Source organism: Candidatus Acetothermia bacterium, from assembly GCA_024653305.1.
Taxonomy (GTDB): domain Bacteria; phylum Bipolaricaulota; class Bipolaricaulia; order Bipolaricaulales; family Bipolaricaulaceae; genus JACIWI01.
In genome coordinates this window covers 1,950-45,289 of sequence record JANLFW010000011.1, presented here as the reverse complement: position 1 = coordinate 45,289, position 43,340 = coordinate 1,950, and the positions used below count along the sequence as shown (strand labels likewise).

At 68.5% G+C, this 43,340-nt stretch carries 46 protein-coding genes, 1 other RNA gene and 2 pseudogenes; 12 read left to right on the top strand and 37 right to left on the bottom strand.

Annotation, left to right across the window (positions count from 1 at the left end; translation table 11 throughout):
* The coding region (locus tag NUV94_05510; protein MCR4392228.1) for a hypothetical protein at window positions 1-278 on the bottom strand (278 nt) is incomplete at its 3' end.
* A 353-nt stretch (window positions 279-631) separates the two neighbouring features.
* Here NUV94_05510 and NUV94_05505 point away from each other — a divergent pair.
* Window positions 632-961, top strand: a complete 330-nt coding sequence (locus tag NUV94_05505; GenBank protein ID MCR4392227.1) for an AAA family ATPase — start codon at window positions 632-634, stop codon at window positions 959-961.
* A 174-nt stretch (window positions 962-1,135) separates the two neighbouring features.
* Here the strand turns inward: NUV94_05505 and NUV94_05500 are convergent, their stop codons facing one another.
* From NUV94_05500 to NUV94_05420, 17 genes and pseudogenes are all read right to left on the bottom strand, one after another.
* Window positions 1,136-2,494: an NADP-dependent malic enzyme gene (locus NUV94_05500; protein MCR4392226.1), complete on the bottom strand. Its 1,359-nt coding sequence runs from the start codon at window positions 2,492-2,494 to the stop codon at window positions 1,136-1,138.
* Window positions 2,495-2,521: 27 nt separating this feature from the next.
* Entirely contained in the window at window positions 2,522-3,100 is a 579-nt protein-coding gene (locus NUV94_05495; GenBank protein MCR4392225.1) for a FumA C-terminus/TtdB family hydratase beta subunit, read from the bottom strand.
* Between the two features lie 106 nt (window positions 3,101-3,206).
* Window positions 3,207-3,569 (bottom strand): annotated as a pseudogene (locus tag NUV94_05490) (GxxExxY protein).
* A 284-nt stretch (window positions 3,570-3,853) separates the two neighbouring features.
* On the bottom strand, window positions 3,854-4,705 hold the full coding sequence (locus NUV94_05485; protein MCR4392224.1) for a fumarate hydratase: 852 nt from the start codon (window positions 4,703-4,705) through the stop codon (window positions 3,854-3,856).
* The gene (locus NUV94_05480; protein ID MCR4392223.1) at window positions 4,702-5,565 is read right to left on the bottom strand and encodes a 2-oxoacid:ferredoxin oxidoreductase subunit beta; all 864 of its coding nucleotides are present in this window, start codon (window positions 5,563-5,565) and stop codon (window positions 4,702-4,704) included. Before NUV94_05480 ends, NUV94_05485 begins: the two co-directional genes overlap by 4 nt.
* Entirely contained in the window at window positions 5,556-6,671 is a 1,116-nt protein-coding gene (locus tag NUV94_05475; GenBank protein ID MCR4392222.1) for a 2-oxoacid:acceptor oxidoreductase subunit alpha, read from the bottom strand. The genes NUV94_05480 and NUV94_05475 overlap by 10 nt, the downstream gene beginning before the upstream one ends.
* Before the next feature lie 25 nt (window positions 6,672-6,696).
* Window positions 6,697-7,023: a 4Fe-4S binding protein gene (locus NUV94_05470; GenBank protein MCR4392221.1), complete on the bottom strand. Its 327-nt coding sequence runs from the start codon at window positions 7,021-7,023 to the stop codon at window positions 6,697-6,699.
* Window positions 7,020-8,654, bottom strand: a complete 1,635-nt coding sequence (locus NUV94_05465; GenBank protein ID MCR4392220.1) for an FAD-binding protein — start codon at window positions 8,652-8,654, stop codon at window positions 7,020-7,022. Before NUV94_05465 ends, NUV94_05470 begins: the two co-directional genes overlap by 4 nt.
* 32 nt (window positions 8,655-8,686) lie before the next feature.
* Window positions 8,687-9,370, bottom strand: coding sequence for a 4Fe-4S dicluster domain-containing protein (locus tag NUV94_05460; protein MCR4392219.1), 684 nt, complete (start codon window positions 9,368-9,370; stop codon window positions 8,687-8,689).
* 4 nt (window positions 9,371-9,374) lie between these two features.
* A complete protein-coding gene (locus NUV94_05455) occupies window positions 9,375-10,319 on the bottom strand; it encodes a CoB--CoM heterodisulfide reductase iron-sulfur subunit B family protein (protein ID MCR4392218.1) in 945 nt (314 codons plus the stop codon).
* Between the two features lie 25 nt (window positions 10,320-10,344).
* Window positions 10,345-10,740, bottom strand: coding sequence for a 4Fe-4S dicluster domain-containing protein (locus NUV94_05450; GenBank protein ID MCR4392217.1), 396 nt, complete (start codon window positions 10,738-10,740; stop codon window positions 10,345-10,347).
* The gene (locus NUV94_05445) at window positions 10,725-11,243 is read right to left on the bottom strand and encodes a hydrogenase maturation protease (protein MCR4392216.1); all 519 of its coding nucleotides are present in this window, start codon (window positions 11,241-11,243) and stop codon (window positions 10,725-10,727) included. Before NUV94_05445 ends, NUV94_05450 begins: the two co-directional genes overlap by 16 nt.
* Window positions 11,206-12,657: a Ni/Fe hydrogenase subunit alpha gene (locus NUV94_05440; GenBank protein ID MCR4392215.1), complete on the bottom strand. Its 1,452-nt coding sequence runs from the start codon at window positions 12,655-12,657 to the stop codon at window positions 11,206-11,208. Before NUV94_05440 ends, NUV94_05445 begins: the two co-directional genes overlap by 38 nt.
* Window positions 12,654-13,604, bottom strand: a complete 951-nt coding sequence (locus NUV94_05435; GenBank protein ID MCR4392214.1) for an oxidoreductase — start codon at window positions 13,602-13,604, stop codon at window positions 12,654-12,656. The genes NUV94_05440 and NUV94_05435 overlap by 4 nt, the downstream gene beginning before the upstream one ends.
* Before the next feature lie 108 nt (window positions 13,605-13,712).
* Window positions 13,713-14,108: a hydrogenase iron-sulfur subunit gene (locus tag NUV94_05430; GenBank protein ID MCR4392213.1), complete on the bottom strand. Its 396-nt coding sequence runs from the start codon at window positions 14,106-14,108 to the stop codon at window positions 13,713-13,715.
* A 19-nt stretch (window positions 14,109-14,127) separates the two neighbouring features.
* Window positions 14,128-16,116, bottom strand: coding sequence for a CoB--CoM heterodisulfide reductase iron-sulfur subunit A family protein (locus tag NUV94_05425; GenBank protein ID MCR4392212.1), 1,989 nt, complete (start codon window positions 16,114-16,116; stop codon window positions 14,128-14,130).
* 91 nt (window positions 16,117-16,207) lie between these two features.
* Window positions 16,208-16,753, bottom strand: a complete 546-nt coding sequence (locus NUV94_05420) for a 2-oxoacid:acceptor oxidoreductase family protein (GenBank protein ID MCR4392211.1) — start codon at window positions 16,751-16,753, stop codon at window positions 16,208-16,210.
* Window positions 16,754-16,918: 165 nt separating this feature from the next.
* On the opposite strand from NUV94_05420, the gene NUV94_05415 reads away from it, so the two are divergent.
* From NUV94_05415 to NUV94_05395, 5 genes are all read left to right on the top strand, one after another.
* The gene (locus NUV94_05415; GenBank protein ID MCR4392210.1) at window positions 16,919-17,968 is read left to right on the top strand and encodes an ROK family protein; all 1,050 of its coding nucleotides are present in this window, start codon (window positions 16,919-16,921) and stop codon (window positions 17,966-17,968) included.
* Between the two features lie 60 nt (window positions 17,969-18,028).
* Window positions 18,029-19,279 (top strand): extracellular solute-binding protein, encoded by a 1,251-nt coding sequence (locus NUV94_05410; GenBank protein MCR4392209.1) that lies wholly within the window; start codon window positions 18,029-18,031, stop codon window positions 19,277-19,279.
* A gap of 74 nt (window positions 19,280-19,353) precedes the next feature.
* On the top strand, window positions 19,354-20,220 hold the full coding sequence (locus NUV94_05405) for a sugar ABC transporter permease (GenBank protein MCR4392208.1): 867 nt from the start codon (window positions 19,354-19,356) through the stop codon (window positions 20,218-20,220).
* Window positions 20,217-21,074 carry a carbohydrate ABC transporter permease gene (locus NUV94_05400; protein MCR4392207.1) on the top strand — a complete coding sequence of 286 codons (858 nt, stop codon included), beginning with the start codon at window positions 20,217-20,219 and terminating at the stop codon, window positions 21,072-21,074. The genes NUV94_05405 and NUV94_05400 overlap by 4 nt, the downstream gene beginning before the upstream one ends.
* A gap of 283 nt (window positions 21,075-21,357) precedes the next feature.
* The gene (locus NUV94_05395; protein ID MCR4392206.1) at window positions 21,358-22,566 is read left to right on the top strand and encodes a glycosyltransferase; all 1,209 of its coding nucleotides are present in this window, start codon (window positions 21,358-21,360) and stop codon (window positions 22,564-22,566) included.
* 48 nt (window positions 22,567-22,614) lie between these two features.
* Here NUV94_05395 and tpiA read toward each other — a convergent pair whose 3' ends face one another.
* Window positions 22,615-23,364: a triose-phosphate isomerase gene (tpiA, locus tag NUV94_05390; GenBank protein ID MCR4392205.1), complete on the bottom strand. Its 750-nt coding sequence runs from the start codon at window positions 23,362-23,364 to the stop codon at window positions 22,615-22,617.
* A 44-nt stretch (window positions 23,365-23,408) separates the two neighbouring features.
* Between tpiA and NUV94_05385 the strand changes: the two genes are divergently transcribed.
* Window positions 23,409-24,185: a slipin family protein gene (locus NUV94_05385; GenBank protein ID MCR4392204.1), complete on the top strand. Its 777-nt coding sequence runs from the start codon at window positions 23,409-23,411 to the stop codon at window positions 24,183-24,185.
* Window positions 24,182-24,919: an MBL fold metallo-hydrolase gene (locus NUV94_05380; protein ID MCR4392203.1), complete on the top strand. Its 738-nt coding sequence runs from the start codon at window positions 24,182-24,184 to the stop codon at window positions 24,917-24,919. The genes NUV94_05385 and NUV94_05380 overlap by 4 nt, the downstream gene beginning before the upstream one ends.
* Here NUV94_05380 and NUV94_05375 read toward each other — a convergent pair.
* Genes NUV94_05375 through NUV94_05360 form a run of 4 tightly spaced genes read right to left on the bottom strand, consistent with a single transcriptional unit; the run spans window position 24,883 to window position 28,720 of the window.
* A complete protein-coding gene (locus NUV94_05375) occupies window positions 24,883-26,559 on the bottom strand; it encodes a penicillin-binding protein 2 (GenBank protein ID MCR4392202.1) in 1,677 nt (558 codons plus the stop codon). The two genes, NUV94_05380 and NUV94_05375, sit on opposite strands and share 37 nt — an antisense overlap.
* Window positions 26,537-26,887, bottom strand: a complete 351-nt coding sequence (locus NUV94_05370; protein ID MCR4392201.1) for a hypothetical protein — start codon at window positions 26,885-26,887, stop codon at window positions 26,537-26,539. The genes NUV94_05375 and NUV94_05370 overlap by 23 nt, the downstream gene beginning before the upstream one ends.
* Window positions 26,888-26,919: 32 nt before the next feature.
* On the bottom strand, window positions 26,920-27,831 hold the full coding sequence (gene rsmH / locus NUV94_05365) for a 16S rRNA (cytosine(1402)-N(4))-methyltransferase RsmH (protein ID MCR4392200.1): 912 nt from the start codon (window positions 27,829-27,831) through the stop codon (window positions 26,920-26,922).
* Complete coding sequence (locus NUV94_05360) at window positions 27,800-28,720, bottom strand: polysaccharide pyruvyl transferase family protein (protein MCR4392199.1); 921 nt, start codon at window positions 28,718-28,720, stop codon at window positions 27,800-27,802. Before NUV94_05360 ends, rsmH begins: the two co-directional genes overlap by 32 nt.
* A gap of 47 nt (window positions 28,721-28,767) precedes the next feature.
* On the opposite strand from NUV94_05360, the gene NUV94_05355 reads away from it, so the two are divergent.
* Window positions 28,768-28,893 carry a hypothetical protein gene (locus NUV94_05355; protein MCR4392198.1) on the top strand — a complete coding sequence of 42 codons (126 nt, stop codon included), beginning with the start codon at window positions 28,768-28,770 and terminating at the stop codon, window positions 28,891-28,893.
* A 50-nt stretch (window positions 28,894-28,943) separates the two neighbouring features.
* On the opposite strand, the pseudogene NUV94_05350 reads toward NUV94_05355, so the two are convergent.
* Together NUV94_05350 and NUV94_05345 are read right to left on the bottom strand one after the other, a co-directional pair.
* A pseudogene (locus NUV94_05350) lies at window positions 28,944-29,225 on the bottom strand (metalloregulator ArsR/SmtB family transcription factor).
* Window positions 29,226-29,602: 377 nt separating this feature from the next.
* The gene (locus tag NUV94_05345; protein MCR4392197.1) at window positions 29,603-31,012 is read right to left on the bottom strand and encodes an MATE family efflux transporter; all 1,410 of its coding nucleotides are present in this window, start codon (window positions 31,010-31,012) and stop codon (window positions 29,603-29,605) included.
* A gap of 542 nt (window positions 31,013-31,554) precedes the next feature.
* On the opposite strand from NUV94_05345, the gene NUV94_05340 reads away from it, so the two are divergent.
* Together NUV94_05340 and NUV94_05335 are read left to right on the top strand one after the other, a co-directional pair.
* Window positions 31,555-31,767 (top strand): hypothetical protein, encoded by a 213-nt coding sequence (locus NUV94_05340; GenBank protein MCR4392196.1) that lies wholly within the window; start codon window positions 31,555-31,557, stop codon window positions 31,765-31,767.
* A 26-nt stretch (window positions 31,768-31,793) separates the two neighbouring features.
* Window positions 31,794-32,003 (top strand): hypothetical protein, encoded by a 210-nt coding sequence (locus NUV94_05335; GenBank protein ID MCR4392195.1) that lies wholly within the window; start codon window positions 31,794-31,796, stop codon window positions 32,001-32,003.
* Between the two features lie 175 nt (window positions 32,004-32,178).
* Here the strand turns inward: NUV94_05335 and NUV94_05330 are convergent, their stop codons facing one another.
* Window positions 32,179-32,805 (bottom strand): hypothetical protein, encoded by a 627-nt coding sequence (locus NUV94_05330; GenBank protein MCR4392194.1) that lies wholly within the window; start codon window positions 32,803-32,805, stop codon window positions 32,179-32,181.
* A 5-nt stretch (window positions 32,806-32,810) separates the two neighbouring features.
* Here NUV94_05330 and NUV94_05325 point away from each other — a divergent pair, with 5 nt between their 5' ends.
* A complete protein-coding gene (locus NUV94_05325) occupies window positions 32,811-33,053 on the top strand; it encodes a hypothetical protein (protein ID MCR4392193.1) in 243 nt (80 codons plus the stop codon).
* On the opposite strand, the gene ribD is transcribed toward NUV94_05325, so the two are convergent.
* From ribD to NUV94_05270, 11 genes are all read right to left on the bottom strand, one after another.
* Window positions 33,029-34,189, bottom strand: a complete 1,161-nt coding sequence (gene ribD / locus NUV94_05320; GenBank protein MCR4392192.1) for a bifunctional diaminohydroxyphosphoribosylaminopyrimidine deaminase/5-amino-6-(5-phosphoribosylamino)uracil reductase RibD — start codon at window positions 34,187-34,189, stop codon at window positions 33,029-33,031. The two genes, NUV94_05325 and ribD, sit on opposite strands and share 25 nt — an antisense overlap.
* The gene (gene rpe, locus NUV94_05315) at window positions 34,186-34,842 is read right to left on the bottom strand and encodes a ribulose-phosphate 3-epimerase (protein ID MCR4392191.1); all 657 of its coding nucleotides are present in this window, start codon (window positions 34,840-34,842) and stop codon (window positions 34,186-34,188) included. Before rpe ends, ribD begins: the two co-directional genes overlap by 4 nt.
* Window positions 34,839-35,519, bottom strand: coding sequence for a zinc metallopeptidase (locus NUV94_05310; GenBank protein MCR4392190.1), 681 nt, complete (start codon window positions 35,517-35,519; stop codon window positions 34,839-34,841). The genes rpe and NUV94_05310 overlap by 4 nt, the downstream gene beginning before the upstream one ends.
* A gap of 47 nt (window positions 35,520-35,566) precedes the next feature.
* An RNA gene (rnpB, locus tag NUV94_05305) (RNase P RNA component class A) lies at window positions 35,567-35,895 on the bottom strand.
* Window positions 35,896-36,507: 612 nt separating this feature from the next.
* Window positions 36,508-37,215, bottom strand: a complete 708-nt coding sequence (locus NUV94_05300) for a C4-type zinc ribbon domain-containing protein (protein ID MCR4392189.1) — start codon at window positions 37,213-37,215, stop codon at window positions 36,508-36,510.
* Window positions 37,212-38,273: a Nif3-like dinuclear metal center hexameric protein gene (locus tag NUV94_05295; GenBank protein ID MCR4392188.1), complete on the bottom strand. Its 1,062-nt coding sequence runs from the start codon at window positions 38,271-38,273 to the stop codon at window positions 37,212-37,214. The genes NUV94_05300 and NUV94_05295 overlap by 4 nt, the downstream gene beginning before the upstream one ends.
* A gap of 376 nt (window positions 38,274-38,649) precedes the next feature.
* Window positions 38,650-39,453 (bottom strand): pyrroline-5-carboxylate reductase, encoded by an 804-nt coding sequence (gene proC, locus NUV94_05290; GenBank protein MCR4392187.1) that lies wholly within the window; start codon window positions 39,451-39,453, stop codon window positions 38,650-38,652.
* Between the two features lie 4 nt (window positions 39,454-39,457).
* The gene (locus NUV94_05285) at window positions 39,458-40,249 is read right to left on the bottom strand and encodes an ATP-binding cassette domain-containing protein (GenBank protein ID MCR4392186.1); all 792 of its coding nucleotides are present in this window, start codon (window positions 40,247-40,249) and stop codon (window positions 39,458-39,460) included.
* A complete protein-coding gene (locus tag NUV94_05280; protein MCR4392185.1) occupies window positions 40,249-41,136 on the bottom strand; it encodes an ABC transporter permease in 888 nt (295 codons plus the stop codon). The genes NUV94_05285 and NUV94_05280 overlap by 1 nt, the downstream gene beginning before the upstream one ends.
* Before the next feature lie 10 nt (window positions 41,137-41,146).
* Complete coding sequence (locus tag NUV94_05275) at window positions 41,147-42,115, bottom strand: ABC transporter substrate-binding protein (GenBank protein ID MCR4392184.1); 969 nt, start codon at window positions 42,113-42,115, stop codon at window positions 41,147-41,149.
* 190 nt (window positions 42,116-42,305) lie between these two features.
* Window positions 42,306-43,340 (bottom strand): MATE family efflux transporter (locus NUV94_05270; GenBank protein ID MCR4392183.1); only part of this gene is annotated, 1,035 nt, incomplete at its 5' end.

Here is a 43,340-nt window from a genome sequence, read left to right as displayed (position 1 = left end):
ACGGCGACATCGCCCAAGCAAAGTTCGAGGTTCTGGAAGGCCCGCTCCCGAGCTTCGCCCTCGACCTCACCAAGCCCCCTTATGCTGCGGCGGTGCGGGGCAAGACCGAAGGATCGTTCGACTTCGCCCTCAGGGTGCAGCCCGGACGCCACCGGATCCGGGTGACCCTGGTGGACGACGCCGGCCTGGCAAGCTGCCTCCAAGGCGTCGCGGTACCGCCCTTCCTCGTAGAACCGGAACATCGCCCGCCTGAGGTCGCGGAACCCTGCTCCGCCCATGACGCACCTCCCCAGTCCCTTGTCGCTTATCGTCCGCGCTCTAACCCTTTGTCCCCAGCGCGTCTTTCGAAATATTACGCAACAACAACATCGGTGATAAACCCCGACGCTACAGGCCTGGGGTGTAGCGTCGGCCTCCATGGCCGACGTTGTTGTCGCCCTTTATGGGCGACGCCGCATTGGGCGCCGGGGATAAACCCCGACGCTACGACCTTGGGCAACCCCGAAAGTGGTGAGGCGAAGGCGGCGGTCATTCGAGATGCTATCCGAACCCATCTGGCTCATCCTGCTTTACGGGTTTGTCCCAACTGCACAAGTCCTAGATAGTTCAAGGCATGAACGATAATCGTTCATTGCATGAACTGTTGTACAGACGGCGGTGGGTGGAACCGCGGCTGGCGGAGGCGGTGGCCGCCCATCCGGTGGTGGTACTCACCGGAGCCCGCCAGACCGGGAAGACCACGCTCCTCCGCCACTCCGACCCGGTGAGGAACTGGCGCTACCGCTCCCTGGACGATCTCGATGTGTTGGCCCAGGCCGAGCGCGAGCCCGAGGCCCTGTGGGCCGGGGCCCAGGAGGTGGTGATCGACGAGGCCCAGCGGGTACCGGAGCTGTTCTTGGCGGTGAAGCGTGGAGGCCAAGTTGGGGCCCCGGGCGCACTATTCCGATGTCAAGGGGCTTGAAGTCTTCGCAAAGGAGTATCCGGAGGCCCGGGCTGGAGTGCTTCTCTACTGTGGGGAGGAGGTCATCCGCCTCGGGGAGAGGATCGTGGCCCTGCCGTGGTCCCTTCTTGCCCGGGCCTAAAAAACGGGGCCAGCTCCTGCTGGCCCCGCTCCATTTGCCGGCTCAGGGGTGGCTCAGACTGCCGGAGGAGGGGCGATGTGGCCGGCCTTCATCAGGATCTCCGTCTCCTCGCGGGCGTAGCGGATCATCCGCGTAGCTTCTCGCTCGAGCTCCGATTCGCTGAGGATCCGCCGGGCTACTCCCTGCTCGATCGCCTTCTTGCCCACGGCCACTGCTTCGTTGATAAAAACCTCCCACTCCATCATCGTGGGGACGATGTAGTCCTCGGAGAGGCCCTTCTCCTCCGCCGTGGCCGCGATGGCCTCCGCCGCGGCGATGGCCATCTCGTCGGTGATCGTGCGCGCGAACACGTCCAGGGTCCCGCGGAAGATCCCGGGGAACCCGAGGGAATTGTTGATCTGGTTCGGGAAGTCCGACCGGCCGGTGCCAATGATCCCCGCCCCCGCCTCCTTCGCCTCCCACGGCCAGATCTCGGGGATCGGGTTGGCGCAGGCGAACACGATGGCATCCTTGGCCATGCCGGCTACCCACTCGGGCTTGATGGTCCCCGGGCCGGGCTTGGAGGCGGCCACGCACACGTCCACCCCTTCCAGGGCCTCCTTGATCCCGCCGGTCCTCCGCTCGGCGTTGGTCCTGTTCGCGTAGTCCCACTTGTACGGGTTCTCGTCCTTTTTCGCTTCCAGGTCCTCGCGGCCGGGGTGGAGGATGCCTTTTGAGTCCACCATGATCACGTTGCCCGGCGGGACCCCGTAGGTGAGGAGCACCCGCACGAAGGCGATGTTCGCCGCCCCGGACCCGATCACGGCGTAGGTCACCTTCTTCGGGTCGTTGCCCACCACCTTGAGGGCGTTGAGGGCTCCGGCGAGGGTGATCGCCGCCGTGCCCTGCTGGTCGTCGTGCCACACCGGGATCTCAAGCTCCTTGCGAAGCCTATCTAGCACATAGAAGCACTTGGGGGAGGAGATATCCTCCAGGTTGATCCCCCCGAACGCGGGGGCGATCCACTTCACGGCCTGGATGAGCTCGTCGGGGTCTTTCGTGTCGATGGTCACCGGGAATGCGTCCACCCCGCCCAGGTACTTGAAGAGCAAGGCCTTGCCCTCCATTACCGGGAGCGCCGCCTCCGGGCCGATATCCCCGAGGCCCAGGACGCGCGTGCCGTCGGACACCACGGCCACGAAGTTCCCCTTGTTCGTGTACGTGAACACCTTGTCCGGGTCGGCGGCGATCTCCTTGCACGGTTGGGCCACGCCGGGGGTGTACCAGATCCCGAAGTCGTCGTACCCGGTGATCGCGCACTTCAGGGTCACCCCGACCTTGCCCCGGTAGAACGCGTGCCACGGGGGGGCCTTCCTCCCCGGCTCCCCGGCTTTGGCCAGGAGCTCCTCCACGTTGGGCTTTTGCTCTTTCATCTCCACCTCCCTTTGTATGACCCCCACCTAACCCCGAATGCGGGCGCGGATCCCCTTCATGTTCTCCTCAACCTTGGCCGCGAGGTCCTTGTAGAGGGACCGGCCGTGGGCGTCCATCGCCACCACCAGGGGCCCGAACCGGTCTACCTCTAGAATCCAGACGGCCTCAGGGATCCCGAGCTCCTCGAGCCAGTGGACCTCCCGGACCCGGCGGACGGCTTGGGCAGCAAGCGCCCCGGCCCCGCCGGTGAAATGGGTGTAGACCGCCCCCACCTCGCCGAGGGCGGCCAGGGTCTTCTCGCCCATGCCGCCCTTGCCCACGATGACTCGGGTCCGGAACTTGCGCAGAAAATCGGCCTCAAAGAGCTCCATCCGCGCCGACGTGGTCGGCCCGGCCGCGACCACTTCCCAGCCGCCGTCCGTTTCTCGCACCACCGGGCCGCAGTGGAACAGGGCCAACCCCTCTACCGGCAGCGGCGCCCCCCGCTCAAGCATCAGACGATGGGCCTCGTCCCGGGCGGTGAACATCGTCCCGGAAACGTAGATCACGTCCCCAGCCTTGAGCGCCCGGGCGTCCTTCTCAGCGATCGGTGTCGTCAGCACCATCTTCTCCCCCCGGATCTTGAACAGCCCGCGGACTTCGCACGCGGACTGTCGTCCGCGGATCGCCGCGGCGTGCCTCCTCTCCAGATGCCTTCTTCTCCGCCGTCTCGAAGACCTTGCGCTTGACTTCAGGTTTGGGTCCGAAGTTGAGGAGCAGGCCGACCTCGATCCCGGTGGCCTTGAGGCAGTTGATGAGTTGGGCGAAGTGTTCGTCTGTCAGCGCCTGAGCAGCCTTGATCTCGGCGATCACGCCTCCTTCCACGAGCAGGTCGGCGAAGTACTCTCCCACCGGGTGCCCATTGTAGAGGACACGGATCGGAGCCTGCTGCTGGACGGCGAGGCCTCGTTCGCGGAGCTCAACCGCCAGGCTGTTCTCGTAGACCTTCTCCAGGAAGCCATGGCCCAAGACGTGGTACACCTTGTAGAAGGCCTGGAGGATCTGCTCGGTGATCTCTCGGTGCTTCAGTGCCATGGTTGGGCACCCGGGAGCCTTCCTGACGGTTTTTGAGTCCGCGGACCTGCGGCACGCGGATTTCCACTGCTTCGGCAAGTCGGTTTCATGATACCCAGAAACGGTTGACCTCAGCAATGCCTGGGTTCTCCTGTTGGAGACGTCCATCTCTGAGCCGGGACGTCGTCGAGCCGTGGGGATCGGAAGTTCTCCGCGTAACCGGAGGCTCCGGGGCCCATTCCTATGTGGATTTCTAGCCGCGGCGTTCCGAAGTTGTCCGCGTGGCCGAAGGACCAGCGGGGCATTCATAGCACCTCTACCGTCCCATCGGGACGCACCCGAACCGTGGCGCGGCGGTCGGCCCAGCACTGGACCACGATCCCCACCGGGAGCGACGCCGGGTGGCGATGGGCGTACTCCACATGCACGGCGAGCACGGTGGTGTTGCCCCCAAGCCCCATCGGACCCACCCCAGAGCCGTTGATCAGCTCCTCAAGCTCCGCCTCCAGGGCAGCAACTTGGGGCTCGGGATGGCGCTCCCCCACCGGGCGGAGGAGGGCCACCTTCCCGAGCTTGAGGGCGAGGTCGGCTCCACCGCCGATCCCGACCCCGACCACCGTGGGTGGACAGGGGAGGCCCCCGCATCCCACCACGTGCTCCACCACCGCTTCCTTCACCCCCTTGAGGCCCACCCCGGGAGGAAGCATCCGGAGGGCGCAGCAGTTCTCCGATCCCCCGCCCTTGGGGAGGACGTAGATCTCCACTTCGTTCCCATCCACCGGCTCCCAGGTGATGGCCGGTATGAGCCGGCCGGTGTTGTCCCCGGGGTTCCCCCCGGTGAGCGGGTGGACCGTGTTCGGCCGCAGGGGCACCACCTTCGTGGCCGCCCGCGCCGCCCCGGGAAGCGCCGCCCGCAGCTCCGCAAGATGAGGGAACCCCACGCCGAACCGGACGAAAAACGAGAGCGTGCCCGTGTCCTGGCAGATCGGAACCCGGCCCTCGCGGGCGATCTCGACGTTCCGGAGGATCGCCTCGAGCTGCACTCGGGCAGGGCCTTCCTCCCGATCCCGGGCCCGCTCAAGCGCCCGTACCACGTCCGCCGGTAGATCCACGGCCGCCTTGGCCACCGCCGCGACCAGCGCCTCCACAAGCTTCATCGCTTCCCTCCCAGTTCCCTGACCTTGGCCTCGTACATCTCGAGGTAGGTCGGCTTCTCCACGTCCACGAACTTCCCCACGAGGAAGTCGTTCCCCGGGACGATCTCCGCCTCCTTGGGATCGGCGCCGTGGCGGATCAGGGCGTGCTGGGCGTAGTAGCGGAGCTCATCGAGGCCCTCCCCCAGCTTGTTGCGCCGGCCGTAGTTGGTGGGGCAAGGCGACAGGATCTCCACAAACGTGAGCCCCTTCTTGGACATCGCCTCCACCATCGCCCGCTGAAGTCGCCGGCCGTCGAGGGCCGTCCACCGGGCCACGTAGCTCGCCCCGGCCGAGGCGGCCAGGTGCACGAGGTTGAACGGGTGCTCGAAGTTCCCGTACGGGGTGGTGGTGGTCAAGCCCTCGAGCGGGGTCGTCGGCCCCACCTGGCCCCCGGTCATCCCGTAGTTGAAGTTGTTCACGCACAGGATGGTGAGGTCCACGTTGCGCCGGGCGGCGTGGATGAAGTGATTGCCGCCAATGGCGAACAGGTCCCCATCCCCGGAGAACACGACCACGTGAAGATCGGGCTTGGCGAGTTTAAGCCCGGTGGCGAACGGGATCGCCCGGCCGTGGGTGGTGTGGTAGGAGTCCAGGCGCACGTAGCCGGCGATGCGCCCGGTGCAGCCGATCCCGGACACCACCGCCACCGAGTTCGGATCCCACCCCAGCTCATCGAGCGCGTACAGGAAGCAGGACAGGGCCGAGCCCAGCCCGCAGCCGGCGCACCAGATGTGGGGGAGGCGGTCGGTGCGCAGGTACTTCTCCATCGGGTGTCGCACCCCGGGCACCGCCTCGGGGATCGGCTTCGTCTTCACCGGCATCGCACCACCTCCTCGATCCCGGAGAGCACCTCCTCCGGGGTGTGGATCCGCCCCCCGGCGTGGTAGACCCCGATCACCGGGACCTTCCCCCGCACGGCCCGCTCCACCTCCCGCGACATCTGCCCCAAGTTCAGCTCCACCACCACGATCCCCCGGACCCGATCGGCCAGGGACCGCACCACAGGATCGGGGAACGGCCACGCCGTGATCAGGCGGAGCATGCCGGCCTTGATCCCCTGCTCGCGGGCCAGGGCCAGCGCCCCATGGGCGACCCGGGCCGAGATCCCGTAGGAGACCACGGCGATCTCGGCGTCATCTAGGTCGACCGCTTCGTAGAACGTGAACTCGTCCCGAAAGCGCAGGATCTTGTCGCACAGGCGACGCACCAGTCGGTCGTGGGCCTCGGCGGACATGTCCGGGTAGCCGCGCTCGTCGTGGGTGAGGCCGGTGACGTGGATGCGGTACCCTTCCCCGGCACAGGCCATGGGGGGCACGAGATCGGGATCGGGCTGGTAGGGGATGAACCGGTCCGGGGGCACCTGGGGCCGGCGGCGGGGGGCGATCGGCACCTCTTCCGGGATCTCCACCCGCTCGTACATGTGGCCAACGACCTCGTCGGTGAGGAGGAGCACCGGCACCCGGAACCGCTCCGAGAGCGCAAACGCGCGCACGGCGAGGTCGAACGACTCCTGGGGGGAGGAAGGAGCGAGGGCGATGATCTCGTAGTGGCCGTGGGATCCCCAGCGGGCCTGCATCATGTCCCCTTGGCCCACCGCGGTGGGGAGGCCGGTCGAGGGCGCGCCCCGCTGCACGTCCACCACCACGCACGGGGTCTCGGTCATGATCGCCAGGCCTAGGTTTTCCATCATCAGGGAGAACCCGGGACCGGAGGTGGCCGTCATCGCCTTGGCCCCGCCCCACGCCGCCCCGACCACCGCCGCCATCGCCCCTAGCTCGTCCTCCATCTGGATGAACATCCCCCCCACCCGGGGCAGCCGCCACGCCAGCCGCTCCGCGATCTCCGACTGGGGGGTGATCGGGTAGGCCGCGAAGAACCGGCACCCGGCGGCGATCGCCCCCTCGGCGATGGCCTCGTCGCCGTTCATGAAGTGCACGCCGGAGAGGATCGCCTTACCTGGCACCGTTACCGCCTTCCCCGGTTGGGCGTCCGTCGTCGGGGTTCATCCCCGACGCCAACTTGCCTGTCTCGCCTTTCTCCGTCCAGATGGCGAAATCCGGGCAGATGAGCTCGCAGAACCCGCACATCACGCACGCCTCGGCGTCGACCACCTCGGGGGGGTGGTACCCTTTCGCGTTGTAGTGATCAGCCCGGACGAGCACCTTCCGGGGGCAGAACTCGATGCAGAACCCGCACCCTTTGCACACGTCCTCCAGGACGTACACGTGGCCCTTGGGCACCCGCCACCGCTTCGCCACCGCCTTCTCATCCACGATCATAGGAGGTCCACCATCCGTGCCAGGACCCGCTCGCCGCGGTAGTCGGGCAGGAGCAGCGGCGCCCGCCGCTCTTTGGGGACCGCCGCCGCCTTGAGTTGTTCCACGTACCGCTTGACGTGGGCCAGGGTCAGGCGGCCCACGCGGGCCTCCTTGGCCCAAGCTGCGGCAGCGAGCCCAGCCCGGCGACCGAACACGTTGTAGTCAAGAAGCGAGTTCCCCATCAGCCGATTCTTGCCGTGAACGCCGCCCTCCACCTCCCCCCCGGCGAACAGGCCCGGGATCCCTGTCCACCCGTTCTCGTCGATCGCCACCCCCCCGTTCTGGTAGTGGAGGCTGGGGTAGACGAGGATCGGCTCGCGGGTGGGGTCGATGTCGAACCGCACGTACATCCGCCAGATGCTGGAAAGGGCCCGCTGGAACGTGCCCTTGCCGTGGATCATATCCACCATCGGCGTGTCCAGCCACACCCCGACCATCCCGGTGGGGGTCACCACCCCGAGGCCCCGCCCACCTTGCTCCAGGGGCATGCACTCCCGGATGAACGCGGCCGACTCCACGTCCCGCGGCTCAAGCGGGTGCACGAAGAGCTCCCCATCCCTGTTCACCGGCTGGGCGTCCAAACCCCGCACCTTCTCGGTGATGAGCAGGCCCACGAGCTGCTCCGGATACGCTGCCCCGGTCGGGTGGTACTGTACGGAATCCAGGTCGCGTAGCCTGGCTCCCACCCGGTACGCGAGCACCAGGCCATCGGCGGTCGCCCCGTAGTGGTTGGTAGTGGGGAAGCCCTGGATGTGCAAGCGCCCCCAACCGCCGGTGGCGAGCACGGTGGCCTTGGCCCGCACGATCAGGTACTCCTCCGTCTCCAGGTTCCACAGCACCGCTCCGGCCACCTGGCCGTGGACATCGGTGAGGAGCTCCACCGCCGGGGAGAACTCGAGCACGGGAATCCCCCGGCTCCTCGCCTCGTCCCGCAGCACCCGCATGATCTCCATCCCCGTGTAGTCCTTGGCCGAGTGCATGCGCCTTCTCGACGTGCCCCCGCCGTGGATGGTGATCATCGTCCCATCGGGACCTTTGTCGTACATCACCCCGAGCGCCTCGTGCCAGCGGATGATCATCGGGCCGTCCTGGACCAGGGCCCGTACCAGTTTGGGATCGCCCGCGAAGTGCCCCCCGCCGATCACGTCCAGGTAGTGGATGGCCGGGAAGTCGTGGGGCTTGTCCGCGGCCTGGATGCCCCCTTGGGCCATCATCGAGTTGGAGTCCCCATGGCGGAGCTTGGTGGCGATGAGGATGCGGTTGGCGGGGATGCCAGCTTCGCACGCCCACAGCGCGGCCACCGTTCCCGCCCCGCCGCCCCCGATCACGAGCACGTCCACGTCGTAGTCCACCTCGCTTAGGTCCACCTCCCGTGGGTCGAGGAGGGGGTAGGCCTCGAGGAGGTCGGCCACCTCATGGGGCACGAACTCCCCCTGCGACGGCCCCACTCGGAGTGGGCGCTTGCCACCTTCCTTGTAGTCGGGGTGAAACCCCCTGAGGAGCGCCTCCTGCTCGGCCAGGGAAAGGCGGGGAAACCCCGCTTTCATGCGCTGGGGGCGCGTTGCTTCCACCCGCGCGATCGATTCCTGCATCTCCTTCGGATACGTGGCCACCCGCTCCCTCCTCAGGGCTCGATGTCCCGGGCCTGGTATGCCTTGGCCAACTCGTCCTTGCCCATGCCCATCAGCCGGTCCAGCTCAGCGTCGAAAGCCCCGGACTCCACCTCGGCCACCCGCCGGGCCAGGTGCTGGGCGCGGGGGGTGAGGTAGGCCCCGCAGAGGCGCCGGGCGAGCTGCCACACGTGGTAGTGGGCGATCTCCGCCGGACAGCGCATGGCACACAGGCCGCACTGGACGCAGTCGAAGGTGAGCTCGGCCACCTGCCGGATATCCCCACGCAGGGCGGCCTGGACGGCGTCCATCACCTCCAGCTTCTGGGGGCAGGCCCTGGTGCACGTGTTGCAGGCCACGCACCGCGCCAGCTCCGGGTACAGGGCGAGGAGCGTTTCCCCCCGGGGGGCCAGCTGGGACAGCTGGTAGTCGGCCCGCTCGGCCGGTGTGAACGGCAGTTGAGCGATGTACATGCCGTCCTGAACCGTGGTCTGGCAAGCGAGATCGGCGTAGAGGCGGTAATCCCCGGGCAGACGGTACACGGTGGCGCAGGCCCCGCAGTAGCCGCCGCGGCACCCACAGCCCCGCACCAGGCGGTACCCCGCGTACTCCATGGCCTTCATGATCGTGAGGCCTGCGGGCACGCGGTACCCCTTGCCCATGATGTACACGGTGAGCATCCCTTGATCTCTGGTCATCCCCTCACCTCTGTTGCGCACCGGCGGCCGCCGGGGTGGTCCCCTGGATCAGGGCCTCCGCCTCGGGCGGGAGGCAGGCGTCCGCCCCTAGGGCCCAGGCCAGGAGCTGGCCCAGGTACACGACGGGCAGCCGCGGCCCGGTCCCCGGCCGGCGCGCCTCCAGGTTGAACTGACAGAGTGGACAACTGGTGACGATCAGGTCCGCCCCATTGGCCGCGGCCGAAGCGACGATGTCCCTCACCCGCCCCGCCACGATCGCCGGCGCCCCCACCGTCAGGTACGCCCCGCAGCACTCCACCTTGTACGGGAACTCGGCGACCTCCGCCCCCAGGGCCGAGAGCACCCGCTCGAGGACCTCCGACCGGTCGGGGTCGTCCACCCCTACCTCCCGCGGCCGCACCAGGGTACACCCGTAGTACGGCGCGGCCCGCACCCCCGTGAGGGGGCGGACAACCTTGGATGCCAGGTTTTCGTATCCCACCACGTCCCGCAGGAACCCGAGGAGGTGGAGCACCTCCACCCCGCCGCGGTAGTCGTGCTCGTCGCTCATGAACGCGTTGATCCGCGAGAGCCGCTCCGGGTCGGCGGCCACGAACCGGGCCGACCGCCTGAGGGTCCCGTAGCACATCGCGCACAGGGTGAGGACCCGGGACTCGCCCATGTCCTGGACGCGGATCAGGTTCCGCACCGGGCCCACGTGGCGCATCAGGTCATCGTTGGCCAGGGAGTACACGGTGCCGCAGCAGTTCCAACGGGGGAGCTCGACGAGCTCGCAGCCGAGGGCGGCGAGCGCGGCCTGGGCGGCCCGCTCGTAGTCCCGGGCCTGATCCTTCATCGCGCAGCCGGGGAAGTACGGGATCCGTGATCGGAAGTTCCGTTCCTGAGGGCCGCGAGCCACCGCCGCCTCCTCGCTTTTCCGTTCCTGTCGCCGGTTTTCAACTCCGCTCATTCTTCCTTCCCCCACTGATCACGGTTCACGGGGTCAATTTGCGAAACGCCCCCACCAGGGCGATCTGGGGGACCCCTGCCGTCGCCCTCGGGTCGAGGTGCGGCAGGCCGCGGCGCAGGGAGAGGAGCCGCAGCGCCTCCATGACCCGGGCCACGTCCACCCCCTTCGGGCAACGCACCGCGCACGCCAGGCAGGAGGCGCACGCCCACGGGGCAGAGGCGGCGAGCACCGATTCGTCCCCAAGCTGGACCCGGCGCAGCACCTGGTTGGGGAGGGCGTCCATGGCCTCGGTGAACAGGCACCCTGCGGCGCACTTGCCGCACTGGTAGCAAGCGTACAGGTTCTGGCCGGACAGTTCCTCCACCTTGCGCACGAACGGGGCGGCGAGCGCCTCCCGGGAAAGCCTCAGCTCATCAGCCATCGTCTCACCTCTGCCACCGCCCGGGGCACCGCCCGGCGGACCTCCGGAGACAAGCCGCGCCGGAACGGGGGATCCGGGGGTATCCCGATCCCCAGCGCCCAGGCCTCGGGGATGTCCAGGCCCGCGGCGCGCAAGGCGGCCAGGGCCCGGGCGAGGCCCAGGCCGTGCGGCCAGCCGGCCCCTGGTCCTCCCCTACTGCGGGGAAGGGTTTCCCCCCTCCCCCTCTCCCCTCCGTGAGAGAGGGTCGGGATGAGGGGGAACAGGGCCACCTCCCCCACCGGCAGGAACGGGGCCGCGTCCACGATCAGCGCCCGCGGGAACCCCACCAGGGCGTGGGCCAGGGGGAGGCCCCCCTTGATCGCCTCCCACACCTCCACATTCGGGCGCGGCTCAAGGGCCCGAATCACCGCCGGGCCAACGCCGTCATCGCTCCGGTCGGGGTTCCCCAGGGCCACCACCACGACCCTATCGGCCAATACGGCGGGCGAGGTTCCCGTAAGCATCGTACACCTCCAGGACAAGCGGGGTCTCCCCGGGAAGGAAGTGGGTGGCGCAGGCCAGGCACGGGTCGTAGGCCCGGAACGCCATTTCCACCCGGTTGAGGAGCTCCTCGTCCAAGTTGCCTTGCCGGACCACCGCCTCCGCCATCTGCTTCACCGAGAGCCCGATCCCCGCAGCGTTGTGGGTGGTGGCCACGATCAGGTTCACCCACTCCACCAACCCTTCCCCGTTCAGACGGTAATGATGGAACAGGGTCCCTCGGGCCGCCTCCACGGCGCCGATCCCCTCCCCGGGCTGACCGAGTCTGCCCCGCACGTCCGCCCCGGTGAGCCCCTCGTCCTGGGCCAGGGCGGCGGCGGCCTCCGCCGCCTGGACCATCTCCGCGAGGCGCGCCCAGTGGTAGGCGAACGTGGCGTGCACCGGCCGCTCCCCGAAGAAATCGAGGAACCGCTCGAACTCCTCCTGGGCGAGCGGGGTGGCCATCCGCTCGGCGACGTTCAGCCGGGCCAGTGGTCCCACCCGGTAGATCCCCGATCGGGAGCCGCCTTCAAACCCAGACCAGCCGATGTCCTTGAGGTACGGGAACTTCACGTACGTCCAGGGCTCGGCGCGCTCGGCGATCCGGGCCATGGCGCCCGCGGGGTCGAGCTGGAACAGCTCGTCCCCGTCTGCAGAAACAGCGCGGACCTTTCCGTGGTAGAAGTTCGGGGCCCCGTTCTCGTCCACCGTCCCCAGGTAGTGGGTGGGAAGGCGGGCCTCTTCCGCCAGGAGCAGGCTTTGGAGCTCCGGATCCGGCAGCACCTCCTCGTGGAAGAACGCCACCATCCGCTGGCTCAGTTCCACCATCACCTGTGCATGGCCCTGGATCTCCTCCTGGTCCTTCTTCGCAAGCGGCTTGGCTACCCCCCCGGGCAGGGCGAACACGGGGTGGATGGCCTTCCCCCCGATCAGCTCGAGGACCCGCTGGGCGCGGGCCCGTACCGTGACCACCTCTTTTCCCAGCTCGGGCAACGCCTTGAGCACCCCGAGCACGTTGTGTTCGGACTTCGGGGTGTCCTTGGGGAGGAGCAAATCGGGCCCGCCGAGGAACACGAGGTGGAGGAGGTGATCGGAGAAGATGTAGGTGTTGTAGAAGAGCTCCCGTTGGAGGCGGGCCGCCCGCGGGACCTCCGCTCCGTACGCGACGTCCAGGGCCTTGGCGGACGCGAGATGATGGGCCTCTGGGCACACCCCGCAGATGCGCTCGGTGGTCTGGGGCATCTCCTCGGCCCGACGGCCGCGGCAGAACCGCTCGAACCCCCGCAGCTCCGGCACCTGGAGCACCGCCCCCTTGAGGCCTCCCTCCTCGTCCAGGTAGAGGAGGATCTTCCCATGCCCCTCCAGGCGCGTGATGGGGTCGATGGCGATCTTCTTCACGGGCGCCCCCCTCTCCCTGACCCTCCCCCACGAAGGGGGGAGGGGACCCTCCACGTCGCGGGGAGGGCGTACTTGTGGAACGTCCCCACCGGGTCGACGATCGCGTCGAGGACCTTGTCCTCGGAAGCGAACGCGGCCTCACCCTCCTCCCCGGCCCGTACCAGGGAGGCCAGAGCCGAGAGCATCGCCAGCCCCTGGTCGCCGGCATTGGGGGTGGGGCCGAGGCAGCCGGTGCAGGGCATCCCGGCCTTGGGACAGGCGGCGTCGCACCCGCCCCGCGTCACCGGCCCGAGGCAGATCATCCCCTGATCGAGGAGGCACTTCTCCGGGTCCGGAAGCACCTCGTGGGGGCGCACCACTTGGGTCAGCCTCCGCTCCTCCTTGGTCCGGGGGCATTCCTCGCACAGGGCCTTCTCGGGGGCGAACACGTGCCCGGTTGGTGGCAGCTCCCCGAGGAGGGCGTCGAAGGCCCGGGAGATCAACCCCGGCGGGGGAGGACAGCCGGGGACGACGTAGTCCACCCGAACCGCCGCCGACAGGGGCAGCGCCTCGGCGAGGAGCTCCGGGGGGGCATCCTCCGGCGATCCTCCCGGGGGTGGCGTCGGCCGGAACCCATCCCCGAACACGGCAGCCAGGATCTCCTCACGCTGGGACAGGTTGGCCAGCCCCGGGATCCCCCCGAGGTGGGCGCACGCCCCATAAGCCACGATGAGCTTGGATTTCTCCCGCAGGAGCTCGGCCATCTCCCGGTTCTCCTCGGTGCGTAGGGTCCCGTTGATGAGGGCGACGTCGATCGCCCCCGCCGGGAGGGCCTCGACGTCGGCGCGCTTCGCGTCCACCAGCGCCGGCCAGAACACGATCTCCACCTTGGAAAGGACGTCGAGGAGCGCCGCCCCCAGCTCGAGGAACGAGACGTCGCACCCCCCACAGCTTCCGGTCCAATACACGGCGAGCTTCAGCGATGGGTGATGGGTGACGGGTGACAAATCGGAAGTGCGCGGCGAGTTTTCTTGACCTCTAGGGCTCATACGTTCGAGTTTTTCAGTCATCGCCCATCACCCTTGTCCATTTCCCTGCAGTGGGCCGAGCCTCCGCAACTCTTTCACGAACTCGGTCATCACCCGGGCGAACCGGGCCCCCTCGGTGGCCGACACCCATTCCAGGCGCACCCGCTCCGGCTCCACCCCGAGCTCCTCGAGCACCTTGCGGAGGAGGTACACGCGACGGCGGGCCTTGTAGTTCCCCACCACGTAGTGGCAGTCCCCGGGGTGGCAGCCGCCGATCAGCACGCCGTCCGCTCCGGATCGCAGGGCGTCCACGACCCAGCTCGGCTCGACCCGGCCCGAGCAGTTGACCCGGATCGGGATCGCGTTGGGTGGGTACTGGAGGCGGCTGGTGCCGGCGAGATCGGCCCCGGCCCCGGCGCACCACCGACAGAGAAACGCCACGATCCGCGGCTCGAACCCGGCCTCAGCCACCCTTCACCTCCGCGGGCTCGGGGACCTCGCTCAAGGCGGCGCGGATCATGCTCTGGACCTGGACGTCGGAGAGGTTGCGCATCGTCATCGCCCCGCTCGGGCAGGCCGCGACGCACGTGCCGCACCCTTCGCACAGCATCTCGTTCACGTGGGCCACCTCGTCCACGGTGATCGCCGTGTACGGACACTGTGGGGCGCAGATGCGGCAACCGGAGCACAGGGCCTCGTCCACCTCCGCCACCTCCGGGGAATGGGTGAGCACCGGGGCCGCAAGGATCGCCACCGCCTTCGCCGCTGCCCCTGATCCTTGGGCCACCGCCTCCGGGATGTCCTTAGGGGCGTGGGCCGCCCCGGCGAGGAAGATCCCACCGGTGAGCGCCTCCAGCGGCCGCAGCTTGGGGTGGGCTTCTTGAAGGAACCCATGGGCATCCACCGCGGCCCGCAGCTTGCGGGGGAGCTCCGGCGCCCCGGTCGTCGGCACCACCGCCTGGGCGAGCACCACCAGGTCCGCCGCCACCTCGACCCGCTTTCCGGTCAGGGTATCCACCCCCCACACCATGACCTTGTCCCCCTCGCGGAACACCTTGGCCACCTTGCCGCGAAGGTAGAGGATCCCTTCTTCCTCCATCGCCCGGTTCACGAACTCCTCGTACCCCTTCCCCCCGGCGCGGATGTCGATGTAGAACACGTAGGCCTTTCCGTCGTGGACCGCGTGGCGGTAAAGAAGGGCGTGTTTGGCGGTGTACATGCAGCAGATCTTCGAGCAGTACGGTTTGTGGAGCTCGGGGTCGCGGGACCCGGAGCACTGGATGAACACGACCTCCTTGGGCACCCGGCCGTCGGACGGCCGCCGCACCTCGCCCCGGGTGGGTCCGGACGCCGAGAGGATCCGCTCGAACTGGAGGCCGTCGATCACGTCGGGAATCGTCCCGTGGCCGTACTCGGCCATCGCCTCCTTGGGGTAGAGCTCGTACCCGGTGGCGAGGATGATTGCCCCCACGTCCTCCTCCAGGAGCTCCTCGTGCATGTCGAAGTCGATGGCCCTGGGCTCGCAGACCTTGGCGCACTCCCCGCACCGGAGCGGCACGAGTCCCAAGCAGCTTCCCTCGTCCAGGGTGTACGAGGAGGGCACGGCCTGGGGGAACGGGATGTAGATCGCCGCCCGCTCGGAGAGCCCGCAGTCGAACCCGCTCGGAACGCGGATCGGGCAGACCTTGGCGCACTCCCCGCACAGGTTGCACTTGTCCGGGTCCACATAGGTCGGCTTCTTGCGGATGCGGACGTGGTAGTTCCCGATGAACCCGGACACCTCCTCCACCTCGGAATAGGTGAGGAGCCGGATCCGCGGGTGATGGGCGACCTCCACCATCTTCGGGGTAAGGATGCATTGGGAGCAGTCGAGGGTGGGGAACGTCTCCGAGAGCTGGGCCATGCGCCCCCCGATCGTGGGGCTCTTCTCCACGAGCAGGACCTCGAACCCGGCGTCGGCCACGTCCAGGGCGGCCTGGATCCCGGCGATCCCCCCACCGACCACCAGGCACTTCGTGGCGTGCCCCACCTCCATCGGGGTCAGGGGGTGGTTGCCCTTGGCCTTCTCCACCATCGCCCGGGTCACCCGGATCGCCTTGTCCGTGGCCGCTGGGCCCTCGTGCACCCACGAGCACTGCTCGCGGATGTTGGCGATCTCCACAAGGTACGGGTTCAACCCAGCACCGGCTGCCGCCCGGCGGAACGTGGTCTCGTGCATGGACGGCGAGCACGCAGCCACCACCGCTCCGGTGAGGCGGTGTTCACGAATCGCCCGCCGGAGGAGCTCCTGGCCGGGGTCGGAGCACATGTACTCGTGGTGGGTGGCGTAGACCACCCCCGGATGGCGCGCCAGGACCTCGCTTGCCCGGGCCACGTCCACCGTGCCGGCGATGTTCTTGCCGCAGTGGCAGACGAACACTCCAATCCTGGGGCGTGATCCGTGATCCGTGATCCGTGACCGGTGATCCGCAATCCGTGATCCATAAGGTGCTGACTGGGGGCCGCGATCAGTGTTTGAAGAATGGCGACCCACGGGTAACGGATTACGGTTCATGGAAGTTCTCCTTCACGTAGTTGTAGCCCTCCTCGAACGCCCGCTGGTTGAGGTCGCGGGTGTGGGGGGGGACAGCGGCGAGGACCGCCTTGAGCAGGGCATCCCGGGACACGGTGGGCCATGCCGCCCCGAGCGCCCCGAGCATCACCACGTTGGCCACGATCCTGCGGCCCAAGGATTCGGCGAGGCGGGTCGCCGGGACCTCCACCACCTGCACATCGGAGCGGGGCTCGTGCTGGACCAGGTCTTGGTCTACGAGGAGGAGGCCCCCGGGACGCAGGTCATGGCCGTATTTCTCATAGCCTTCTTGGGACATGATGACCCCGACATCCGGCTGGACCACCATCGGGTAGTCCACCTGTCGGTCGGACACGATGACCTCGGCCGCGCATGCCCCGCCGCGGGCCTCCGGGCCGTAGGACTGGATGAGGACGGAGTGCTTGCCGTCGTAGATGACCGCGGCCTGCCCGGTGATGCGGCCGGCGGAGATGATCCCCTGGCCGCCAAAGCCGGCGAACCGTATCTCCTGGCGCACGCTATAACGATAGGGAACGGAAGTCCGCCCTTCCATGACCAAGATCATCCCTCGGGCTGATCCCGCTCAACCGCCCCGGCCCGAACCAGGAGAACCTGCCCCCCTCTGTCCACTTGACGGGGCTCCGTGGCTCTCTTACAATGGTTTTGCAAAAATCTTGTCCAAATGGCGGTGAAGTCGTTGGCCGACGTGCTGCGCGCGGCGTGGACTCCGGCTGGGGTCACCCGCCGGGAACTGGAGGTCAACCTCAGCCTGTCCCGCCCCACGGTGGACAAGGCGCTGGGCGAGCTGCGGCGTCTGGACCTGGTGCATCCGTGTGGGACGCGGGCCCCGTGGGGCGGCCGCCCGGCCGTGGTGTTCCGCGTCCACGGGGAGGCCCGACTGGCGTTGGGGGTGGACGTGGAACTTCCCCGCCTGAAGTTCGTCCTCACCGACCTGTGGGGCACTGCGCTCCACGCCAAAAGCCTCACCGTCGAGGGCCTCGCCGGCCCAGCCACGGTGCTGCGCCATGTGGCGGAGGAGCTCCGCCGATGGGCCAACGAGGTCGGCCTTCGTTGGCCCAAGGTGGCCGGGATCGGGTTGGGCCTGCCCGCGTTCCTCACCGACGGAACGGCGAACTTCGTGGGCCAGACCTTGCCCGCCTGGCACCGGGTCCCGGCCCGGCAGATCCTGGAACGGGAGTTTCCCATCCCGGTGCGCATCCACCACGACATGCACCTCATGGCCTTGGCCGAGGCCCATCAGGGGGGTTGGGACGACGACGTCCTCCTCTACTTCGCCCTCCGGCCCGGACTGCACGGGGACATCCGAGTTGGGGCGAGCGTACTGGTGGACGGAGACGTGTACCTTGGCGCTCATGGCCACGGTGGAGCCTTGTACCGGGCGTTCGTGGAGCCGGGAGGGTTGGCCGGCCTTTCCCCCCGTAAACAGATCGACCTCTTGGTGGATCGGGTCACCGACCCCTTGGTGCACGCGGTGACCCTGTTCGACCCGGGACGGGTGGTGATCCACGCCGAGATGCTGGGCGAGCAGGAGCCATTGTTCATCGAGGGCTGTCGCCGCCGGGTTCAGAAGGCCCTGGAGGGGGAGTTCCCGGACGTGGTGGAGGTGGCCCCGGCCCGGGCGCGGGGGCCGACCGCCGCTCTCGGGGCGGCCATCGCCGTGGTACGAGACCTGTACGCTAACCCAGCGCCACTTCTGGCCCAAAGGGGGTGAGACCAGGAGAACACGCCAACGAGCAATGCGGTGACAACTCACGAACTAGGGAGGTGTCCGATGGTTAAGCGATTGGCGGTTGGACTTCTGCTGGTCGGATTGGTGGCCGGCCTCGCCCAGGGCGCGGTGACGATCATGGTCCTGTGGAGCGGGGCCGAGCTCGAGGCATTCCAGAAGGTGACGGCTGCATTCCAGGCCAAGACCGGGATCGCGGTGCGGGTGGAGAGCGTGGGCCGTGAGCTCCCGGGGATCCTGGCCACCCGAGTGGCGGCCGGGAACCCGCCGGACCTGGCGGCGATGCCCAACCCCGGGCAGATGGCGGAGTTCGTGGCCCGGGGCGCCCTGATCCCCGTGGGCGGGATCGTGGACTTGACCCAGTTCCCCAAGGCGTTCGTTGACCTCGCCACCGTGGACGGGAAAGTATACGGGATCTTCATCTCCGCTGATCTCAAGAGCCTCGTGTGGTACAACCCGGATGCCCTGTACGCGGAGGGGCTCGCCCCGGCCCATACCTGGAACGAGCTCATATACATCACCCAGAAGTTGGCCGCCCGGGGCAAGACCCCATGGGCGGTGGGCCTGGAGAGCGGAGCCGCGTCCGGCTGGCCGGGAACGGACTGGATCGAGGACATCATGCTCCGCACCGCCGGGCCCGAGCTCTACGACCAGTGGGTCAACCACGAGATCCCGTGGACGCATCCTGCGGTGAAACGGGCATTTGAGCTGTTCGGGGCCATCGTGCGCAACGAGGCCTACGTGTACGGCGGCACCACCGGGGCCCTGTCCATCAACTTCGGCGACTCTCCGGCGGTCCTGTGGGACAAGCCCCCGGGCGCGTACCTGCACCGCCAGGCCACGTTCATCAAGAGCTTCATCGCGGGCGCCCACCCCGAGCTCGACCTGGACCGGGATGTGGCGTTCTTCGTGTTCCCACCCATCGACCCGAAGTGGGGGACGCCGCTCCTCGGGGCCGGGGACCTCATCTCCGCGTTCCGGGATACCGCGGAGGTGCGGTCGTTCCTCCAGTACCTGGCCTCGCCTGAGGCCCAGGGCATCTGGTGCGGGGCGCTGGGGAAGCTTGCCACCAACGTCAACGTCGACCCTGGGATCTACCCGGACAAGCTCACCGCCGAAGCCGCCGAGATCCTGAAGGGCGCCGAGATCTTCCGGTTTGACGCCTCGGACCTCATGCCGGCGGCGGTGGGGGCGGGGGCGTTCTGGAAGGGCGTCCTCGATTACGTATCGGGAGTGCCGTTGGACCGGGTGCTTGCGGACATCGAGGCTGCCGCTCGCGCTGCCTACGGTCCATAGTCCATCGCCTTTTTCCCCTGGACCGGGGCGGGGGACACCCCGCCCCGGTATCCTTAGATTAGGGAGGGACCGGTATGAACATGGGACGGGTCCACTGGCTGTACTTGGCCCCTGCCCTCCTCATGCTGGGCCTGTTCCTCATCTACCCCACTGCGGAGACGGTCCGCCTTAGCTTCTACGGCCCCAGGTCCGACGTGTTCGTGGGCTTCCAGAACTACGTGCAGGCATTCACCTCTCAGCCCATGCTCATCGCGTTCCGCAACAATCTCTTGTGGTTGGTCGTGTTCACCCTGTTCACCGTGGGGATGGGCCTCCTCCTCGCGGTGCTGCTCGACCGCGTTCGTTACGAGACGGTGATCAAGTCGGTGATCTTCCTCCCGATGGCCATCTCCTATGTGGCGGCCGGGGTGATCTGGAGGTTCATGTACACGTTCCGGCCGGCGGTCGCCCCTCAAATCGGCCTCCTCAACGCGATCGTGGTGGCCGTGGGTGGGAACCCCATTGGATGGCTCATCGAGCGGCCGTGGGTCAACAACCTGGCCCTGATCGCGGTCGGGGTGTGGGTGTGGACTGGGTTCTGCATGGTGATCCTCTCCGCGGCGTACAAGGGGATCCCCAGGGAGATGCTGGAGGCGGCGCGGATCGACGGGGCCAACGAGTGGCAGTTGTTCCTCCACGTGACCATTCCGTTCCTCAAGTCCACGCTCGCTGTGGTCACCACGACGATGATCGTGTTCGTGCTCAAGGTGTTCGACATCGTGTACGTGATGACGAACGGCGCCTACGACACCGACGTGATCGCCAACCGCATGTACAACGAGATGTTCTACTTTCACAACTATGGTTTGGCCAGTGCGATCGCCGTGATCCTGTTCTTGGCGATCATCCCATTCCTCGTCATCAACGTCCGTCGGTTCCGGGCCCAGGAGGCGGTGCGATGAGGCGATGGCGCCAGTTGCTCAAGCTGCTTCCCGTGCATCTTGTCGTGATCGCCCTGGCCGCGATCTGGCTCACCCCGTCCCTCGGGCTCCTCGTGAGCTCGTTCCGCCCCCGGCAGGACCTCCTCGCCTCGGGGTGGTGGACCACGCTCGTCAACCCGAGCTACTGGCCCCGCTTCACGCTCGACAATTATCGGGATGTCCTGTTCCGGCAGGGGATGGGACGGGCGTTCCTCAACAGCTTCATCATCACCGTGCCCACCACCTTGATCACCCTCTCCATCGCCGCGTTGGCCGCGTACGCCCTGGCATGGATGAACTTCCGCGGGCGCCAGCTCCTCCTGATGACGGTGATCGGCCTCATCGTGATCCCCCTTCAAATGACGCTGATCCCTGTGCTCCGGATGTTCAACGCCCTCAAGATCTCCGGCACGTTCCCCGGGGTGTGGCTGGCCCATACCGGCTATGGGCTCCCCCTGATGATCTACCTCCTGCGCAACTTCTTCGGGGCGTTGCCTCGGGAGCTCTTCGAGTCCGCGTTCATCGATGGGGCCAGCCCGTTCACCGCATTCCTGCGCTTGACGCTCCCGTTGTCGGTGCCGGTCTTGGCCTCGGCGGCGATCTTTCAGTTCCTGTGGGTGTGGAACGACCTTCTGGTGAGCCTGGTGTACCTCGGAGGGTTCGCCCGGGTCGCCCCGCTCACAGTCCAGCTGTCGAACCTGGTGGGGTCCCGCGGCCAGGATTGGCACCTCCTCACCGCCGCGGCGTTCGTGTCCATGATCGTCCCGATGATCGTGTTCTTCTCGCTGCAGCGGTACTTCGTGCGGGGGATCCTCGCCGGAGCCCTCAAGGGATGACGATGTCCAAGGTGCCCCTTCCCCAGGACGCCGGAAAGACCCGTTCCTCGCTGGGCGGAACGACGAGTTCCACCCCCACGGGTTCCGTACCCATGCCTGGGGAGACCGCCTCCTTGAACTTCCCGCGGTTGTCCACCGCTGGCCAGGTGCTCCAGGCGCTTGCGCAGCTTGACTTCGTGGAGCTATTCTATTGGGACCAAGACGAAGGGCTTCGCGGTCCCGGACGGGTTTCATCAGCTTGCCATCGGAGGTGAACAACGGGGCTCTGCCCTAGCCCCAACACATGGAATTGCTGGGCATCGAGCGGTACACGAAGCACGTGGGTGAAGGGATGGTAGCGGCCGTGTTCAAGGCGGCCCGGCCCCTGTACGGGCTACGGGTGCTCGAGGTGAACGCCACCTTCCACGGCGGCGGGGTGGCGGGGATGCTCCATTCCCTGGTCCCGTTGATGAACGACGTGGGCATCAACGCCGACTGGAGCCTTCTCTACGGCGACCCCTCCCTGTTTCAGGTCACGAAGAAGCTCCACAACGCCCTCCAGGGGGAGCCCGTCTCCCTGAACGAGCAGGACATAGCGAACTACCTGCGCGTGAACGAGGCGTTCGCCCGGTACAGTCCAGTCGCCGCTGGCTACGACGTGATCATCGTCCACGATCCTCAACCCCTCCCAATGATCCGTTATCTGCAGAAGGGGAACCCGTGGGTGTGGCGGTGCCACATCGACCTCTCCACCCCTCATGAGCCGGTGTGGGAGACGCTCAAGCCGTTCATCCTCCGCTACGATGCGGTGGTGGCCTCGTCGGAGGCGTTCCGCAAGCTGGACCTCCCGGTGGAGACCCACGTCATTCCCCCGGCCATCGACCCCTTATCCGAGATCAACCGGGAACTCTCCGCGGCCGAGGTGGGGCGGAAGCTCGACCAATACGAGATCCCCCGCGACAAGCCCATCCTCCTCCAGGTGTCGCGGTTCGACAAGTGGAAGGACCCGCTCGGGGTGCTCCAGGTGTTCCAGCGGGTGAAGGAGGCAGTGGATTGCCGGCTGGTGATGGTGGGGAACATGGCCACCGATGACCCCGAGGGACCCCGCATCTTTGCTCAGGTCCAGGAGCAGGTCGGGGGAATGGAGGACGTGCACCTCATCACCGAGACCGACCCCCTCCTCGTGAACGCCCTCCAGGAAGAAGCGGCGGTGGCGCTCCAGCTTTCCCTGCGCGAGGGGTTCGGCCTCACCGTGTCCGAGGCCCTGTGGAAGAGGACGCCGGTGGTGGCGACCAACGTGGGTGGGATCCCGCTCCAGGTGATCCATGGCCAGACCGGGTATCTCGTGGAGCCGGGGGACTACGACGGGGCGGCGGCGCAGGTGGTGAAGCTCCTTCAAGACCCGGAGCTTCGGCACAAGCTTGGCAGCCAGGGTCAGGCCCACGTGCGTGAGCACTTCCTGATGCCCCGCTTGCTTTTGGACTGGCTGCGGCTGCTCGCGGAACTCGTGTAACGGACGGAGGGGGACCCGCGGCCCTCTTCGAGGGCTTCCGGACTGGGGCTAGGCGGCCCGGGCGATGGCCCAAAATTCGTCCGGATCCAGGGACGCCCCGCCCACCAGGGCCCCGTCGATGTCGGGGAGCACCAGGAACTCCCGGGCGTTGCCCGGCTTCACCGACCCCCCGTACTGGATGCGAATCCCTTCGGCGACCTTCCCGAACGCCTGCCGCAGCCAGGCCCGGATGCGGCCCGCCATCGCCTGGGCGTCCTCCGGTCGGGCGGGGACCCCGGTGCCGATCGCCCACACCGGCTCGTAGGCGATCACCAGGTTCCGCCCGTCCGCGAGGGCAACCCCAGCCAAGGCCGCGGCGAGCTGACGCTCCACCACCGCCCACGCCCGGCCGGCCCGCCGCTCGTCCAGGGTCTCCCCCACGCACAGGATGGGCACCAACCCATGACCCAAGGCCGCCTGGACCTTGGCCCCCACGAACGCGTCGCTTTCGCCAAACAGGTGTCGACGCTCGGAATGGCCGCAGATGAGAAAGCGCGCCCCGAGGTCGGCCACCTGGGCCACGGACACCTCGCCGGTAAACGCGCCCTGGCGCTCCGGGTGGGCGTTCTGTGCGCCCCAGGCGATGGGCGTGCCGGAAAGGAGCCTCCCCGCCATGGGAAGGGCAGTGAACGAGGGGAACACCACCAGTTCCACCGGAGGCTTCTCCCCAACCAGTTCCACCAGGCGTTCGAGGTACGCTTCGGCCTCGCTTGCCGTCTTGTGCATCTTCCAGTTGGCGGCGACGATGGGCACCCGCATCCGTCCCCCTTTCCGATTGACAAGGCCCATCCTAAACGCCTATCATGGAAAAGACAACCAAGGAGGGGACGATGGGCATAACGGCGGCAATCATCGTGGCGCTGGTGGTTCTGTTCTTCGCCAGCGCCATCAAGATCGTGCGAGAGTACGAGCGGGGCGTGATCTTCCGCCTCGGGCGGTTGGTGGGGGCCAAGGGGCCGGGACTGTTCCTCATCATCCCCATCGTGGACAAGATGGTCAAGGTGGACCTCAGGACGATTACCTTGGACGTCCCCCCCCAGGAGGTCATCACCCGGGACAACGTGCCGGTGAACGTGAACGCGGTCGTGTACTTCCGGGTCATGGACCCCCAGGCAGCGGTGGTGGAGGTGCTGGACTTCATCGAGGCCACCCGCCAGATCTCCATGACCACCCTCAGGTCCGTGCTGGGCAAGGCTGAGCTCGACGACATCCTGTCCGAGCGGGAGAAGCTCAACCAGCAGCTCCAGGAGATCATCGACGAGCACACCGACCCGTGGGGGATCAAGGTCATCACGGTGGAGATCAAGGACGTAAAGATCCCCACCGACATGCAGCGGGCCATCGCCCGTCAGGCGGAGGCGGAGCGGGAACGGCGGAGCAAGATCATCAACGCGGAGGGGGAACTTCAGGCCGCGGAGAAGCTGCGGGAGGCGGCGGAGATCATGCAGCGGTCGGCGGGAGCGCTCCAGCTCCGGTATCTGCAGACCCTGTCCGAGATCGCCACCGAGAACGCGACCACGATCGTGTTCCCGGTGCCCATCGACCTCCTCGCTGCCCTGCCCGGGCGCGACCAGGGTTGAGGGTCTGCGCCCTGGGGAGCGGCTCGGCGGGGAACGCCCTCCTCGTGGAGGGCCCGCGGGGGCTGCTCCTCGTCGACGCCGGCCTCCCGTGGCGGGACCTGCGGGCGCGGGCGGGGCGGGTTGGGTTCTCCTTGGAGGGCCTCCGGTGGGCGGTCGTGACCCACGAGCACGCCGACCACGTGCGCGGGCTGGAGCCGCTCCTCCGCCGGGGGGTGCAGATCGCAGCCAGTGCAGGTACCCTCCGCGCCCTCGGGATCGCGGGAACCCCGCTTCAGCCGGGGCTGGAACTCGCGGGGATCAAGCTGTTTTCGTTCCCGGTCAGCCACGATGCCGCCCAGCCAGTGGGACTGATGCTTGAGGTGAACGGGGCCCGGGTTGGGATCGCCACCGACCTCGGCCAGGTCACCGAGTCGGTGCTGTCCTCGCTGCGGGGATGCCAGGTGCTGGTGGTGGAGGCCAACCACGACCTCGGGATGCTCCTCGCCGGGCCCTATCCGTGGCCCTTGAAGCTGCGGATCCTGGGACCGGAGGGGCACCTCGCCAACGACGAGGCCGGGCGGGCGCTCACGCTCCTCAGGGGCGATGGCCTCCGGGCGGTGCTCCTCGCCCACCTCTCCCAAGAGAACAACACCCCGGCGCTGGCGCTGGAGACGGTGGCCCGGGCATTGCCGGGCTGGGACGGGCACCTTTACTTGACCTATCCGGACCGGCCGAGCGCGGTGGTGTCCTCGTAAGGGCGCACGATCCCCAGTCCCGCCATCCCCCGCACGATCGCCCCCACCGTGGGCACAGCGGTGCTGCCGCTCCAGAACTCCTCGGAGCGGCTCGTCTGGTAGACCACCATGACCACGTACTCCGGGTTGTCCCACGGGAAGAAGGCGGCCATGGCGGCGGTGATGTGGCCTGGGACGTACCCCCGTCCGGGGAGGGCGATCTGGGCGGTGCCGGACTTCCCCCCCACCTTGAACCCGGGCACGGCCGCGAGGTTTCCGGTGCCCGTGTTTACCGCGTACCCCAGGATCTCCCGCATCGTCGCGCACGCCTCCACCGAAGCCACCCGCCCCCTCGCCTCAGGCGGGCCTTGGACCAGGTACGGGCGGTACAGGGTCCCCCCGTTGGCCAGGGCGCAGAACGCCGCCGCCAGTTGCACCCCGGTCACGGCCACCCCCTGGCCGAACGAGGACGTGGCCAGGTCCACCTCCGTCCACCGCTCCGGCGGGCGCAGGATGCCCGCGGACTCCCCGGGCAGGCCCACCCCGGTCGGGCGTCCGAACCCCATCCGGCTGAGGTAGGCGTAAGTCCGCTCGATGCCCAGCCGCCCGGCAACTTGGACGAGCACGGTGTTGATGGACTGGGCCATGGCCGCCCTGAACGTGCGAAGCCCATAGCTCTTGCCCTCGGCGTTGCGGATGGGGACCCCGGCCACGAGGATCGGGGAATCCCCGGAGAACGTGTCCTCCGGGCCGACCAATCCCTGATCCACCGCGGCCAGCCCGATCAGCGCCTTGAACGTCGAGCCCGGCTCGAACGCGTCCGTCACCGCCCATGCGTGGAGGAGGCTCGGGTCAGGGCGGTCGAGGTCGTACCGTGGGGCCTGGGCGAGGGCGAGGATGGCCCCGGTGCGGGGATCCATGACCAGGGCGAACCCCCGATCCGCCACGTACTTCTGGACCCCCTGGGTGACCTCCTGCTCGCAGATCCACTGGATCCGAGCGTCCAGCGTGAGATGCAGATCCTTCCCCGGACATCCGGGGTCCTCCTCCCACAGGTCGTACACCCGGCCAGCGCGGCTGCGCAGGAGCCGCAGCCGGCGCGGTTTCCCCCGCAGCGTCTCATCGTACGCGTACTCCAGCCCCTCCAGTCCCTGTCCGTCCACCCCCACGACCCCCAACACGGCCAGGGCCAGCGGTCCCTGGGGGTAGACCCGCTTCCAGGTGTCGAAGAACATGAGGCCGTGGATGCCCAGTTCCGCTGCCCGGCGCCGGAAGCGCGCCCCCACCTCCCGATCCACGCCCCGGGCGAGCCACGTGAAATAGGCGGCACGGTACACCTTGTCCGTCGCGGTCTCGCGCGCCATTCCGAGCTCCTCCACGAGCAGGTCCACCAGGAGCTCGGGCTTGGTCACGTGGAAGCCGTCGAGGGCAATGGAGTAGGCGGGGACATCACAAGCCAACGGACTGCCGTGGCGGTCGTAGATGGTGCCTCGACGGGCGGGGAGTTCGATCACGTCTTCCTGCACGGACTGGGCCACGGTCACCCACCGCCCGTGTTCCACCACTTGGAGTTGAACCAGGCGCCCCACCACGGCCAGCCCCCCCAGCGCCAGGAGGAGGAACACGACCGTGGCCCGCTTAATGCCCGCCTCCTTGGTCATCGTCCAGGGTCAGGTATCGGGTGCGCTTGGCGTCGAACGGGCCCATCCCGAGCCCCCGGGCCCGCTCGGCGATCACGTCCGGGGCGTAGGCACGTGCTCGTTGGTACTCCAGGTAGACCCGGGTCCGCTCCAGCTCCTCCACGGCGAGCAGGGCCTGGGCCCGCTCCGCCCGGAGCTGGACGAGAATGGCTCCCTGCCACAGGTACAGGAACACCAGCCCGGCCACGACGATCCCCGCCCCGATCACGGCCAGGACGTCCACCCATAGGGCAGGCATCGCCCTCGCCCGCACACGGCGGGCCACCGCTTCCTGCACGACCGGCCGCATCGCAACAAGGGTAGATCAGGCCGGCCTCTGGCTCAGGGACAGGTGACCAGACCGGGGGCGACCTCGGGCACCCATGCGGCGCGGAGCTTGGCCGACCGCGCCCGGGGGTTCCGGGCCACCTCGTCCGGGCCTGGCTGGATCGGCTTCTTCGTGAGGACCTCCAGCCGGCCGGCGAGGGCTGCCTGGCGGAAGGCGCGCTTGACGATCCGGTCCTCGAGGGAATGGAACGAGATCGCGCACAGCACCCCGCCGGGCCGGAGGTGGGACATGGCAGCGGCGAGGCCCGCCTCCAGGGCGGCGAGCTCGTCGTTCACGGCGATCCGCAGGGCCTGGAAGGTCCGGGTGGCGGGGTGGATGCGGTGATGGCCCGGGGGGTAGAGGCGGGCTACGAGGCGGGCCAGCTCCCCGGTGGTATGGATGGGGCGGGCCCGCACCACCTCCCGGGCGATCCGCCGGGCGTGCCGCTCCTCCCCGTATTCCCAAAGGATGCGGGCCAGTTCCCGCTCTGGGAGCCGGTTCACGAGGTCGTCGGCGGTGACGGGGCCCTCCGGGTCCATCCGCATGTCCAAGGGGCCATCGGCCTGGAACGAGAACCCCCGCTCCGGCTGGCCCAGCTGGAGGGAGGACACCCCGAGGTCGAACAGGAACCCATCGGCCCTGGCTACCCTTAGTCGGGTCAGGATGTCCCGGAGGTCCCGGAAGTCCCCGCGCACGAGGTGTACCCTGTCCCCAAACGGGGAAAGCCGGTCCTGGGCGACCTTGAGCGCTTCCGGATCCCGGTCGACCCCCACCACCGCCGCCCCGCGGGCGAGGAGGGCCTCGGCGTGGCCGCCGGTGCCCACGGTGGCATCGACGAAGAGCTTTCCCGGGCCGGGTGCGAGGAAGGCGAGCGCCTCCGCCACCAGCACCGGCTCATGCCAGGTCTCGTAGCCACCGCCGGACATCGTCGATCCCCTCCCAGGCCTCTTCCTGCAGGTGCCCCCGGGTCCGAACCAGGGCCCGCGCCCACCCGGGCGAGAGCACCGTCTCCCATTGTCCCTCATCCCCGGGCAGGCGGGGCACGGCACGAGGAAGGTCCCTCTCCACCAGGTCGAGGAAGGACTCCACTTTTGGGGCGTACGGGACGGCGAGGAACGGGGTCCCGCCAAGGAGGGCGAGCTCCAGGGCGTGGAGGCGGCTTCCGATCAGAAGAGGAGCCTGGGCGAGGAGGTCGAGCGCCTCCCGCGGGCCTGCCGGGACGACCAGGGGCAGCTCGGGCAGGGCCCGCTCGTCCTCGCCCCGGGCCAAGACCAGCCCCAACGGGCGAGTATCCAACCGGTCCGCGATCCGCTGGGCCGCGGTAAGGGCGCGATCCCGAATCGAGCGGGGGAGCGCGGGGACCAGGTTCACAAGGACAGGCCCGCCGCCACGGTGGGGGACCGGGGGGAGGGCCAGGACGGGGTCGCGGCCTTCTCGGGCGGGGATCCCGAGCCCGGCGAGGGCCTCCCGGGACGGCGGATCGCGCACGGAGAGGAAGTCCACGTTGGGCAGGACGGCCCGGAGGACCCGGCGGGAGAGGGGGGAACGCACGTCCACCCCCACGCAGGCGAGCCCCACCGGCCGCGGGGCGGCCCGGATGGCGAGCGCGTAGAAGAGGAGCGACCGGCGGGAGGTGCGGTCCTGGAGGATGCCCCCGGTGAAGAGGATCGGAGCCCTTCGGCTGGGGAGGCGGGGCGGGGCGAGGGGGCGCACGGTCCACTCCGGGGCAAGGAGCTCCGTCCACGCCTCCCGGATCGCCTCGTCCCCAAGGTTCCCGTGCCCGAAGTACCCGTAGAGCACGATCGCGCGGGCCACACCGGGAGTATACGGCGGTGATCTGAACGCACAGGGGAGCTAGGGGCATGCTGCGGATCTACGAGGCCGCGATGGAACACGGGTCCACGTTGAGCGAGATCGGGCGGACGCTTGGCCTCCACTCCGCCGTGGGCAAGATCGTCCGCCGGCGGAAGGGACAAACACAGTTATAGGCCAACACCTGTACCCTTCGCTTGCTCTCGCCGGGAGCCGTTCCTGGCGGTCACGGCGACGCGCCCGGGATCCGAAGGAGGTCGAGGAACGCGCGCATCTGTTGGGCGATGCGCTCCTTGTTTATGGAGTAGTAGTGAAGCTGGGCCCGTGCGCGCACGTTCACCAGTCCGTGGAGCCTGAGGAGCTGCAGATGGCGGGACACGGTGGGCTCCTTGAGTCCCAACCGGCGGGCGATCTCCTCCACCGCAAGCTCCCCGTGCTCGGCCAACAGCTGGAGCATTCGGTTTCGGGATCCCGTGCTAAAACACTTGAAGAAGGCTGCATACCGGTCCGGCCCGGGTGGCCGTGGGGGATCGACCTCATAATGGGCGAATGCTTAAACTCTCAAACTGGGGTATGGGCTGGTCGTGGGGTCGGCCCTTCTGTTCCTTGCTCGGGGCGGCGGGGCTCCTCCTCACGGTGACCGGGCTTGTTCAGGAGAGGTGGAACGAGGCGCGCGGTGCTGGGGACGGACGATTGACCAGGCCCAGGATAGATCGTGGAGGCGCTGGGCCTGGTCACGGGGAACACCATCCGGGCGAGGCACATCGGGCGTGGGGGGCGAGATCAAGGACTACGCGGAGATGCTCGCCAGCGCCCAGACCATGTCCGGGGCCCCTGGGATCGTGGCCTACGGGACCGTCGTGAAGCTCCGGCGAAAGTAGGCCCTCAGCCCGGAATCCCCTTGGACTCCTCCACCACCGACCGCTGCCAGCTGCGGCTGAGGAGGAATCCGAGCGCGATCAGCCCCGCGATCACGTTGGAGAGGGACATCCCCCACCACACCCCGTCGGCCCCAAGCCCAAGCGGGAACCCAAAAAGGTAGGAAAGCGGGATCCGCAGGACCCACAGCCGCACGACCCCCAGCACCATCGTCGGCACGTTGTGCCCGGAACCGCGGTAGATGGCCATCGCCGCGAAAAACGTGCCCAAGAACGGCATGCTCACCGCAAATGCCCCGATGAACCGGGCCCCGAGTTCGATCACGTCCTCCCTCCCCGGGATGAACATCGCCACGGCCGGATAGCGGATCAGCCAAAGGAGCCCAGCCTCCGCGGCGAGGATCACGATCAGCGCCCGTAGTCCCTTGCGCACGAGTTCCTGGGCGCGGTCCATCGCCCCTGCCCCCAGGGCCTGGCCGACCATCGTCGTGAGCCCGGTGCCGAGCCCCTCGGTGACGATGAACAGGATCCCCAGCACCCGATCGCCAATTCCATACCCGGCCAGGGCCGCCTCGGCATTGGGGAGCCGGCCGATGACCGCGGTCATGATCACGAACCCGAACGCCATGCTCGACTGGCCGATCGCTGCCGGGACCCCGATCCTGAGGCCCTTGACCATCCATCCCCACCACGGGAGGAGGGCGCTTGGGTCGAGGCGCAGAAGGCCCTTCCCCCGCCAAAGGAGGGCGAGGAACGCGAGCATCACCAGCCCTTGCGCGGCCACGGTGGCGTAAGCGGCGCCGAGGATCCCCATCCGCGGCACCGGCCCCCACCCCAGGACGAGCAGGGGATCGAGGGCCATGTTGAGGAGGGTTCCGCCCCCGTTCACGAGGAGCGGGGTTAAGGTATCCCCGGTGGCAGCGAGGGCGGAATAGAAGAGGCCGGGCAGGACCATGGTGGGAAGCCCAAGGAAGATGATCTGGATGTACAGGGACGCCGCGCTCGCCACCGTGCCTTCCCCGATGAGGAGGGCGAGAAGCCACGGGGACAGGAAGTAGCCGGCCACCCCCAACATGATCCCGGACACCGCGGAAAGGGAGAGGAGCTGGTTCAGGGCGTAGTTGGCCTCTTTGGGCCGGCCGGCCCCCACGTACTGGGCCACGAGCGCGCTTACCGCCGCCCCGCCAAACCCGGATATGAACGAAATGAGGAACCACACGATCGGCCAGGACACCTGGATCCCGGCCACCGCCGCCGCGGACTCGGCCTTGGGGAGGCGGCCGATCCAGAACGCGTCGGCGAGGTTGTACAGGGTGAAGATGAGGGAGGAGATGACGGCTGGCCCACCGATCCGGGCCATCGTCCGGAGGGGTGGCCCGGTGAGGATTTCCTCCCGCGACGGGGTCTTGAACTTCATGGGAGTGAAGTATAACCGCAGGGATACCGCGATCGCCCCAGGCCTATCACCGGTACGGTCACACGAGGAAGGAGACTGCTAACCACTCGGCTGAGGTCTTCTTTGGCGGACGCCCTGTTCTACCTCGCCTCGCGCTCGGATGAGGCCGCCGAGCACGTCGAGAGGTTGCTCTCCACCCCTGAAGAGAGCGTCGAGCGGTTCAAAGACGGGCTTTCCGGGTTGAAACGGAAGACATGCCTTCGGTTGCTGGCGGAGTTCTTCGAGTGCGACCGGGCGATCTTCGAGCGGTGCGATGACTCAAACGGGGCAATCGGCGACGTGTTTCGCTACGACGCCAGGGAGCTTTTCGTCCACTATGCAGCCGCGTGCACGGACAAAGCCTGGGGTAGCCGATCTTCTGTTCCGGCTTTACGAGCAGGACGACTACGGGGTGCGGGCGGAGCTGGTGGAGGCCGCCGCGAAGTTCCTGCCGGAGGAGGAGGCGCGCGCCCTCGCCTCCCGCTTCTGGGAACGAGGCGAAAGCGAACCACCGGTGGCTTGGGGTGGAGCTCCTGTTCGAGAGGGCAAGGTTGACCTCGCATCCCGAGCTTTCAGCCACAACGTGCACGGAGATCGCGAGAGTCTACCTCGAAACCGGCGACGCCGAGATGGCCCTGTTCTGGATGGAGCGAATTCCCCATGGGGATCGGTTCGACGCCGTCGAGCGAGACCGGCTTCTCTACGCCATCCATGAACGGCTTGGCGCCTGTTCCTGAACCGTCGCAGCAGGGAGACACTGGACATGCTACTTCGGGCGATCGGGGAGTCCGAGCGGGACCGCGTGATCGAGGACGAGGTGCAGAAGATCCTGAGAGGCGCGCGGCTCTCCGAGGGCGACGCCGCCTTCTTGGTCGTATACATGTACCTGCAGCCCCTGGCGAAGGGTTTGGAAAAGGCCGGACGCCCGGTGGGGGCGGCTGTGTCTACCGCGCTTTGCTCGAATCGATCCTGAGTCGAGCGCAGTCGCGACACTACCATCATGGGGTCCGTTACCCGAAGAAGCTGGACGGGTTGGCTGCCAAGATCGGGGACTGGCGCGGCGTCCTCCCGCACGATGAGTACAAGAAAGCGCTGCTTGCGGCCTACGGCCGCAAGCGGAGGTTCTGGTCAAAGTAGGTATGATTGCGTCAGGGGGCCCTCGCGGCTTGCCGGCTTTCGGCGGTACTTTGCGACTGCGCCTTGACCGAGGGGACATTTCCGGCAGGATGGTTACGCATTGTGCGTAACGGTGATTGCGTATCAAGGGGGAACGGGCCGAGCTCGAGTTCGAGTTTGATCCCCGCAGCGACCAGGCCCCGCTCCTCGACGACCTGTTTGCGGCAACGGAGAGGGTGTGCCGCCAGCAAGGGAAGCGGGGTGTGGTGGCGTTCGACGAGTTCCAGGAGCTCGCGAACTGGGACGAGGGAGGACAGGTGGAACGCCGGATGCGGAGCCACTCCCAGCTCCACGCGCACGTATCCTACGTGTTCCTGGGCAGCAAACGCCACCTCATGCAGGAGGTCTTCCAGAACAAGAACCGCATCCCCGCGGACCGGTTCGCCCAGTTCATCGAAGGGCGGTTCCGGGAGACGGGGGTTCGGGTGGAGCGGGAAGCGGTGCTGGAGATCCTGCGGATCACCGACAACCATCCCTACTACACCCAGCTTCTGTGCCACATCCTGTGGGACCGGTTTCGGGATAAGGGAGCCCTCGCCCAAGACGATGTGGCCGCCGGGGTGCGGGAGGTCTTCCTGCGTGAGGCGCACGCGTTCCATGACCTATGGGACATGTTGCCCTCCCGAGCCGACGGCTCTTGGTTGTCTTGGCCCATGCGGGTGGTCCCGCGGTCCAAATCTACGCAAGCGAGTTCTTGCTCAACCACAACCTCGGACCTGCCTCCAGTGTCCAGCGGGTCGTCGCCCGGCTGCTCGCGGACGAGATCCTGGAGAGGACGAACGGAGTCCACCAGTTCACCGACGTGTTCTTCCAACGCTGGATTCAGCAGGAGTTCCCCTCTCCCTGACCGCCGCAACGCACTCCACCGCCTGCTCCTTCGGACAGCAAACCTCGTCCTTCCTCTCCAGGAGCGGGTGCAACTGGATAGCCACTCACGAGGAGGTCGTCGCCAACCCGCTCCACGGCGAGGTCGTGGATCCGGATCGCCTCGCTCGGATCGGGGACCCCTTCCCCGCCTACGGCGTGGACTGCGTCGCGCCCCCCGAGGACGAGGGGGGCGTAGAAGAACACGATCTTGTGCACAAGCCCCTGGGAGAGGAACGACCAGGCCACCTCCGCCCCGCCCTCCACGAGCAGCGAGTCGACCTCCCGCTCCCCCAGACGCATGAGGAGCTCCCGGAGGTCCACGCGCCCCTGCCGCGCCGGCAGCCGCCACACCTCCGCCCCCCGTGCCCGCAACCCCCGTTCGACCTCCGCGGGCATCGCCTCGGTGGCAGCGATCAGGGTGGGCGCGCCCGGGGACAGGACCTTGGCCCCAACGGGGATCCGCCCTCGGGAATCGAGCACGATCCTGAGCGGCTGCGGGCCCGGGACCTCGCGCACCGTGAGCTCCGGGTCGTCGGCGAGCACCGTCCCCACCCCCACCAGGACCGCGGCGTAGCGGCGGCGCAGGGCGTGGACGAGCCGCCGCGCCTCGGGCCCGGTCAGCCACCGGGACCTGCCTGTGGCCGTGGCGATCTTCCCGTCCAGGGACATCGCCAGCTTGAGGACCACGAATGGAGTTCGGTTACGAATCCAGTGGAAGAAAGCCTCGTTCAGGCGGCGGGCCTCGTCGGCGAGCACCCCCTCCACGGCCTCGATCCCCGCTGCCCGCAACCGCGCGATCCCCTTTCCGTCCACAAGGGGGTTAGGGTCGCGGATGGCCACGATGACCCGGCGAATTCCGGAGGCGATGATGGCCTCGGTGCAGGGCGGGGTCTTCTTCTCCCGATGAACGCAGGGCTCCAGGTTCACGTAGAGGTCGGCCCCACGGGCCCGGTCCCCGGCCTTCTCCAAGGCCACGGCCTCGGCGTGGGGGCCGCCGCACCGGGTGTGGTACCCCTCGGCGATCACCGCCCCCTCCCGCACCACCACCGCCCCCACGAGTGGGTTGGGCCGCGTGCAGCCCTCGCCCTGCCGCGCCAGCTCCAGGGCCCGCCTCATGAACCTCTCGTGTACCCCGCCGCCTTCCATAGGGCGAGCGCCGCCGCCCGGGGGTCGGGTTGAGCGAAGATCGCCGAACCGGCCACCACCACCTCCGCCCCCGCCTCCACCACCTGGCGCACGTTCTCCGGGCCGATCCCCCCGTCCACGGCGATGACCACCGGCCGCCCCCGGAGTTCCCCCTGCAGGCGCCGGATGCGGTCCACCGCCTCAGGGTTAAACGCCTGCCCGCCGAACCCCGGCTCCACGCTCATCACCAGCACCAGATCTACGTCCCCCAGGTGGGGGCGGATCGCGTCCAGGGGCGTGCCGGGCCGAACGGAGATCCCCACCCGGCACCCCAGGCCGCGGATGACGCGGATCGTCTGGTCCGGTGGATCCTTCGCCTCCACGTGGAACGTGATCATGTCCTCAGGACCCACCTTGAACTGCGGGGCATAGAGGGCCGGGCGGTCGATCATGAGGTGGATGTCGAACGGAAGCGGGGTGTGCCGGCGCAAGGCGTTGGCCACGGGCGGGCCAAACGTGAGGTTGGGCACGAAGTGCCCGTCCATCACGTCGAGATGGAGGTAGTCGACTACCCCCTCGACTCGTTTCACCTCCTCGGCGAGGCGGCCGAAGTCGGCGGAGAGGAGAGACGGGGCCAGCTTCATCGACGCCGGTTGGCGACCATGAGCATCGAGAGGAGCTGGAGGGCGGCCATCGCTGCGGCAGCGACGTAGGTCAGGGCAGCCGCGGTCAGGACCTCCTTCACCGCGCCGAGCTCCTCCTGGGTCACGTGCCCGCTCGTGCGCAGCGCCGCCACCGCCCGCCTAGAGGCGTTGAACTCCACGGGCAAGGTGATTAGGGTGAACAGGACCGCCGCCGAGAACAGGATGATCCCGATGTTCACCAGAGGATCGGCGCGCATAAAGAGGCCGATGAAGAACAACGGGAACGCGAGCTGGGAACCGAACATCGCCGCTGGGACCACCGCCGAGCGTAGGGCGAGGGGGGCGTACCTCTGGGCGTGCTGGATCGCGTGTCCGGCCTCGTGGGCGGCCACGCCCACCGCCGCCACCGACGCCGAGCCGGCGGCGGAGAGGCGGAGGGTGCGGGAGCGCGGGTCGTAGTGGTCGCCGAGGGCGCGGCCCGTGCCCTCGATCTTGACCCCGCTCACCCCGGCCCGGGCCAGGATCTCGTCCGCCACCTGAGCGGCGGTCACCCGACGCTGGGTCGGAACCTGGAGGTATTTGGCGTACGTGCTCCGCACCTTGTGCTGGGCGTAGATGGCGAGGATGAGGGCAGGGAGGAGGATGATCAGCGTCTCCGGGTAGAAGAGCCCGAACATGGTCTTGCACCTCCTTGATCAACCTCAGGCGTGAATTATAGCCGTGCTGGGGGAGAGGGCCATAGGCCGGATTCTGTCGAGGGGGGCCATCCATCTATGCGGCCTACCCGGAGGCATCGGGCGGGCCACCCTCAACCGCCTCCCTATTTGGCCTTGCTCCGGCCGGGGTTTACCGTGCCCGGGAGCCTCGCGGCCCCGGCGGTGGGCTCTTGCCCCACCGTTTCACCCTTGCCCGCACCCGTGTGGGCCGCTGGCGGTCTGTTCTCTGTGGCACTTTCCAGGGGTCGCCCCCTCTCGGGTTGCCCCGAGCGGCCTGCCCGGCGGAGTCCGGACCTTCCTCAGGGGTAAACACCCCCGCGGCCCCCTGGCCGTCTCCCCCACCGCGCGGGTGCCCTCGTGCATCGACAACGGGGGCACACCCACATTATACCGCCCAATGACTCCCGGCGGCGCAGCGGTCGCAAGCACCGCGGGCAGACCCGTCGGGCGATGAAGAACACGGCCCCAGCTGCGCCGCCCACACCGACGATCACGTACGGCCATACCCCCAGCGTCCTCCCCTCGTCCTTCGGGCCTGTGGTGACGAGTTCCAGGAGCCCCTGGGCCAACTTGAGCACGGCCGAGGCCGTCCGCCCGCGGTTGGCCTCCACCTCCGCGCGGTCGAGGAGGGCCTCCCACGGCCCAGCCGGGATCGCCCCCTGGGCCTTGGCCCCGAGCTGGGCGACCGCTCGCCACCCCACCCCCTCGACCCGGAGGAGCACCACCAGCACCGCCTCCGGGGGAAGGCGCCACGCCCGGAACACCTCATGGGCGTAGACACTGGGGTTCCCGAACGGATCGCGCCAGCTCGCCAAGTACACGAGAGCGAGCCCATGACCCTCGAGGGCGGCGATGATCTCCTTCAGCCGCTCCCGCTCCGCCCGCTCCAGGGTCTGGCCGTAGTCGTTGATCGAGCCGATCGGGTCAGGAAGAAGGGGAGTGGCAACGGTCAGCGCCACCGCCAGTACAGGAACCGCGAGCAGTTTTCGCAGGTCACCACCTCCCGGCCCTCCCGGACCCGCTCGAGGGTGGTATCGGCCAGGCGCAGGTGGCACCCCCCGCACGTGCCCCCATCCACCGGAACCACCGGGCTGGACACGCTCCCCCGCAGGCGCTCGTAGTGCTGGTGCAGGTGGGGAGGGACCTCCGCGGCCAGGACCTCTCTCTTCGCGTTGAGGTCATCCTTTTGCTTGAGAAGCCCGTCCCGCTGACGGCCCACCTCGGCGAGGTCGTCCTGGATGCACCTGACCCGCTCCCGGTGGCGCGCCTCGTCCTCCCGCAGCCGCTCCCCATCCTGTTCCGCTTCCTCCATGAGCCGGAGCGCCTCCTCGGCAAGCCCATCCAGGCGGGCACGAAGGAGGGCCACCTGCTCCCGCAGGTACTCCATCTCCTTGTACGGGATGATCTCGTGGTCGAGCTTCTTCTGATACCCGCGGATCTTGGCATCGGTGGCATCGACCTCGGTGGACTTGGTGAGGGCCTCGTGCCGCAGGCGCCGGTGTGCCTCCTGGCGCTTGCGAAACGCCTCCTCTTCCTGAGCCAGCCGGTCACGCAGCCGCGCCTCCTCCGCGGCGAGATCGGCGAGACGGCCGTCCACGGTGCGAATGGCGTTGTCCACCTCCGCGAGCGCGAGCAGCTGCTGAAGCTGGTCGGTCATGCCGCGATCACCTCGAGCGACGGGAACTGCTCCCGAAGGAGGCCGGCCACGTGCCCCACGAACGGGCGCTCCGTCTCCCGGTGGCCTAGCGCGGCCACGGCAAGGCCGGATTCGGCTGCCTCCAGGCCCTGGTGGTACCCGATCTCCCCGGTGAGGTAAAGCTCGGCTCCAGCGGTGAAGGCGTCTCGCCATAGGTCACCGCCGTCCCCTCCACAGACCGCGACCCGCCGCACTGGGCGGTCGAGGTCGCCGTAGGTGGACCTGGGACCGGACGCCCCCAGCGCGCAGGCCAGGCGGGCGGCCACCTCCCGCGCCGGGGTCTCCTGAAGCAAGTCCCCCACCCGGCCCAGGCCGTGCCACGCGGCCGCGTTCTCGAGGGGGTACACATCGTACGCCACTTCCTCGTAGGGGTGGGCGGCGCGCAGGGCGGAAAGGGCCTGGGTGAGCCGCTCGGCCGGGACCACCGTCTCCAGGCGCACCTCGTCCACGCGCTCCTCCCGCCCGATCGCACCGATGTAAGGGCGAGTCCCCTCCTCGGGGAGGAAGGTCCCCGTGCCGCGGGCACGGAACGAGCAATGCCCATAGCGCCCGATCTGCCCGGCCCCGGCGGCGAACACTGCGGCGGCCACCGCGTCTGCGTGGCTCTCGGGCACGAACACCGCGAGCTTGATCAACCTCCCCCGTGGGACGAGCGGGCGCGGCCCCTGGAGCCCCAAGAGATCGGCCAGGACCTCGCCCAGGCCTCCCCGAGCGACGTCGTACGGGGTGTGCACGGCGTAGCACGCGGCCCCGTCGGCGAGGAGGGCGCGGACCTTGTCCCCAAGCGGTGTCCCCGGCAACAGCCGGTCGAGCGGACGGAAGAGCAGGGGGTGATGGGTGATGAGGAGATCGACGCCCTGAAGCGTGGGGACCAGCCCGAGGTCGAGGTCCAGGGCCACGAGGACCCGCCGACAAGGGGCGTCCAGTGGGCCGACCTGAAGCCCGGTCCGGTCCCAGGGCTCGGCGAGGGCCTGCGGGAAGCGCTCCTCCAAGAAGGCGACCACGTCCTGCCGAAGCATGACCGCGTTAGTGTAGCGTTCCGGACGCTTGTCCCGCAAGGAGCGCGGGGTACCATGGCTCAGGGAGAGGGTGGTCCCCTCACCCCAGCCCTCTCCCACACGGGGAGAGGGGGAGGCCCGCGGGGCGTAGCGTCGTCCTTTATGGACGACGTTATGCTTCGAGACGCTCCTTGCCACACCGGGCCTGGGGGCGAAGGGCCTGCGGGCCCTGGCCCTTCTTTCCGACGACGAGGGCGAGTAGGCTGCGTGGGAAACCGAGGTCCGTGGACCTGCGGCACAAAAACACCCGTAACGCATCATACATGACGCGTCACGAATCACAGTTCTGCAGGCGCTTGAACGCGGAAGCGGGCTATGCTCACATGGGCTGCTAGGTTCAGCGGGCGAGGGTTTTCGCCCGCTCGGTGGCGGCCACCACCGCTTTGATCAGGGCCACCCTCAGCCCCCCTTCCTCCAGGGCCATGAGGCCATCGATGGTGACACCGGCGGGGGTGGTGACATCGGCCTTAGGCACGGCCGGGTGTTGGCCGGACTGGAGGACGAGGGCGGCCCCGCCGAGGAGGGCCTGGGCCGCGAGCTCTGTGGCGAGCTTCCGGGGAAGCCCCATCTTCACCCCGCCCTCGGCCAGGGCCTCGATGATGATGTAGGCGTAGGCCGGCCCGGACCCGGAAAGGGCGGTCACCGCGTCCATGAGCCCCTCGTCGTCCACAGTGGCCACGCGCCCGAGGGGGGAGAACACGGCCCGGGCCAGGGCCAGGTGGTGGGGCCCCGCGTGGCGCCCCGGGCAGAGGGCGGTCATCCCCTGGCCGATCTGGCACGGGGTGTTGGGCATGGCCCGGATCACGGGAATGGGCCGGCCGAGGGCTTCCTCCACCGACCGGATGGGGGTAGCAGCGGCGAGCGTGATCACAACCTGGCTGGGCGAAAGCAGGTCCTTCACCTCTGCGAGCACCTTCGGCATCGTGGCCGGTTTCACCGCCAGGATCACCACGTCCCGGTCCCTGGCCAGGGCGCGGTTGTCGGTGTGCACGTCGATCCCAAGGCGCCGCTTGGCTTCCATGGCCGATTCGGGATGGCCGGTGGTGCCCGCGATGTCTTGGGGCTCCGCGGCCCCAGCCCGGAGGAGCCCCTCCACCAGGGCCGCTCCGATCGTGCCCACCCCGATCACGCCGATCCGCATGGCACTAGCGCACGGGGGCCTCGAGGAGGAGCTCGTCGTCCGTGACCCCGGCCCGCTTGAACAGGGCCACGAGGTCCTCCACGCCAAGGCTGGTTTTCTGGGACGCCCCCAGGTCCAGGACGATCCGCCCCTTGTGCATCATGATGAGGCGGTCCCCCACCTGGAGGGCCTGGTCCATGCGGTGGGTGACCATGAGGGTGGCGATGCCCTTCTCCCGCACGAGCCGCGCGGTGATGGCGAGCACCCGGTCGGCATTGGCCGGGTCCAAAGCCGCCGTGTGCTCGTCGAGGAGGAGGATCTTCGGTCCGGACAGGGTGGCCATGAGGACGGTGAGGGCCTGGCGCTCCCCCCCAGAGAGGTGGGCCACCCGCTCGGTCAGGCGCCCTTCCAGCCCCATCCCGAGGTGGGCCACCGCCGCGGCCAAGGCCCGCCGGCGGGCCTGGGTGAGGGGGAGCCCCAGCCCCCGCCGCCCCTTGCGCTGGGCCAGGGCAAGGTTCTCCGCCACCGTCATGTGGGCGGCCGTGCCCCGCAGGGGGTCTTGGAACACCCGTCCGATCCAGCGGGCCCGGCGGTGGGCTGGCCACCGGGTCACGTCCACCCCGGCGATCCGCACCCGACCTCGGGCCGGACGGCATGTGCCGGCGATCACGTTAAGCAGCGTGGATTTCCCGGCCCCGTTGGAGCCAATCACGGTCACGAACTCCCCGGCCTCCAGGGCCAGGTCCACCCCTGCCAGCGCCTCCACCCGCTCTGCCCCCACGGCGAACGTCTTGGAAATCCCCTGCAGTTCCAGGATCATGCCTCCTCCCCCTTGATGCGGGTCCGCAGGGCCGGGGCCATCAGGGCCCCCAGCACCACGAGGGCGGTGAGGAGCCTGAGGTCGGAGGGGGTGAATCCCAGCGCCCCCCCGTACCGAAGGGCGACGAGGATCGCCCCCCGGTACAGGCACGACCCGAGGAGGACCGCGGCCGTGGCCCACCCCACCGACCGGGGACGGAGGAGCATCTCCCCCACGATCACCGAGGCCAGCCCGGCCACGATGGTCCCCACCCCCATCCCCACGTCGGCGAACCCCGAGTACTGGGCGGCCAAGGCCCCGGCCAAGGCCACCAGGGCGTTGGACAGGGCGAGCCCGAGGATCGTCATCCCCTCCGGGCTCACCCCGTACGCCCGCACCACATCCGGGTTGTCCCCCGTAGCCCGCAGGGCCATCCCCAGCTCGGTGTGGAAGAACGTGTCCAACAGGAACTTCAGCGCCAACGCCAAGATCGCAACCACGACGACCAACCCCCACGGGTTGGGCAACCCCAACGCCCCGGTGGCGAGGCGGAGGACCGAGGGGCGGCCGAGGAGGGCGAGGTTGGGTCGCCCCATGATCCGCAGGTTCAGGGAATACAGCATGATCATGGTGAGCACACCAGCGAGGAGCCCCTGGATGCGAAACTTGGTGGCGAGGACCCCGGTGAAGGCCCCGGCCGCGGCCCCGGCCCCCAGCGCCACCAGGCTCGCCAGGAACGGGTCCCATCCCGCGGTGATGAGGGCCGCGGCCAGCGCCGCCCCAAGGGGGAACGTCCCGTCCACGGACAGATCGGGGAACGCGAGGACTCGGAATGAAAGGTACACCCCCAGGGCCATGAGGCCGTAGATGAGCCCCTGCTCCACCGCGGGAAGGACCAGCGTCACCCTGGCGCTCCTACTCCTCGGCTACGAACCGCCGGCCCCCGAGGAGGATCCCGGTGGCCTTCCCCACCACCGAGGTCGGGAAGGCAAACCCGATCCGCTGGGCCATGTCCAAGTTGAGCCAGACCTGGGTGCCCCTCTGGTAGGTGATGGGGATGTCCTTGGGCGCAACGCCAGCGAGGACGTTGGCCACCACTTCCCCGGTCATGAGGCCATGGTCGTAGTAGTCGAATCCCGTGCACATCAGGGCCCCCCGCTCCAGGCTCGTGGGGTCGGCCACCAGGAACGGGAGGCGCTCCCGGTTCGCCACATCTACCACTGCTTCCAATGCCGCAACTACGGTGTTGTCGGTGGTCACGTAGAGGGCATCCACCCGGCCGATGAGGGACTGGGCGGCCAGGGGCACGGCCGCCGTGTTCTCGGCGGCTGCAGCCACGATGGTGAGGCCCAACTCCCGGGCCGCCTTCTCCGCCATCGCCGTAAGGATCGCGGAGTTCACTTCCCCGGGGTTGTACACCATCCCCACCCGTTTGGCCCCAGGCACCAACTCCTGCAGGAGCATTAGGTCCGCCCGAACATCGATCAGGTCAGAAAGCCCGGTCACATTGGGATAACCGGTGAGACCAGCCCCCACCGGGTCCGTCACCGCCGAGAACACCACGGGGATCCCGGTGTCCTTGAACACCTGAACGGCGGCCTGGGAAGTGGGGGTAGCGATGGACACCACGAGGTCCACCCCTTGGGCGAGGAAGTTCTGGGCGATGGCGATGGCCACCGAGAAGTCCCCTTGGGCGTTGCCCAGGATGAACCGCACGTTCTGTCCGTCCACGTAGCCCGCCTCGCGCAGGGTCGCGATCACCCCATCGCGCACCGCGTTCAGGGCGGGGTGGTCCACGATCTGGGTGATGCCGATCACGATCGGCCGGCCCAGACTGAGGAGTCCAAAAGCTGCTAGCACTGCGGCTAATACAAGCTTTCGCATGTCTACCTCCCCTTCGGGCAAATAAAAACCCGCAAGCTGAGCTTGCGGTGAACGGGCGCTCCCTCTCAGCGAGAGGTCACGCCCCTATGCGAACCAGTACCCGCAGAAGCTAGGCTTCCCGGCGATCACCTCCTCCGCTAGAACGAGCTTGCACATCGCACCTATATATACGCCGATCCGGGGCTCCCTGTCAAGGGGTGGCGCCTCGTTCCACCGCGGCGGGGGCCGTGATCACCTTGCGCTTCCAAGTCCCGCGGCGGAGCCACGCGAGGAGCCCCACCCCGGCCGCCGCGTTGCTGAGGGCCATGCCCATCCACAAGCCGGTCGGTCCCAAGCCCCAAAGGTAGGCGAGGAGCCAGGACATCCCGATGCGCAGACCCCACAGCCGGATCAGGGAGAACACCATCGGGGGCACGGTGTGCCCAGATCCCCGGAACACGGCGCCCGCGGCGGCGAACAGGCCGAAGAACGGCACCGAGAACCCGAAGATGGCCAGGAACCGTGCCCCCTCTTCGATCACCGCCGGATCGGCGATGAACACCCGGTACAGCGGCTCCCGAACGAGGAACGTCAGGAGGGATAGACCCCCCAGGACGAGGAACGTGGCCCGGACGCCCCGCCGCGCGATCTCCTCCGCCCGCGCCGTCTGCTCGGCGCCCAGGTTCTGCCCCACCATCGCCACCAAGGCGCTCGTCGCTCCCCAGATCGCCACGTTGAGCAGGTTGATGAGCCGGTTCCCTACACCGTACGCAGCGACCACGGTGGTCCCAAACCCGGCCACGAGGGCCATCAGGATCACGAACCCAAACGAAGTGCCCGCTTGATCGAGGACGTTGGGGATCCCCACGCGCCCGATCTCGCGCACCCGGGCAGAGCGGGGCAGGAGCCGGTCCCGCCGCAGCCGGAGTCCCACCCTCCCTGTGGTGAGGAGCCACAGCCCGACCAGGGCCGCCAGCCCGCGGGAAAGCACGGTGGCGATGGCCGCTCCGGCCACCCCAAGCGCGGGGAACGGCCCCCACCCAAAGATGAAGAACGGGTCCAACATGGCATTGGCGAGAACGGAGGTGCCCATGAGGTACATCGGGGTTCGGGTGTCCCCGACCCCAAGGAGGAGCCCGGTGAACGCGAACGTGCCGAACATCATCGGGAGCCCTAGGCACTCGATGCGCAAGTAGGCGAGGGCCATAGGCAACACCTCGGCCGGCGTCCGCACCACGCGCAGGGC

Excerpts from the sequence above, each read along its gene's own strand:
- NUV94_05500 (MCR4392226.1), bottom strand. The coding sequence starts at position 2,494 with ATGAAAGAGCAAAAGCCCAACGTGGAGGAGCTCCTGGCCAAAGCCGGG.
- NUV94_05495 (MCR4392225.1), bottom strand. The coding sequence starts at position 3,100 with ATGGTGCTGACGACACCGATCGCTGAGAAGGACGCCCGGGCGCTCAAG.
- NUV94_05485 (MCR4392224.1), bottom strand. The coding sequence starts at position 4,705 with ATGAAGCTTGTGGAGGCGCTGGTCGCGGCGGTGGCCAAGGCGGCCGTG.
- NUV94_05480 (MCR4392223.1), bottom strand. The coding sequence starts at position 5,565 with ATGCCGGTGAAGACGAAGCCGATCCCCGAGGCGGTGCCCGGGGTGCGA.
- NUV94_05475 (MCR4392222.1), bottom strand. The coding sequence starts at position 6,671 with ATGAACGGCGACGAGGCCATCGCCGAGGGGGCGATCGCCGCCGGGTGC.
- NUV94_05470 (MCR4392221.1), bottom strand. The coding sequence starts at position 7,023 with ATGATCGTGGATGAGAAGGCGGTGGCGAAGCGGTGGCGGGTGCCCAAG.
- NUV94_05465 (MCR4392220.1), bottom strand. The coding sequence starts at position 8,654 with ATGCAGGAATCGATCGCGCGGGTGGAAGCAACGCGCCCCCAGCGCATG.
- NUV94_05460 (MCR4392219.1), bottom strand. The coding sequence starts at position 9,370 with ATGACCAGAGATCAAGGGATGCTCACCGTGTACATCATGGGCAAGGGG.
- NUV94_05455 (MCR4392218.1), bottom strand. The coding sequence starts at position 10,319 with ATGAGCGGAGTTGAAAACCGGCGACAGGAACGGAAAAGCGAGGAGGCG.
- NUV94_05450 (MCR4392217.1), bottom strand. The coding sequence starts at position 10,740 with ATGGCTGATGAGCTGAGGCTTTCCCGGGAGGCGCTCGCCGCCCCGTTC.
- NUV94_05445 (MCR4392216.1), bottom strand. The coding sequence starts at position 11,243 with ATGCTTACGGGAACCTCGCCCGCCGTATTGGCCGATAGGGTCGTGGTG.
- NUV94_05415 (MCR4392210.1), top strand. The coding sequence starts at position 16,919 with ATGGCGGTGAAGTCGTTGGCCGACGTGCTGCGCGCGGCGTGGACTCCG.
- NUV94_05410 (MCR4392209.1), top strand. The coding sequence starts at position 18,029 with ATGGTTAAGCGATTGGCGGTTGGACTTCTGCTGGTCGGATTGGTGGCC.
- NUV94_05405 (MCR4392208.1), top strand. The coding sequence starts at position 19,354 with ATGAACATGGGACGGGTCCACTGGCTGTACTTGGCCCCTGCCCTCCTC.
- NUV94_05400 (MCR4392207.1), top strand. The coding sequence starts at position 20,217 with ATGAGGCGATGGCGCCAGTTGCTCAAGCTGCTTCCCGTGCATCTTGTC.
- NUV94_05395 (MCR4392206.1), top strand. The coding sequence starts at position 21,358 with ATGGAATTGCTGGGCATCGAGCGGTACACGAAGCACGTGGGTGAAGGG.
- tpiA (MCR4392205.1), bottom strand. The coding sequence starts at position 23,364 with ATGCGGGTGCCCATCGTCGCCGCCAACTGGAAGATGCACAAGACGGCA.
- NUV94_05385 (MCR4392204.1), top strand. The coding sequence starts at position 23,409 with ATGGAAAAGACAACCAAGGAGGGGACGATGGGCATAACGGCGGCAATC.
- NUV94_05375 (MCR4392202.1), bottom strand. The coding sequence starts at position 26,559 with ATGACCAAGGAGGCGGGCATTAAGCGGGCCACGGTCGTGTTCCTCCTC.
- NUV94_05370 (MCR4392201.1), bottom strand. The coding sequence starts at position 26,887 with ATGCGGCCGGTCGTGCAGGAAGCGGTGGCCCGCCGTGTGCGGGCGAGG.
- rsmH (MCR4392200.1), bottom strand. The coding sequence starts at position 27,831 with ATGTCCGGCGGTGGCTACGAGACCTGGCATGAGCCGGTGCTGGTGGCG.
- NUV94_05355 (MCR4392198.1), top strand. The coding sequence starts at position 28,768 with ATGCTGCGGATCTACGAGGCCGCGATGGAACACGGGTCCACGTTGAGC.
- NUV94_05345 (MCR4392197.1), bottom strand. The coding sequence starts at position 31,012 with ATGAAGTTCAAGACCCCGTCGCGGGAGGAAATCCTCACCGGGCCACCC.
- NUV94_05335 (MCR4392195.1), top strand. The coding sequence starts at position 31,794 with ATGCTACTTCGGGCGATCGGGGAGTCCGAGCGGGACCGCGTGATCGAG.
- NUV94_05330 (MCR4392194.1), bottom strand. The coding sequence starts at position 32,805 with ATGGAACGCGTGCGCCTCACGCAGGAAGACCTCCCGCACCCCGGCGGC.
- NUV94_05325 (MCR4392193.1), top strand. The coding sequence starts at position 32,811 with ATGGGACATGTTGCCCTCCCGAGCCGACGGCTCTTGGTTGTCTTGGCC.
- ribD (MCR4392192.1), bottom strand. The coding sequence starts at position 34,189 with ATGAGGCGGGCCCTGGAGCTGGCGCGGCAGGGCGAGGGCTGCACGCGG.
- rpe (MCR4392191.1), bottom strand. The coding sequence starts at position 34,842 with ATGAAGCTGGCCCCGTCTCTCCTCTCCGCCGACTTCGGCCGCCTCGCC.
- NUV94_05310 (MCR4392190.1), bottom strand. The coding sequence starts at position 35,519 with ATGTTCGGGCTCTTCTACCCGGAGACGCTGATCATCCTCCTCCCTGCC.
- NUV94_05300 (MCR4392189.1), bottom strand. The coding sequence starts at position 37,215 with ATGACCGACCAGCTTCAGCAGCTGCTCGCGCTCGCGGAGGTGGACAAC.
- NUV94_05295 (MCR4392188.1), bottom strand. The coding sequence starts at position 38,273 with ATGCTTCGGCAGGACGTGGTCGCCTTCTTGGAGGAGCGCTTCCCGCAG.
- proC (MCR4392187.1), bottom strand. The coding sequence starts at position 39,453 with ATGCGGATCGGCGTGATCGGGGTGGGCACGATCGGAGCGGCCCTGGTG.
- NUV94_05275 (MCR4392184.1), bottom strand. The coding sequence starts at position 42,115 with ATGCGAAAGCTTGTATTAGCCGCAGTGCTAGCAGCTTTTGGACTCCTC.